Genomic DNA, 54,042 nt, shown 5'->3' on the forward strand with positions numbered 1-54,042 from the left:
GTTCAAGCGTCGGTAGGGTTAGGGCGTCGTGATCTCGGCCCACTTTCCGGCCGCGCGGATCTTCGCCAGGCGCATGTTGAGTTTGCCGATAATGTAGGCCGTATGGAACTGACGCTTGGATCGTCCGTGTTGATCGTGTTGAAGCCGAGCGAGCAGAAAACGACCGGGTTGTGATTGCGAACCGGCGTGAAGTCGCAGCGGTTAGTCGTACCTCACCACTGATGCTGTTGGTCGGGTCGTTCTATTCGAGATGATCGCCGCCGATGCCTTACATCGCACAGCCAAGCAGAAGCTGACTGACGCCCGACGTAGAGTCGTTGGCCGTGTTGCAACCAGCGGTGAAAGGGTCGCTCTCGTCGCGTCAGGTCGTGAAATTGAAGCGAGGATCAATGCCGTGGGTGATCGCTATCGGGCCATCGGTCATGGTTGAGAGGCCGGAACCGTCCAGACCGCCGGCGTCCTGCACGAAGCCGACGTTGCGATGAGCTTGGCTGTAGCCATCAACAGAGATCCTTGCGCCAACTACAAACGGAAGAGCGGCCAATAGCGGAAACCGAAGTCGATCACCCGGCTCAGGAATGATCCCAGCTCCACAGGAACGGCGATGTTCCACTTGCGAGCGGCAACGCGACCAGGCAGACGGACCATGGGGTTTCCTTGGGCGCTCGGAAAAGGCCGCCCTGGTGGAGGGCGGCCGCGAAGGTGGATCGGGGGTTCAGACGAGGTTGTTTGCCGCACGGCGAAAGCAATGCTGCAATGTGGGCCGCTTCTGACTAGGTTCAGCGACGACCCAGATCTGTGAGACATGCCATGCACGACGACGACTTCATCACGCTCGACGCGCGTATCGACGGCCTGCGGGAGGCCATCGCTGCGATCGTCGGTAGCTTGAACGACAACAGTCCCGCCGTAGCCGCTTTGCAGGCTTTGCAGATACGCATGCAGCAGCAGCCAACGCATCAGGACGCGAAGAAGCAGGTCGAGCAGCTAATCGAAACAGCGACGAAACCGGATCGGCAGCGTGATGGGCTGAATTACGAGGCCGCTCGCTGAGCCTGTGGGTGCTTAGCGAACACGAACAGGTGCGCGACGAAGCCCAGCGGCTTGATCGGTACTGGGTTCGGGTTCGCCTTCCCGGCCTTGCCCGTGGTCTTGTCGGCTGTCTTGACCGTCAGCCCCAACATGATTGTGACGAGATCGCACAGAAGCCCGCTGGTCTGCGTCTTGGCATCGGCGTAGGCGTCGACATAGCTGTGATCGTTGGCAGGGATGTTGTCGAGCGTCAGCGTCACCTTGTCAGAACCGATGAGGTCGCCCGCCTTTAGGTCGAAGCCGCTCGCGACCGTGGCATAGCCTGCCGGCACCTTGCGGGACCGGAAAGTCGCGGCAGTCGAACCGGCGATGATCAGCTGCGAGTCTTTCGCCTTATCGAGGAAGGTCGGATACATGGCCCGCTTGTACTCGGTCGCGTCGTCGAGCCGCAGCCAGGCCGGTCCCATGTCGGTGCATATCCCGTGCCGCAGGATGCAGAACGGCGTCATCAGATGCCGCCCAATAGCTGGTGCCATAGGCGACGCCCGCCCCACGGATGGTGGGCGCGTACTCGAACCGCTTGCCCGTGCTGTCGATGATGCTGGCCAGAACGCGGCGGTCGCAGGCACGGAACCGTTGGAACCGGCAATGGACCTCGCCGATGCCGTCGGCGGGGATCACGCTCGGCTCGATCTGAGGCGTCGAGATACTTTCGGTCGTAGATGTTTTGTCCCCTGACCATACCCCGATTACTACGGCCCCTGTGCCTATGGCCGCAGCGAAGAAGACGGCTAGAAGCTACTTCATTTTTAGGCTCCCTGGATGGGGTCCCAGAACTTCATGACCTGTTCAGGGAAGGGTGTTGGCGAACACGAACAGGCCGAGGACGCCGAGCATGGTCCACTTCAGGAAGCGACGCGTGCGCCGGATCGATTTGGTCAGCTCGATCGCGTCGAAGACGAACTTGCGGCGCTCACCGCCCATCTGGCCGAGCGCCTTCAGCGTCTCGACCTCGTTGTCTCGTAGCTCGGTCAGCCACTTCATCATCGGATCGCTGGGGTTCGATCCTTAGGGATCCGCTCGAGACGGTGGGACTTGTTGACGATCTCGCTGATGGCGGTGGAATGGCCGGTGAGGTTCCGACCGAGTGGTTCGGTGCTGCGCCCCAGCATGCCAAGCCGCCGCGCGATGTCGGATAGGTCTTCTGTCACTGGCTCGGCCTCGTATGCGTGGGATCAGGCCGCCGCGTTGCGCGGGGCGAGGTAGGCGCCCAGCCCGGCACCGAGCGCCGTCAGGATCGTCGTTAGGGGAAGGATCGTTCCGGGATCGCTTGCGACGTCGGCTGGGATGGTGTGGATTTCCACTAGAAGGAGAAGTAGGAGGTTCGGCAGACCGGCGCCGATGAGACCGCCCGTCGCCTTGCTGGTCGGCCCGCCAGCGGATGCCGTGGGCTGCAACGCGGGCACGGAAGCAGGAGCTTCATAGACGGGCGTCAGCACGATCGGCGCGGGCGCGGTTTCCTTCACCACGACGATGGGCTCGGGCTCGCTCGCGGCGCCGTAGCGGGCGGCCACGAGCGCGCCGTCAAACAGATTCGCGTGGCCGGCGATGGTCTCGGCGTGATCCGTGCCGTTCAAGACGCGGCGAGCCTCGCGGTAATCCGCATCGCCATCGTGGACGTATTGCCCCAGCTTCCGCCCCGTGAAGGTGCCGACCAGCATACCCTCGACGCAGATCCGCGCAGCAATCGAGGTTTGTTCGGCCAGCGACGAATTGGCAACGAGGTTGACGTCAAGACGATCCAACCAGTCCTTGTAGTTCCACCGGCCGGTGAAATGGCCGAAACTATACCCCTTGAATCACTTTCCGTCGCCGGTCTGCGTGTTGCCGAGATCGCCCCGCTCCTCGTACGCTGCGCCGGACGCGTATTCCTCCATCGTGAGGAACCGGTCGCTTTCGTGGGACACCGTACCGAGGATGTAGGCGAGCCTCCGACGATCACCGTCGCCGTGCTCGACGAAGGCCAGGAGAAGCGCAGACATGCCGTCCACGGCCCGCTGCTGAAGGCTGCCGCCGGACGGCTTCGCTCGCATGGCCGAGAAGAACGCGGCGTGATCCATGGGTGTGCTCCAGGCAAAGAGAAAGGCGCCCGGTCAAGGGCGCCTTGGTTGACCTCTGCCGGGATAGGCGAGGCGAGCAGTCTGTGATTGCTAGGCCTTCGTCAGGCGTCGGCCGGGACCGTCATTCTGTGGTGCCAGTAGCGAAGGTGCGCATCGATCTTCGGTCCGGCCAGAATGCCGTTCACCGCGGCCAGCCAAAGGGTCGCCGATATCAGAATGCCAAGAACGATGCCGTTGAAGGGACTGCGCATGAAAGGACTCATCGGGCTTGCCGTCTGAGGCGGATGATGGCCGGAAGGGATGACTAAAACGTGTCCAAATGTCACAACTCATGCGCGTTCAAAATGAGGCAGCGCTGGCGTTATGACGCGATGCAGCAATGATTTGCGAGCGACAAGTGCGGAATACCTTCGATCGCATGCCAGTACAGCTAAACCCATGGCAGCCATGGTTCGCATCGCGTCCTGTGACCATAACCGCGCCGATCGGCGAATGGTCGAGCCAGACCATTTGGATGCGCCGCGTCATGAGACGGCGCAACCGTAAGGCGCGTGGCAGTATCAGCTCTGACGGTTGCGCTCCATCCAGGTCAGCGACCGGGCACGATGGAGGCGGATTGTCAGTGCACCACTCGCGTGTGACGATGCGAAGCCGAAAGCGAGATGACACTTTGACCGAGCGGTAGGCCCGGCCGACTGTCCCTTCAAGCGTCAGTTGGACTGCTTTCAGCCCTTTCCCATCCCAAAACGGCCCGGCACAAAGCCGGGCGAGAGGTGTTCTGGAGTGGGGGCGTCAGGCGGTCGTTTTCATCGATTGTTTACGAAGGGAAGCTCATCAGGATGAGCTTCCGCTGATTAAAGGCCGTGCATGCCGACCCGACATTTTAGCCATGCGGCGTGGTTCTTTCTGGCCGCGATCGTGTTCATCACCATCGCGCCGATCGGACTGCGGCCGGAGCAAATTCTGACGGACGATCTAGATCGAGCCATCGCTTTTGCGGTGCTCGCCATCCTGTTTGTCATCGCGTACCCACGCAGATGGGTCGCCATAGGTTTGGTTCTCATTCTTGGAGCGGGAGGTATTGAACTGCTGCAGCTCATCACCTCCACCAGACACGCCCGGATCGAAGATGCCGTCGTGAAGGCGACAGGTGTGGCGTTGGGCGTGGCCCTTGGATGTCTGTTTAACGAAGTCACGTCGCCGCCGAGGTGCTCCAGACGAACGGCCAACGCATCGCGGTCCTGAGTTTGAGATTAGCGATACGCAGATTATGAACGCCGTTTTCACCAAAGCGCTTAATTTCCACTGATCTCACCCATTTAGGGTACGCTTTTGGGTTGTGAGCACCCTAGTCTTCTCGCCAAGAAATCGATCGAGAGGATTTGATGTTACGGATAGACGAAGGCCCGTTTAGCAACGTAACCCAGCGTCCGCAGGACGACTTACATCCGGCTTTGCAGAGCGATCCTGCGCTGCCGCCTTTTGGGTTGGTCATGCTCGCCCTCTACGTCACAAGCGTTGGACGGCTGATCAGGCCACGACCTTTACCACCCGCAGGTTCTTCACACGCAGCTTGTAAGAGCCAGCCCTCGACGCGATTGCCCGCAGGTTGAAGGTCAGCCACGTCTTCGCGTCGAAAGCGGGGATGACAATGCGCTGTGTGCGGACGGGCATCGAGAACGTCTCGTCGGGACCTGTTCGATTGACGGGCAGCATATCCATGGTCTCGATCGCAGCACCCGTTCCGCCGATCGAGCCGTTCGCCCGCATATAGAGGCGCACGGCTCTAAGGTTCACCGGGTTCTCGACCGTGATCTCAGCCATCGCCTCAACGACGTCGCCGGGGCTCCAGGCGTTGATGTTGATGTCCTGCGTCAGGCCAATCTGCTCGCCAGCCGCCGTGAACGTGATGTCGAACACCTGCTCGTTGTTGGCGACCGTTCCGACTGCCGTGGCCGAGCCACTGCGCGTGCGGCCCAGCTCGTCGCGAGGTCGCCCGTGATGCCGGTCGGCTTAATGCCAACATTGCCGACAAAAGTTGGGTTGACCGACAAGGGCATGCCATCCGTGCGCGACAGTGGGGTGAGGCCGCGTGCCAGCAGGAAGGCGGCGAAAGCCTTCCCGGCATAGTAAGCACCCTCCTCGGCTTCATGGACCTGCGGCGTCTCTGGCGCCACATAGCCGGACTCGAACGTGATTGCAGACGAGGTCTTGGTGTCCCACAAGACGGTGGCTAGATCGAAGATCGACACTATCTTCTTCCCAGTCGCATAGTCGCGCAGGCCTTGGTTCAAGATGTCGAGTTGCGCGATTTGCGCAGACGACATGTTGTTGGCGCCGGCGTCCAGCACAACCCACGCCTCGAAGCCCTTCGTGCGGGCTGCGTCGATCGCCGTCTTGAAGTTGGCGAGTGCGGTCGCGCCGGACGTCGAAGCAGATGGGTACTGCTGGGCGATGTCGTTGACGCCCATGTGCAGATAGAGCGCCCCCCCCCGCGGCCGTCAGGCTGTCGAGAGATGCAGTGAGGCGCGCCAGGATCTGGTTGGAGCGCTCGCCGGACACACCAAAGTTGCCGATCAGCCGGTAGACGAAGCCGGCAAGGTCGTTGCCCCAGTTGAAGTGATTGTAGGCGGACTTGTTGCGTTTGGTGCTGTCGAGATGGATCTGAGTCACGCGGCTGTCACCGAGCGCCGCGACGCGAACAGATGGGAGTGCTGGCACTACGCCACCGCCGCCGATTAGGCCCAGCGCTACAAGGTTCGCAATGCTCCGCTTGTTCGCGGCGACACGGGCAGGCAGACGGACCATGGGGTTCTCCTTGGGGGCACGAAAATGGCCGTCCTGGTGAAGAGCGGCCGCAAAGGTCGGATTGGATGGACGTCGGACTGCAGCGTTAAGCATGACGCCGCCAACCGTTTGTCGGTGAGGTACGACGAAGCTACAGACGTCGACACTGATCAACGGCAATTCGGTGAATGCGACGGAAGTACAGATCGTTTGCGAACGACAATCGAGCGATGGCGATAGAGCCATTTCCGCTATCGATATGCTTCGCGACTTATCTGGCGGTCTTGGTTATCGCCATCGTCGCTTTAGTTGGCGCGGGTCTGGCAGTTTATTCGATCGGGTCAAAACTGTTGCTGTCACTTCCGGCCATCTGGAAGGAGCGCTAGGAACGTAGACCCGCACTGTCAGTTGAAACGGTAGAAGGCTACCGCAAGTGGTATGGCGAAGCGTTTGGGTCGCGACACACCATCGGCTGCCAGCGCCACATTGAAGGCACCAGTGGCGGTCACGCGATCAACGCCGGAGACGAGAAGCCGGTCGTACAGCACGGCGCCCTTCAAGAAGCTTCGGTCGTGCGGCGAGAGGATCGGCCAAAGCAGTCGCGGGATGGACACGTCGAACACGGTTCAAGCCGGCACTGCGTAGAACCGGTCAGAGCTATCGAACCCCATCTCCCAAGCGATCTCGCACGTCCTGCGGTACTGGATGCCGTTCAGACGTTCAAACTCGACCGCCGAGAGCGTATAGAGGCTTACTGGCGCGGCAGTCCGGCGAAGACGAACAGATAAGCCACGAAGCCAGGCGGCTTGATCGGGACGAGATCTGGTGTCGCCTTGCCGGCTTTGCCGGTGGTCTTGGACGGCGACGATGCGGTGATGCCCGTCAGGAGCGGTAAGAGACCGCTGGCGAGCCCAGCATTGCCAGCCGTAGCAATCGCTGTGTCATCGACGTAGCTGTGATCGTGAGCCGGCATGTTGTCGATTGTTAGCGTCACTTTGTCGGACCCGATCAGGTCGCCCGCCTTCAGGTCGAAGCCGCTCGCCACCGTTGCGTAGCCCGCCGGTACCCTCAGGCACTTGAACGTGTCGCTCGTCTTGCCCGGCAGGATCAGCCGCGAGTCCTTCGCCTTGTCGAGGAACACGGGATACATGGCCCGCTTGTACTCGGTCGCGCCATCAAGCCGCAGCCAGGCCGGTCCCATGTCAGTGAACATCCCGTGTCGCAGGATGTCGATCGGCGTCATCAGGTCGGGCGTGCTCATGACCGTAGCGAGTCGTCTCCGATGTTTGCGATGGTCTCGCCGGCGACGATGCGCTTCTTAAGATCGCTGGTGGCCACGATGATTAGGCCTTCGCGCGCCGCGACCGCGCTTCCGAACGCCACAGTGGTTGGGGCATCCATCGGCACGCGGGTGGTGTCGAGCGCGATCCAGAAGAAGTCCGAGCCGACGCCGGTCCAGCGCAGATCGCCCGCCTGGACGCCCGACTGGAGAGCAGTTAGACCCGATACGCGCGCCTTTTAGATACGCTCCCTGCTCGTGTCGTCGGTCTGAAAGACGGTGCCGTTGAACGTGATGCCGCCCTGAATGCGACGGTCGCGCTCGGCGTCGACAAGAGCCGGCAGGTCGGCGGGATCGGTTGCGCCTGCGTCCTCGATCGGCACGATGGCATACCCGTCGCCGTGCTTCACGACCGCCTGCATCACCGGGTCGAAGCGGCCGAAGAACATGAAGCCCAGCTCGGCTCGGCTGTCGGGCTGGTTGGCGAGATCGGTACGGGAATAGCCCTGGTCGGTGTAGGCCACGGCCAGAAGTTCCGCCGGAGCTCCGCCCTTGCGGCGGTAGAGGTCGACCGTCGTCATGGCGTCCACACCCCTCCATAGACGGACTTCGCAAAGGCGATTGCGTCATCATACGTTGCGAAGAAGGTCAGGCAGACCATGCCTGTGCCCTCGCTGGCGCCGCTGTAGCCACCTGAGCCCGGCGGCTGCGCCAGGCTAGACGTCCGCGTCTCGCCAGCCGAACGACCGCCGCCACGACCACCTCGACCAGCTCCGACCGAGCCGGGATACTTGCCGGTTCCAGCGGCTCCCGCGCCGTTGGAGGAGGCACTGCCGCCGTTGTTCGCCGACAGAAGGGTCGTCGATCGGGTCGCTGATCCTCGTCTACTGCGCCGATCCGGAAGCTGCGTGCCGTTCTGAGCTACGGCGTCCAGCAACGCTACGCGGCCTGCGCGACAGCACGCGAGATCCTCAGCCCGATCGCGTTCGAGGCTCCGGCCCCGCGCAAGATCAAGATGGAGTTCGCGCACGCGGCGGCGATCGTCGCGAAGGCGCTTGCGATGGGGCGCCCCTCGATCGCCCTGACGCAGGCGCTGCAGTGGGACACGGCCCTGCGGCGAATCGACTTGATCGGGGAATGGGTGCCGGCAGGTGACGCTGAAGGAGGCATCGTCAGAGGGAAGACGCGCTGGCAGGGTCCGGCCGTGTCCGTCATCAGCGCGGACTACATCCTGACGATCGAAGCGACGTCGAAGACGGGCGCGGCATCGAGCCCCGACCTGAAGCACTGCCCTCTCACCATGTCGGTCCTCGAGGCGCTCAGCCTTCCGAAGATCGGCCCGCTGATCGTGTCAGAGACGACGGGACGCCCCTACCGCGAGAACTACTACGCGCAGGACTGGCGCGAGGTCGCTCGTGCAGCCGATGTGCCCGATACGGTCTGGTCGATGGACAGCCGGGCCGGGGCGATCTCGGAAGCCGAGGCTGCGACCGACAGCGTCGATTCGGCTCGGAAGCTCGCGACGCACACGAACGCCAAGACGACGCTTCGCTACATCCGGAACGACGTCCTGGAGAGCAACCGGTCGACCGCCATGGCGCGCGAGAGGCACCGCGCTCAGCCGCAGTGAAACGGCAGTGACACGACCTGAAACGGGTCTGATAGCTGAACGGTGGAAAGCCTTGCCCCGTAGGGGTTTGTTTGGAGCGGGTAGAGGGAATCGAACCCTCGTATTCAGCTTGGAAGGCTGCTGCTCTACCATTGAGCTATACCCGCGCCGCGTGGCCCTGCCGGCAGTGGTGGAGGGAGTTGGATTTGAACCAACGTAGGCTAAGCCAACGGATTTACAGTCCGTCCCCTTTAACCGCTCGGGCATCCCTCCGTACCTGCCGCAGGGCCGCTGACGCTTGTTAGCGGAACCGGAAGGCCCTTCGGCCATCCGCTTCGACCGGCGTTATGCAGAGGGCGGACGGCGGTGTCAACACGCCCGGAAGCGATGATGCGCGTGGGTCGGCGGCGCACCTGTTCCGCAACGATGCGCGATGGGATAGGAGACGCCATGAGCGACGACCGACCGACCCATACACCCAAGGATTCCCACTACGCACGGCTGCGCCGTGCCCATCGCGACGCCAAGGGCGAGAGCCCGCGGCCCGAGCGCGCGGGCAAGAGCGCTCCCCGTCCCGGCCGGCCGGCGCCCCCGGACCGCGTCCGCCTCTACGGTCTCCACACGGTGGAGGCTGCGCTCGCCAATCCGAAGCGGCGCTGCCACCAGCTCTATGCCACCCGCAACGCGCTGACCCGGCTCGAAATCGACGCCGAAAAGGCGTCCTGCCCGGTCGAACTGGTCGAACCCCGCTTCCTCGATCAGGAACTCGGCAGCGACGCCGTGCACCAGGGCGTGATGCTGGAGGCTTCGCCCTTGGCCTCGAACGGCCTTGCGGCGGTCGGCGACGCGCGACTTGTTCTCGTGCTAGACCAGGTGACGGACCCGCAGAATGTCGGCGCGATCCTGCGCTCGGCGGTTGCGTTCGGAGCGGGCGCCGTCGTCACGACCTCGCGGCACTCGCCGCAGGAATCGGGCGTTCTGGCCAAATCGGCGTCCGGCGCGCTGGAGTTCGTGCCCTACGTCCAGATCGCGAACCTCGCCGAGGCGCTCGGCAGCCTGGAGGCGTCCGGGTTCACGACCATCGGCCTCGATTCGGCGGGAGAGGCGATTCTCGAGGAAGCGTTCCGGGGCGAACGCATCGCGCTCGTTCTCGGTTCGGAGGGCAAGGGGCTGCGTCAGAAGACGCGCGAGACCGTTCATGCGTTGGCACGTCTCGAGGTGCCCGGCGCGATCCGCTCGCTGAACGTCTCCAACGCCGCGGCGGTAGCCCTTTACGCGGCGCGGCGCTTCATGGGCTGAGGTCTCGGCCGGCGGCACGCAGGACGGCCGCCGCATAGACCTCGGCGAGCGTCGGCTCGCGCGCCTCGGCCGCGTGGAGTCCCGCGGCCTGCGGCTCCATCCGGTGGAGCAGGAGAAGCTCGAAGCGGAGCTGGTTCGCCAGCTTGAGGACGGTCGCGGATTGCTGCCGTCGCGTTCGTTCCCGCTTCGTCGTCACGCTCGTTCCGTAAGAAAACGCTGGTCATTCTTCCGCCATTTATCGTAGGGCCACGAACTCGTTCCCGCCACTGCCTGCCCCACGAGGGGCGCGCCTTGCGTGTGGAGCCGAGAAACGAACCCTTGGAGGATCGATGGCCGCTCTCCTCGCCTTCAGCCGGGCCGTCGACAGGCTGTCCGCCGGCTTCGCCGTCCTGGCCGATTATCTCGTTCTCTTCGCGGTGATGATCAGCGCCGGCAACGCGATCGTGCGCTACCTCTTCAACATGAGTTCCAACGGGCTTCTCGAAGTCCAATGGTACATGTTCGCTGCGATCGTCCTGCTCGGCGCCTCGTACACGCTGCGGCTCAACGAGCACGTTCGCGTCGACCTCTTCTACTCCTCGCTCTCGCCGCGCGGTCGCCTCTTCGTCGACATCTTCGGCTTCGTGGTGCTGTTCCTGCCGGTGATCGCCTACCTCTTCACGCTGACCTGGCCGTTCTTCTGGCGCTCGTTCTCGACCGGCGAGGTATCGATGAACGCGGGCGGCCTGATCCTTTGGCCGGCCAAGCTGACGCTGCCGCTCGGCTTCGGACTCCTGTTCCTGCAGGGCCTGTCCGAACTCATCAAGCGTTTCGCGGCCCTTCGCGGCCTGATCGAACTCGAGACGCGATACGAAAAGCCGGTGCAGTAAGGCGCCGTCCGGGGGGAACCGACCGCATGTTCGAATACGGACCGATGCCGCCGCTGATGTTCGGCGGCATGATCTTGTTTCTCATCCTCGGCTTTCCCGTCGCCTTCTCGCTGGCGGCGGTGGGGATGCTGTTCGGCGTGCTCGGCATCCTGACCGAACATTTCAGTCCCGCCCTTCTGAACGCGCTTCCGCTGCGCTTCTACGGCGTCATCTCCAACGACCTTCTCCTCGCCATCCCCTTCTTCACTTTCATGGGAGCGATCCTGGAACGGTGCGGTCTGGCGGAGGACCTTCTCGAGGGCTCGGGCCAGCTCTTCGGCCCGACGCCGGGCGGCCTCGCCTACGCCGTCATCCTGGTTGGCGCGGTGCTCGGCGCCATCACAGGCACCGTGGCGGCGTCGGTGATCGCGATGGGCGTGGTCTCGCTACCGGTGATGATGCGTTACGGCTACGACATGCGGCTGGCGACGGGCGTCATCGCGGCGTCCGGCACGATCACGCAGGTCATTCCTCCATCGCTCGTTCTGATCATCCTGGCGGATCAGCTCGGTCGCTCGGTCGGCGACATGTATGCGGGCGCGATCGGACCCTCGTTCCTCCAGATCGCGCTGTTCCTGCTGTTCATCTTCGTGGTGTCGAAGCTGCAGCCCCACAAGATGCCGCCGCTGCCACCGGAGGCGCGCACCAAGTCCGGACGCGCGCTGCTCTGGCAGGTCGCCAAGGGCATGGTGCCCTCGCTCGCGCTGATCTTCCTCGTGCTCGGCACGATGGCGATGGGCCTTGCGACGCCGACCGAGGCCGGCGCGATGGGTTCGGTCGGCGCGCTGCTGCTCGCGGCCGGACACCGCCGCCTCTCCTGGCCTCTCATGCGCGAGGCGATGGCGATGACCATGCGCCTGACGTCGATGGTGGTCATGATCCTGATCGGCTCGACCGTCTTCAGCCTGGTGTTCCAGGGCATGGATGGCGGCCACTGGATCGAGTACCTGCTGTCCCACATCCCGGGCGGCGTCGTCGGCTTCCTGATCTTCGTCAACGTCTTCATCTTCTTCGTGGCGTTCTTCCTCGACTTCTTCGAGATCGCCTTCATCATCGTCCCGCTGTTGGTGCCGGCGGCGAACGCCCTTGGCATCGACCTCGTCTGGTTCGGCGTCCTCCTGTGCGTGAACATGCAGACGTCGTTCATGCACCCGCCCTTCGGCTTCGCGCTCTTCTACCTGAGGGGCATCGCGCCGCCCTCGATCCGCAGCCGCGACATTTACCTCGGCGCCCTACCCTGGCTGGGCCTTCAGCTCGTGCTCGTGCTGATCCTGATCGTGTGGCCGCAGTCGGTGACCTACTTCCTGAAGAAGGAGGCGGTGGTCGACCCGGCGTCGATCCAGCTCAACGTTCCGATGCCCGGCGCGCCGGGCTCGTCGGGCTCGGCCCCGCCGCCCTTCGGCGCCCCGGCCCCTCCGTCGTTCGGTGCGCCCGCGGCACCGAGCTTCGGGGCGCCGTCCTCGCCCGCTCCGGCACCAGCGCCGGCAGCTCCCAGCTTCGGCGCCCCGCCGGCGCCAAGCTTCAACTGACCGAACGCAAGAAGGGCCGGCATCAGCAAAGACGCCGGCCCTTCCTCTTGTGGAGAGGGTCTCCGGCCTACTTTCCGGCGGCCTGCTGCGAGTAGCCGTAGGTGTCGTAAGAATATTCGGCGACGCGGAACCATTCGTAGCTCTGCGAGCGGAACTGCTTCCAGGGTTCGTAGACCGCCTTCCATTTCGGATTGGATGCGGTGAGTTCGTCATAGAGCCTGAAGGCCGAATCGTAGGACGCGTCGAGGATGTCGCGCGGGAGCGGACGCAGCTGCACGCCCTTGCCGACGAGCGAGCGGATCGCCCCCATGTTCTTCACGTCGTAGAGCGCCAGCATGTTCACGTTGGCGGCTTTCGCCGCTGTGTCGAGCGCAACCTTGTATTCGGCCGGAAGTGCCTCGTAGCGTTCCTTGTTGAACAGGAAGTGGACCGTCAGCCCGCCCTCCCAGAAGGCGGGGTAATAGTAGTAGGGCGCGACCTGGTAGAAGCCGAGCTTCTCGTCGTCATAGGGCCCGATCCACTCCGTCGCGTCGATCGTGCCGCGCTCCAGCGCCGGGTAGATATCGCCGCCCGCCAGTTGCTGGGGCACGACGCCTAGCGGCTCCAGGACGCGGCCCGCCAGCCCGGCGATGCGCATCTTCAGGCCCTTGAGATCGGCGACAGAGTTGATCTCCTTGCGGAACCAGCCGCCCATCTGCACGCCCGTATTGCCGCCGGGCAGCGCCTTGACGTTGTAGTCCGCCAGGAACGTGTCGAAGAGTTCGTTGCCGCCGCCATGATACAGCCAGGCGTTCTGCTGGCGGGCGTTGAGGCCGAAGGGAATGGTCGCGCCGATCGCGAAGGTCGGGTCCTTGCCGACATAGTAGTAGCAGGCCGTATGGGCGGCCTCGACCGTACCGTCCTGCACGGCATCGAGCGCCTGGAGGCCGGGTACCAGCTCGCCGGCCGGAAACACATCGATCGTGAAGCGTCCGCCGGTGATCTCGCCAACCGCCTTGGCCATGACCTCGGCGCCGCCGAAGATCGTGTCGAGCGTATTGGGGAAGCTCGATGTCAGCCGCCAGCGAACGTCCGGCTCGCTCTGCGCGAGCGCTGGCTTGGCGAGAGTGGCGCCGGCCGCGCCTATGGCGGCCGTGCCGGTGATGAACTTGCGTCGGTCCACTGTCATGTCCTCCCAACCCCGACGTGTCCCGGGGCGGACGGAATGAGAACGGAGCGAAGATGAACGCGCAAGCGCTTGCCCGGTCCATGCCGGACCGGGGGACGCTCACAATAGCGTGATGCCGATTACTTGCCGGCCGCCTGCTGCGTGTAGGCGAACGTGTCGTTGGTGTACTCGGCGACGCGGAACCACTCGTAGATCTCGCTGCGGAACTGGTTCCACGGATCGTAGATCGTCTTCCACTTCGCGTTCGAGGCCGAGAGGTCGGCGTAGATCTTACGCGACGAATCGTAGGCGGCCGAGAGCACGTCCTGCGGCAGCGGGCGCAGCTTCACGCCCTTGCCCACCAGAGAGCGGATCGCACGGCTGTTCTTGACGTCGTAATCGGCGAGCATGCGCGTGTTGCAAAGGGCCGATGCCGTGCGAACAGCCGCCTGGTAGGTCGGCGGCAGCGTTTCCATCTGCTTCTTGTTGAAGACGAAGTGGACGGTGGGCCCCGCCTCCCAGAAGGCCGGATAGTAGTAGTAGGGCGCGACCTGATAGAAGCCGAGCTTCTCGTCGTCGTAGGGCCCGACGAACTCGGTGGCGTCCAGCGTGCCGCGCTCCAGCGCCGGGTAGACGTCGCCGCCCGCGAGCTGCTGGCCGATCACGCCGAGCGGCGCGAGCACCTGACCCGCGATGCCGGCGATACGCATCTTGAGGCCCTGCAGGTCGGCGACCGAGTTGATCTCCTTGCGGAACCAGCCGCCCATCTGCGTACCGGTGTTGCCGGCCGGAAACGCCGTCACGCCATAGTCGGACAGGAAGGCGTCGATCGCCTCGTTGCCGCCGCCGTTGTAGAGCCACGCATTCTGCTGGCGCGCGTTGAGCCCGAAGGGGATCGAGGATCCGATAGCGAAGGTCGGATCCTTGCCGACATAATAATAGAGAACGGTGTGCGCGGCCTCGACCGTTCCGTCCTGCACGGCGTCGAACGCCTGCAAGCCGGGAACCAGCTCGCCGGCCGGGAAGACGTCGATCGTGAAGCGGCCGTCGGTCAGGTCCGAGATGGTTTGCGAGAAGAGCTTGGAGGAGCCGAACAGCGTGTCGAGCGTGTTCGGGAAGCTCGACGTCATGCGCCAGCGGAGCGTCGGAGCGGACTGCGCCAGGGCCGGCGCGGCGAGCGACAGGCCCGTCGCGACCGCCCCGCCTGATACCGCGCCAGCGCGCGTGATGAATGAACGCCGATCCATGAACGAACCCCTCCCGTACTGATGGTTACTCGATATGCCCCGATTGCCCTTCGGCTCACAAGAGCAATCAGCCCGCAGCAGTCTCGGCTCGCGTGGATTTGCGGATGGCAAGGGCCGCGCACCATGCTAAGGAGCGCCGGCAGTGCCGGTTTAGCTCAGCGGTAGAGCAGCGGTTTTGTAAACCGAAGGTCGGGGGTTCAATCCCCTCAACCGGCACCAGTTCCTTATCCACCATTCAGGCAGTGGGAGCGAAGAGCTTCCAGTGGCGCGGCCGTAGGTTCAACACGTGGCCCTGCTCGCCGGGGTCCGTCGGCGACAATTCGACCTCGATGCGTCCCTCGCCTCCGTCGAGCTCGAGTTCCGCGATCCGGCTGCCATGCGAACGACGCGAAAGTGCGATCGTGCCGCGCACGCCCGGCGCCTCGGCGGGCACGACGTCGAGGTCGTGCGGACGCACGAAAAGCGTCCAGCGTCCGTCGTGCTCGTCGGTCCGCCCGATCACGGCGCCGCGATAGCCGATCTCCCCGCCCCGCACCTCGACCGGCAGCCGGTTCGACTGGCCGATGAACGAGTAGACGAAGGGGCTTTCGGGCCGGTCGTAGATGTCGTCAGCACTGCCGACCTGCTCGATATGGCCCTGGCTCATGACGACGACGCGGTCGGCGAGTTCCACCGCCTCCTCCTGATCGTGCGTCACGAACACCGTCGTATGCCCGGTGCGGTCGTGCAACTCGCGAAGCCAGCGGCGCAGATCCTTGCGGACCTTCGCGTCGAGCGCGCCGAAGGGTTCGTCGAGGAGAAGGACGCGCGGCTCGATCGCGAGAGCGCGGGCGAGCGCGACGCGCTGGCGCTGACCGCCGGAGAGCTGGGCGGGGTAGCGGTTGCCGAGACCGGGGAGTTGCACGAGTTCGAGGAGTTCCTCCGCGCGGCGCCGGATCTCGGCCTTGGGCGGCCGCGTGTCGCCCTTTCGCACGCGCAGGCCGAAACCGATATTGTCGGCCACCGTCATGTGACGGAACAGGGCGTAGTGCTGGAACACGAAGCCGACGTTGCGTTCCTGCACGCTCTTGGCCGAGGCGTCCTCGTCGCCGAAGAGGATCTGGCCGCCGCTCGGGAACTCGAGACCGGCGATCAGACGCAGGAGCGTCGTCTTGCCGGAGCCCGACGGCCCGAGCAGGGCGATCAGCTCGCCCGAACGGATGTCGAGCGACACGTCGTGCAACGCGGCGAACCCGTCGAATTCCTTGCGGATGTTGCGAACGCGAATATCCATCGGTGATGATTCCTAGTGGCCGCCACGCGTCGCCTTGATCTCGCCGGCGTAGCGCCATTCGAGGAAGGTTTTCAGGCAGAGCGTGAGAAGCGCGAGCAGCGCGAGCAGCGTCGCCACCGCGAAGGCGGCCGAGAAGGCATACTCGTTGTAAAGGATTTCCACCTGCAGCGGCATCGTGTTGGTCTCGCCCCGGATCTTGCCGGAGATCACCGCCACCGCGCCGAATTCGCCCATGGCGCGCGCGTTGCACAGGAGAACGCCGTAGAGGAGCGCCCATTTCACGTTGGGCAGCGTCACGAGGAAGAAGGTGCGCCAACCGTCGGCACCCAGCGAGATCGCCGCCTCCTCGTCGCCGGTTCCCTGCTCCTGCATGAGCGGGATCAGTTCACGCGCCACGAACGGCAAGGTCACGAAGGTCGTGGCCAGCACCATGCCGGGCACCGCGAAGACGACCTTGAGGCCGATCGCCTGCGCAAGCGGCGTCAGATAGCCCTGCGCCCCGAAGAGCAGGACGAAGACCATGCCCGCGATCACGGGCGAGACCGAGAAAGGCAGATCGATCAGCGTGACCAGGAAGGCCTTGCCGCGAAACTCGAACTTCGCGATCGCCCAGGCCGCCGCCACGCCGAACACGAGGTTGAGCGGCACCGCGAAGGCGGCGACCGTCAGGGTCAGGCGCACGGCCGCCTGGGTGTCAGGCTCCTTGAGCGCCTCGACATAGGTCGAGATGCCGTTGCGCAGAGCCTCCGTGAAGACAGCGACGAGCGGCAGGAAGAGGACGAGAAGGAGGAAGACGAGGGCAACGCCGATCAGCAGCGCCCGGACGATCGGCCTCTCGGTCGTCACCTCGCGCCGCGCCACGCGCGGCGCCTCGGCCGCCTTCGTCTCGTCGAGGGTCGCGTCAAGCGCCATGTCCGGTCCTCCGGCGGCTCCAGGCCTGAACGAGATTGATCACCAGAAGCAGGGTGAAGGAGATGAGGAGCATCATCATGGCGACGGCTGTCGCCCCGCCGTAGTTGAATTCCTCCAGCCGGATGACGATGAGCAGCGGCGCGATTTCCGACACGAAGGGGATGTTGCCGGCGATGAAGATCACCGATCCGTACTCGCCGACGGAGCGCGCGAGCGCCAGCGCGAAGCCGGTGGTGAGCGCGGGCAGGACGGCCGGCAGCACGACCTGGAACACGGTCTGGAAGCGGTTCGCGCCGAGCGTGGCCGCCGCCTGCTCGATCTCGGGATCGATCTCCTCCAGAACCGGCTGCACCGTGCGCACCACGAAGGGCAGCGACACGAAGACGAGCGCGATCACGATGCCGAGCGGCGTATAGGCGATGCGCAGCCCCTTCTCCCCGAACAGCGGCCCGAAGACGCCGCTCGGCGCAAAGAGCTGCCCGACCCAGCCGTTGGGCGCGTAGAGCGTCGTGAGCGCGATGCCCGCGACCGCCGTCGGCAGCGCGAAGGGCAGGTCGATCGCCGCGTCCACGAAGCGCCGGCCGGGAAAGCGGTACCGCACGAGGACCCAGGCGATCAGAAGACCGAACACGGCGTTGACGCAGGCGGCGAGGAAGGCCGTGCCGAAGGAAAGCCTCAGCGCCGACAGGACACGCCGGTCCGTCGCGAGCGCCCAGAGCTGATCGCCGCCGATGCCCCCTGCCCGAAGAGCGAGGGCCCCGAGGGGAATCAGCACGAACAGGCCGAGATAGGCGAGCGTGAAGCCGAACGAGAGGCCGAAGCCCGGCACCACGCTCGGTCGGCGAAACAGGATGCGCGGCCTGGCGGCGCTGACAGCCATTCGTTGGTCCTGCACGTGAGAACGGCCCATGCCTCGCGGCGGGCCGACAGAAAGCTAGCGCGCCGACGCCAGGGCGTCGACGCGCGGACGGCGATCAGCGGATCGCGTCAGTTCGCCGGGCGGTAGATCTGGTCGAAGATGCCGCCGTCGGCGAAGTGCTCGGGCTGGACCTTGGCCCAGCCGCCGAACTGTCGATCGTCGATCGAGACGAGATCGAGCTTCGGAAAGCGCTGCAGAAGCGTTTGGTCCGTCACCGACGCGGGCTCCGCCGGGCGATAGTAGTGCTTGGCCGCGATGGTCTGTCCTTCTGGCGAGTAGAGATACTGGAGATAGGCGGTCGCCACCTCGCGCGTCCCCTTCGCGTCGACATTGCCATCGACCAGCGCGACCGGCGGCTCGGCCAGGACCGAGATCGAGGGCACGACGATCTCGAACTGGTCGGGGCCCAGCTCTTCCAGCGCGAGGAAGGCCTCGTTCTCCCAGGCCAGCAGCACGTCGCCGATGCCGCGCTGGACGAAGGTGGTGGTGGAGCCCCGCGCGCCGGTGTCGAGCACCGGCACGTGGCCGTAGATCTGGCGCACGAAGTCCTGCGTCTTGGCGCGGTCGCCACCGAACTGCTTGTTGGCCCAAGCCCAGGCCGCGAGATAGTTCCAGCGGGCGCCGCCCGAGGTCTTGGGATTGGGCGTGATCACCTCCACGCCGTCCTTCACGAGGTCGCCCCAGTCGCGGATCGCCTTCGGATTGCCCTTGCGGACCAGGAAGACGATGGTCGACGTATAGGGGGCCGAGTTGTGCGGAAGCCGGCCGCGCCAGTCCGCCGGGATCTTGCCGGTTCCCATGGCGATGGCGTCGATGTCGGCCTCGAGCGCCAGCGTCACGACGTCGGCATCAATGCCGTCGATCACCGTGCGCGCCTGCGCGCCCGAGCCGCCATGCGACATGCGCACGCCGACGGCCTCGTGCCCTTCGGCCTGCCAATGCGTGTCGAAGGCCTTGTTGTAGTCGCGGTAGAGCTCGCGCGTCGGATCGTAGGACACGTTGAGGAGCGTCTGGGCGGAGAGAGGGCCGACGGTTGCCAGCATGGCTGCCAGGCCGATCGCAAGGGTCGTGAACCTGCGCATGGATGAACTCCTTCCCGGCCGCCTTCGGCCGCCCGTACCTCGATGACGAGACATTAGGCGAGCCTAGACGGCCTTGGGAGAAACGATCCACTCAATCTACCGCGCTTGCAGACAGATCATTCCCGCTTTGCGCGCCGGCGCGGTACGGCACAGCGAAAACCGGCCGCCGATCGAGTCGTGCCCGTCTGACTCACACGCGGAGGTCTGCCGCGCCCGTGTCGATATGCGGTGCCCAGAAGGCGATGCTTTCCGCGATCTGCGGGATGACCTGACGGTCGTTGGGCTCGCGCTCCTTAAACGAGAGCTCCAGGCAGATCTCGTTGTCGCGCGCGCCGCCGTCCGCCAGCGCCCGCAGAAGCGGCTCCGGCTGGACGCGGCCCGTCGCGTTGTGCTCGGCGGTGAAGGGCCGGTGCCCGCTCTTGTCCAACTTCGACTGCTTGATGTGGATGATCGGCGAGACGGGCGGCACCGCGCGCGCCCACGCATAGGGATCGGTGTCGTCGGGATCGGGCGACGTCACGTCGCCGTGGTCGATATCGGCCATCATCCACATCGGGATGGCCATGTGCGCGGCCGAAAGGCGCTCCTGCAACGCCAGCGTCTCCCGGATCGTCGGCCCGAACTCCCGGCCGATCGACATGGGCTCCCAGAAGACCGAGGTGAGACCCGCCGCCCGGCCATGCTCGGCGACTTCCGACCAGCAGTCGATCACGATCTGCGTCAGCTCCTCGCGTCGCGTCTCGTCGTCGAAGTCGCGATAGGAGAAGATCGCGAACTGCGTTCCGACCGAGGTGCCGCCGAGTTCGGCCGTGATGTCCGCGAAGGTCTTGAACCAGTCGACATAGTAGCGTCGCACGTCGCGGTCGGGATGACCGAAATGGTTGAGCCGGCCGTAGGGGCCCGTCATCCCGGAGGTGACCCGCACGCCCGTGCGCGCAAGCGCCGCCGCCATCCCGCGCGTCAGCCGGCGGATCACGGGCGCCGGCCAGGACGGGTTGATGAATTCGTGCGTCAGCTGGATGTCACGGATGCGCAGGTCGCGCGCGACGGTCTCGATCAGGTCGTCGGGGTCGGCGAAACGGTTGACCAGCGGATTGGTGTTCAGCGACAGCGTCAAGGGCATCGGGTCGGGATCTCTTGAGGTCAGGCAGCGCGGGCGACGGCGACGTGGTCGTCGAACCAGCGCGTGAACTCGGCCCGTTCATCGGCCGTCATCTGCAGCGCCTGCTTGGTGCGGCGGTAGAGGACGTCCTCGGCGGTGAGCGCCCATTCCCGGGCGACGAGGTAGCGCGCCTCGCTCTCCGTGAGCCCGCCGCCGAAGTCCCGGCCCAGACCGTCCATCGACGTGGCCGGGCCGATGATGTCGCGGGCGATCGTGCCGTAGAGGCGCCCGAGACGGTAGACGAGCGAGCGCGGCATCCAGGGATAGGCCTCGCGCATATCCTCGGCGAACTGGATGAAGTCCGCGTTCTCGATGTCGCCGCCGGGCAACGGGCTGTTGCCGGTCCAGGCCGGCTTCATCTGCGGGAAGAACTTGGCGACGCGCTCGATGGCGTGCTCGGACAGCTCGCGGAAGGTCGTGATCTTGCCGCCGTAGATGTTGAGCATCGGCGCGCCTTCGGCCTCGTCGAGGTCGAACGAGTAGTCGCGCGTGACGGCCGAGGGGTTGCCTTGGCCGTCGTCGAAGAGCGGTCGCACGCCCGAGAAGGTCTCGAGAACGTCCTCGCGCCGCAGCTTTTCCTTGAAGTAGCGGTTCACGGCGTTGAGGAGATAGCTGATCTCCCCTTCGTCGGCCTTCACCTCCTCCGGTCGGCCCTCGTAGGCGATGTCGGTCGTGCCGATCAGCGCCTTGTCGCCCTGGTAGGGATTGATGAAGATGACGCGCTTGTCGTTGTTCTGGACGAGATAGGCATGGTCGCCTTCCCAGAACTTCGGCACGATGATGTGGCTGCCCTTCACGAGGCGCACGTTGCGCCTCGAGTTGCGGCCTGCCACGCGGCCGACGATGTCGTTGACCCAGGGACCGGCCGCATTGACGATGCAGCGCGCCCTCACCTGCCGCCGCTCGCCGGTCGCCCGGTCCGTGAACTCTACCGCCCAGGCGTCGCCGTCGCGGCGCAGGCTCGTGCAGGCGGTGCGGGTGAGGACCTCGGCTCCGTGGCGCGCGGCGTCCACCGCGTTCAGCACCACGAGCCGCGCATCGTCGACCCAGCAGTCGGAATACTCGAAGCCCTTCGTGTACTTGTCGAGGATCGGCGCCCCTTCGGGGTCGCGCCTGAGGTCGAGCGTGCGCGTGCCGGGCAGGCGCTTGCGGCCGCCCAGGTGGTCGTAGAGGAAGAGGCCGAGCCGCACGAGCCAGGCGGGGCGGTCGTCCGGCGAGTGCGGCAGGACGAAGCGCATCGGCCAGATGATGTGGCTGGCGTTGCGCAAGAGGACCTCGCGCTCGATCAGCGCCTCGCGGACAAGCCGGAACTCGTAATATTCTAGGTAGCGCAGGCCGCCGTGCACCAGCTTGCCCGAGCGCGACGAGGTGCCCTCGGCCAGGTCGTCCTTCTCGCACAGGATCACCGACAGGCCGCGACCGGCGGCGTCGCGGGCGATGCCCGCGCCGTTGATCCCGCCGCCCACCACCACGAGATCGACCATCGTCGCTTGGGACATGGCTTGCCTTCCTTCTCGATCCATCAGTTCGCCCCGAGCGCCATCTCGGCGGGCTCGCCCGGATGTCCTGCACCCGGATCGGCGCGCAGCGTCGCCTCACGGTAGTCCGCCATGCGGGCCCACACGGGCTCCAGCGCGCGGCGGGCGTCGGCATAGGCGCCGTAGAGCTGTTCGTAGCGGCGGTTGAGCGACGCGTCGGGCGCTTCGGGGGCGCCCAGGAGCGGTACGACCCAGCGACGGATGCAGGCATCCATGTCCGGGAAGACGCCGTTCGCGACCGCCGCCATCATGGCCGCGCCCGCGGCGCCCGTCTCGTCGCGGGAGCAGACGCGCACCGGGGCGCCCGTGCTGGCGGCCAGCACCGCGCGCAGCGAGCGCGAGCGCGCCGCCCCGCCCGTCAGGCGCAGCTCGGCCGGCATGTCACCCATCGCCGCGTAGCAGTCGCGCGTCGCCATGCCGAGCCCTTCCGCCACCGCCCGCACGAGGTCGGGAAAGCGGTGGCCGCTGGACAGGCCCTGGAAGCCGGCGCGCGCGTCGGAATTCACGAAGGGACCGCGCTCGCCTGCCGAGATATAGGGATGGTAGAGGAGCGCGCCGGGCTCGCTCGCCGCCATCCAGCCGTCGATGCGCCCGACAAGGTCGCCCTTCGAGACGGTTTGGCCGAAATCCGCGAGGAGATCGCCGGCGACGCCGAGGATCCAGTCGATGTTGAGCGTCGCGGCCATGTTGGTCTGCACCTGCGTGACGAGACCGGGCACGGGCAGCGCGATGACATAGCCCGTCCCTTCCGGGTTCAGCACGACCTCGTCCGACGTCACGGCGCGCATGTGGACGCCCGTCGAGCCGACCGTCGAGCAGGCGACGCCCGGCTCGTTCGTATGGACGCCGGCGCCGAGCGCCGTCATCACCATGTCGACGTAGCCGAGGCTGACCGGCGTTCCCGCGCGAAGGCCCGTGTCGCGCGCCGCCGCCTCCGACAGCGGGTGAGTCGTCTGTGTCCCGTCCACGATCTCGGGCAGGAGCCGACGCTCGTCGGTCAGGCCGAGCGCTTCCAGAACGGTGTCGCTGTAGCGCCGCGTCCGGAAGTCGCCGAAGGTGAAGCTCGCCTCCGACGGGTCGGTCGCGCGAACCCCCGTCAGCTTGAGATAGAGCCAGTCCTTGCAGTGGAGCGCCGCTTCCGCGCGCGCCAGGAGCTCGGGCTGGTGCGCCTTGATATGGGCGAGCTGCGAGCCCTGCTGGCAGGTGTTGAGGCCGGTGCCGGTCGCCTCGAAGCGGGCGCGGTCGAGCGGATGCCGCCGCAGCCGTCGCACGGTGGGCGCCGAGCGCGTATCGAGCCAGAGCCAGGCGTCGCCGACCGGTTCGTCGCCCGCGCCCACCAGCCAGGTTCCGTCGCCCTGCCCCGTCACGGAAAGGGCAAGCGCACGCGCGGCCAGCCCCTCGACCCGCTTGCCCAGCCCGCGCAAGGCGGCCGCGCAGTCGCTCCAGGTCTGCGCGAGCGACTGCACGGCCGAGCCGTCCGGTCCCTCGCGGTAGCGGTTCAGGACCGACGCGCTCGCGACCTGGTTGCCGTCCAGATCGAAGGCGACGGCCTTGATGACCGACGTGCCGGCGTCGATGCCGACGAGAAGATCGCCGCGCTCAGCCATGCCGGATCGCCTCGTTCCGAAAAACCGTCATCCGTTCCTCCCCGCGCCTCTTCTAGGGCGCCCTCGTGTCCACCAGCGCCCGCGCGGTGCGCTCGTCCGTGACGAGACCCGTCAGGAGGCCGCTCCGCAGGACCGAGCGCACACCCTCGACCTTGCTGGCACCACCGGCCAGCGCCACGATGCGGCGACCGCGCAGGTGCGCGATCTCGGGCGAGATGGTGCGGGCCGTCAGAAGGGTCTCCACCGGCGCCCCTTCGGCATCGAAGAAGTGTCCGAGCATCTCGCCGACGCCACCGCTGGCGCGCACGTCCGCGATCTCCTCGGGCAGGATCATGCGGGTCGAGACGAGCTGCGTGTCGGGCTGCGCGGTGCCGATGCCGACCACCATGAGATCCGAGCGCACGGCCAGGTCGAACACCTCGCCGACACCGCGCTGCTCGAGCAGGACCGCCCGGTCGCCCACGGTGTTGGCGAAGAAGGGGATGGGCATGACATAGGCAGCCGCGCTGGTCTTCTCGGCGAGCCGGTACATGACGTCGTGGGGGTTGGCGGCGTAGTTGCGCGTCAGGCCGCCCATCAGCGACACGAAACGCACCTCCGGCGCCTCGAGGCGCGGAAGGCTCGCGACGGCCGCGGCGAGCGTGCGGCCATGACCGATGCCGACGACGCCCGTGCCGAGCCCTTCGATCTCCCGCTGCAGGAACTCGGCACCCGCAAGGCCGAGCGCACGCAGCGGCAGGCCTTCCTCGTGGAGATCGGGAACGACCTCGCAATTGCCGAGGCCGAAGCGCTCGGCGATCGCCATTTCCAGCGTCACGCATTCGGCGACGGGACCCGACACCGATACCCGCACGACGCCGTTCTGGTAGGCCCACGCGATCAGGCGATGCGCCTTCGCGCTCGACAGCCCGAGGCGCTGGGCCACCTCGGCCTGCGTCATCCCCGCGGCGTAGTGGAGCCAAGCCGCGCGAACGGCCAGGCCGTCGTCACTGTCGCGTTTGGCCTGGACCTTCGCCATCGCGTCTCGCCTCGATCCGCTGCGGTGCAAAAAATTTCATTGAAAGAAAAATATTGCGCTTTGCGCGATTCTGTCAACATGATGTGGACATGAGAGAAGGACGCAGGCCCGCCATGCCGGGTCCTGCGGTGGGCTTGAGGACGCGCTGGCACGAGCCGGCCCGGCCATGACGCTCACGACTGTTCGGGAGGAAGTGCATGACCACCGAGGCGGCTCCCCACCGCCCCGCGCGCCGCGGGATCAAAGGCGTCGTCGCAGGCGTCGCCGTCGTGGCCCTCCTGGCCGCGATGGCGCTCGACACGCGCGTCGTGCGCATCGGCTCGGACGAGCACGTTCAGGACGACGTGTTCTCGCCGGAGGCCTTCGGCACCGCCGAGTTTCCCAAGGTCCAGTCGAGCGTCGAGAGCCGCGCGGTCGACGCTAGCACGCTCGCGCCCGCCGCACTCGCCGACAAGGCGGCGGCCGGCAAGCAGTACGGCGTCGCCGCCGGTGCCGCGCCCGTCATCCCCGTGAAGTTCACCGGCGTCGCCGGCGAGGCCCGCTCGGGCGTCTATCCCGTCACGGTGGAGGGCGTGCCCGCCGACGTCACGATCCGCGTCCAGACCGGCCCCGCGATCAACGGCACCGACCTTCGTGATGCCACGGGCGACATCGTGTTCGGCCAGTTCCGCAACCAGATCGAGTACCAGAACGCGGGCTCGGCCCTGAACAACGCGATGAAGGCGACGGTGCTCGGGAGCGTCGACACGGCGAACCTCCAGGGCAAGACGGTCGCGGTCACGGGCGTCTTCAAGCTCATCAACCCGAAGAACTGGCTGGTCACGCCGGTTCGCCTGAGCGTCCAGTGAGCGCGCCCGCCTCGCCCGGCGGCGCGGTCGTCCTGTCGGCGCGCAACGTCGCGAAGTCCTACGGCAACATCCATGCGCTGAAGGGCGTCAACTTCGACGTGCGTCGCGGCGAGGTCACGACGCTGTTCGGTGAGAACGGCGCTGGCAAGTCGACGCTCATGAAGATTCTGTCGGGCGTGGTGAAGCCGACCGCGGGCGAGATCGTCCTCGACGGCGCGCCGGTCAGCTTTTCGTCCTCCTCGCACGCGCGCGACCTCGGCATCTCGATCATTCATCAGGAGCTCAGCCTCGCGCCCAACCTTTCGGTGCGCGACAACATCTTCATGGGCCGCGAGCTGCGCGGTCCGCTGGGCGTCGACTTCGCCGAGGAGGAGCGGCAGACGCGCCTTCTTATGGAAGAGCTGGAAGAGGACATCGATCCCCTCACCCCGGTCGAGGACCTGCGCCTCGGGCAGCAGCAGATCGTCGAAATCGCGCGGGCGCTCTCGGTGAACTCGCGTATCCTCATCATGGACGAGCCGACCTCGGCGCTCAGCGCCTCTGAGGTCGAAGTCCTGTTCAAGGTGATTGGCGACCTGAAGAGCCGGGGCGTCTCGATCGTCTATATCTCCCATCATCTCGAGGAAGCCCTGCAGATCACCGACCATGCGGTGGTGCTGCGCGACGGCACGATGACGGCGAGCGCGCCGCGCGCCGCGATCGACCTCGAGTGGATCGTGCGCAACATGGTGGGCGAGAACTTCGACCTGGGATCGCCGCCCGGCGGCTATCCGATGGGCGACGTCGCTTTGTCGCTTCGCGACATCCGCGTCGCCGATCCCGGCCAGGGCGGACGCTTCGTCGTGGACGGGCTGTCGCTCGACGTGCGCGCGGGTGAGATCGTCTGCATCTACGGCTTGATGGGCGCGGGTCGCACCGAGCTCCTCGAATGCGCCGCCGGGCGCGTGCCGGCCGCTGGCGGCGAGATGAAGCTTCTCGGCGCCGATGTCGGGCGCCTGTCGATCGCCCAGCGCATCGCGCGCGGCCTCGTGCTCGTGCCGGAGGACCGGCAGCGCGACGGTCTCGTCCAGACCATGTCGGTCGGCGAGAACCTGTCGCTCGCCAGTATCGGAGAGTTCACGCGCGGCCTCTTCACCTCGCGGCGCCGCGAGCGCGCGATCGTCGAGGAATCAATCCGCGACGTGCATATCAAGACCGACGGTGGAGCGGCTCCGATCGGCTCGCTGTCGGGCGGCAACCAGCAGAAGGTCGTGATCGGCAAGATGCTGGCGACCGATCCGCGTGTCGTGCTTCTCGACGAGCCGAGCCGGGGCATCGACATCGGCGCCAAGGCCGAGGTCTTCCGCCTCTTGGCTGAGGGCGCCGCCCGCGGGCTCGCCGTCGTCTACTCCACCTCCGAGGTCGGGGAGTGTCTATCGGTCGCGCACCGCATCGTCGTGATGCGCCGGGGCCGCATCTCGGCCGAGTTCGGTTCCGATGCCACCAAGGAAGAGATCATGGCCGCCTCCGGCGAGGCCCTGGTCGCCGAGACGCACTGAGTATCAGGGTGAGGACCATCGCATGACCGACATCAGCTCCACGACGGGCAGGACCGGAGCGTCGAGCGGGTTCGACCTCGGGCGGATCCTTCTGGAAGGACGCGCCTTCTTCGCGCTGATCGCGATCATCGCGGTCTTCTCGTTCCTGTCGCCGGTCTACTTCTCGACCGCGAACTTCCTGATCATGGCCTCGCACGTCGCCATCTTCGGCCTGCTCGCGATCGGCATGCTGCTCGTCATCCTGACCGGCGGCATCGACCTTTCGGTCGGCTCGACGCTGGGGCTGGCGGGCGTCATCGCCGGCTTCCTGATGCAGGGCGTGACGCTGGAGCCGCTGGGCGTCATCCTCTATCCGCCGGTCTGGGTCGTGGTGGTTCTGACCTGCCTCGTCGGCGCCTTCATCGGCCTCCTGAACGGCGTCCTGATCGCCTACTTCAAGGTGCCCGCCTTCGTGGCGACGCTCGGCCTGCTCTACGTCGCGCGCGGCGTCGCGCTGCTCATGACCAACGGCCTCACCTACAACAATCTTGGCGGGCGACCCGAGCTCGGCAACACGGGCTTCCAGTGGCTCGGCTTCAACCGCCTGTTCAACGTGCCGATCGGCGTTCTGGTGCTGGTCGTGGTCGCGGTGATCGCGAGCGTCGTCCTGTCGCGCACCGCCTTCGGACGCTGGATCTACTCGACGGGCGGCAATGCGCGCGCGGCGGAACTGTCGGGCGTGCCGGTGCGCCGCGTCCAGATCCTCGTCTACGTCCTGTCAGGCGTCTGCGCGGCGATCGCGGGACTCGTCCTGTCCTCGCAGCTCACCTCGGCCGGACCGACCGCCGGCACGACCTACGAGCTGACCGCCATCGCGGCGGTGGTGATCGGCGGCGCGGCGCTGACCGGCGGGCGAGGCACGGTGCGCGGCACGATGCTCGGCGCCTTCGTCATCGGCTTCCTGTCGGACGGCCTCGTGATCATCGGCGTGTCGTCCTACTGGCAGACCGTCTTCACGGGCGCCGTGATCGTCTTCGCCGTGCTTCTCAACTCCATCCAGTACGGCCGCCGTCCCGCCCGGACGAAGGCCGTGCCGGCCCGGACTTCGCAGCCCGCCCCCAAGGCCTGACGGCGGGGCGGACTGCCAAGCGGCGCCGGGGAGGCCGGCGTCTCGAATCCACACGAAACAGGGAGACAAACCAGATGATGAAGACCCGCAGGACCCTTCTCTTGGCCGGGGCGACCGCCGCGATGATGAGCGTCTTCGGCGCACCGGCCTTCGCGGCGGGTCAGATCTCGATCATCGTGAACGACCCCTCGAACCCCTACTGGTTCACCGAAGGAGAGGTCGCCAAGGCCGAGGCCGAGAAGCTCGGCTACACGGCGAGCGTGGCCGCCCACAAGGGCGACACCAACGCCGAGAGCAACCTGATCGACACCGCCATCACCAACAAGTCGGCCGCGATCATTCTCGACCCCGCCAATGCGGACGGCTCGGTGGGCGCGGTTCAGAAGGCCGTAAGCGCAGGCATTCCGGTGATTCTGGTGAACGCCGAGATCAACAAGGAGGGCCTCGCCAAGGCGCAGCTCGTCTCCAACAACGCGCAGGGCGCGGCGCTGGGTGCCCAGCAGTGGGTCGAGGCCGTCGGCGACAAGGGCAAGTATGTCGAGCTCTTCGGCGCCCCGTCCGACAACAACGCCCAGACCCGTTCGAACGGCTACGAGACGGTGCTCTCGCAGTATCCCGACCTCGTGAAGGCCGGCCAGGAAGTCGCCAACTGGGATCGTACGCAGGGCTACGCGAAGATGCAGAGCCTTCTGCAGGCGAACCCCGACATCATCGGCGTCATCAGCGGCAACGACGAGATGGCGCTCGGCGCGATCGCGGCGCTGAAGGAGGCCGGCAAGCTCGCGAACGTGAAGGTCGGCGGTTTCGACGGCTCGCCGGACGCGGTCGCGGCCGTGAAGGCCGGAGAGATGCAGTACACGGTCCTGCAGCCGGTCGCCGTCTTCTCGAAGGCCGCGGTCCAGCAGGCCGACAGCTTCATCAAGAACGGCAAGACGGGCGCGGACACGGAAAAGCAGCTCTTCGACTGCCTCCTCATCACCAAGGACAACGTCGACAAGTACACCTCGGCCTTCACGCTCTCGCAGTAAGGGCCGCAAGGCTCGTTCAGGGAGGGGAGCGCCGGTTGCCGGCGCTCCCCTCTCGTCGTTTTCAGCGGGCGTTGTACTTGGCGTCGAGGGCGTCGATCGCCTTCACGTTGTCGGCCGAGCGGCCGGCCGGATCGAACTCGACCGCAAGGAAGGCGTCGGCGATGCTCTTGGCGAGCTCGGTGCCGATCACCCGCGCGCCCATCGTGATGATCTGCGCATTGTTGGAGAGAGCCGCACGCTCGGCCGAGTAGGTGTCGTGCGTCTGCGCCGCCCGGATGCCGGGGATCTTGTTGGCCGAGAGCGCGACGCCGATGCCCGTGCCGCAGCACAGGATGGCGCGGTCGTAGGTCCCGTCGAGGATGCCCTTCGAGACGCGTTCCGACAGGCCCGCATAGAGCTCGCCCGAGCCCGCCGGGGGCGTCGAGACTTCGGAGACCTCAAGATCATCTCGCGAGGCGAGATGCTCGGCGAGGGCCTTGGCGAGCGGTGCGCCCGCGCTGTCGCCTGCGATCGCGATCTTCATGGAAGTGATCCTTTCAGAAGGGGCGGAGCGCTCTCGCTCGCCGGAAAGCCGCGCCCTGGCGCGGCGGACGGCCGGAGATCCGGCCGGAAGGCCACCGGCGAAGCGCCGGCGGAAACGTGTCGCGGGGCCTCACGGTCCCAGATCCGCGACGTGAACCGCAATGCCCTCGTCTCGCAGCGCGCCCAGCGCCGCCGGAACGAGCGCGTTCGACGTCACCAGTGCATCGAAGGTCGACAGGTCCGTCCACAGGTGGAGCGCCGTGCGCCCGAACTTCTGGTGATGCGCCATCAGGACGCGGCGCCGGGCGGCGCCATGCATCCGCTGCTTCACCGCCAGCACTTCCTGGTCCTGATGAAACGCCGTGCGTCCCTCGATCGCCGAACTCGACAGGATCGCGATATCGGCCCGCAGGGTGCCGAGGGCCGCCTCCGTCACGACGCCGAAAAAGCCGTCGAACCGCTGAGAGTAAGTTCCGCCAAGCGACAGGAGACGAAGGCGCGGAACGGGCGCGAGGTCGCCGATGAGACCCATGTTGTTGGTGATCACCGTCAGCGGCACGCGCTCTGCCAGAAAAGGCGCAAGACACCGCCCCGTGGACCCGTCGTCCACCATGACGCTCATCCCCGGCTCGACGAAGCCGGCCGCCGTGCGGGCAATGGCGCGCTTCTCCTCCAGGGCCACGTGGGAGCGATACCGCACATCGCTCTCGAACTGACCGCTCGCCTCGACGCTGGCGCCGCCCCGCACCCGCCGCAGAAGGCCCTCACCCTCCATCTCATCGAGATCGCGGTGGATGGTCATGCGGGACACGGCAAAGCGCTGCGACAACGCCTCGATGCTGGCGGCGCCTTCCGCCACCAAATGATCGAACATCGCCCTGCGCCGTTCCTGCTGCTTCATGACCCTGTCACATGCGCGGGATCGCGCAGCCAACATGTAACAAATATCGTGTGAAATTCAACACACCATGGAACACGCCACCTCCCCTACCAGGAAGGCCAGACTTTCGACTTCCTTTGTCTCGGGTCCTTGCGAAACAAAAGGAAGGTGATACTCCTCGGTGTCGGAGGCCTTGCGATGACGGGACAGGAACGGCGCGAAGCCATCCTGCGACACCTGGAACTGAACGAGCGGGCGCGCGTCGGCGACCTCGCCCGCTGCCTCGGTGTGTCCACCGTCACCATGCGCGGCGACCTTTCGATGTTAGAGAGCACGGGCTACGTCGTGCGCCTCCACGGCGCGGTGGTCCTGTCTCGGAACGCGGCGGCCGAAATCGCCTTCGCCGAACGCCGGCAGCGCCACGGCAGCATCAAGGAGCGCATCGGCGAGGCCGCTGCCCTCCTGGTCGCCGACGGCGACGCGGTGATCCTCGACGCGGGAACGACGACGCTCGAGATCGCGCGGCGGATCAAGGACCGGGAGAACCTCCTAGTGCTGACCAACGGCCTCGATATCGCGATGGAACTGTCACATGCGCCGGGTGTCGAGGTCCTGATGCTGGGCGGACGGCTGCGCAAGACGGCGCTTTCGTTTTCGGGGCCGATCGCCGAGGAGATGCTGGCGGCCTATCGCTTCGACAGGTTGTTCCTCGGCGCCGACGGCCTGTCGGTCGAACACGGCATCGTCAGCGACAACGAGGGCGAGGCGCGCCTCAACCGGGCCATGGTGCAGATCGCCGCCCAGGTCGTCGTCGTCGCGGACTCCAGCAAGGCGGGCCAACGCGGCGTCTATCACGTCACCTCGTTTGCCGAGATCGACCGGCTCGTCACCGACGAAGAGCTTCCTGACGCCTTTCGCGACGAGATGCGGCGCCAGCGCGTCGACCTGACGCTCGTATGAACTGCGCGCATCGATCCGCGCCGGCAACACGACATTGGCGTTTCGACGTGGCGTCCTCCTGCGCCGCGCCACCCCTTCCCCACTCCTGATCCTTGGGACTTTCCATGCCGACCTTCGACCTCCTCGTGCCCGCCGGTTCTGGCGGGGAGCATACGGCCCGCGAGATCGCGCAGCAGCCGGCCGTGTGGCGCACGGTCGCCGCACAGTCGCGCGCCGACGAGGCGACACGCCGCTTCCTGGAACCTCTGGTGGCGGACGCATCGCGCCGCATCATCCTGACGGGCGCGGGAACCTCCGCCTTCGGCGGGCGCATGGTGGCGCCGCTTCTTGCCCGCGCGCTGGGGCGTCCCGTCGAGGCCATCGCGACGACCGACATCGTGGCACGCCCCCGCGAGATCCTGGCTGGGGACGACAAGGTTCTCCTCGCCTCCTTCGCGCGCTCCGGCAACAGTCCGGAGAGCGTCGCGGCCGCCGAGCTCGTCGAGGCGGTGACGGCCGACTGCCGCCATCTCGTCGTCACCTGCGCCGAGGACGGGCAGCTGTCGCGGCGCCACGGCGGACGCGGCGATTCGCGGGTCGTCCTCATGCCGCCCGAGACCGACGACCAGGGCTTCGCCATGACGTCCAGCATCACATCGATGATGCTCGCCGTTCTCGGCGCCTTCGTGCCCCGCTTCGTCGAGGAACGCGCCGTCGAGGAACTGTCGCGCTCGGTCGAGAGCGTCCTCTCGCAGCGTGCCTCCGAGGCGCGGGACCTGATGGCGCGGCGGTTCGATCGCATCGTTTATCTTGGCAGCGGCATCCTGCGCGCGATGGCGGAGGAGGCCGCCCTCAAGATCCTAGAGCTGACGGGCGGCCGCACGCTGAGCTACCACGACACCCCGCTCGGCTTCCGCCACGGGCCGAAGTCGCTTCTGGACGGCCGCACGCTGGTCGTCGTTCTCGTCTCGCGCGACCCTTATGCCCGCCTCTACGACCTCGACATCCTAGCCGAGATGCGCGACCAGCTCGGCGACGAGCAGGTCGTCGCCTTCTCGCCGGAGCCGTTGCCGCGCGTCGCCTGCCCCGTCTGGCAGGTCGCGGCCACCGGGAGCCCGGACGAGGGCGATTGGCCGCTCGTCTTGCCCTATCTCGCGGGCGCCCAGCTGATCGCGATCCAGGCGTCGCTCGCCGCCGGTCGCACGCCCGACAACCCGTTCCCGTCCGGCGAGGTGAACCGTGTGGTGCAGGGCGTCACGATCCACCCGCTCTCCGGCGGAGCGCGCTGACGTGGCGATGTATCTCGGCGTCGACGGCGGCGGCACGAAGACCGCCTTCTGCATCCTCGACGAGACCGGCGCGGTGCGAGCACGCACCGAGGGCGAGACCTGCTACTTCCTGTCGATCGGCCTCGACGAGGCCGAGCGGCGCGTGGTCAAGGGCGTCGAAGAGGCCTGCCGGGCGGCCGGCGTCGCACCGCGCGATCTCGACTTCGCCTTCTTCGGTCTGCCCGCCTATGGCGAGGTGTCGAGCGTCATCGAGCGCCTCGACCGCTTCCCCGGCGCGATGCTGGGCCACGACCGCTATCGCTGCGGCAACGACACGGTCTGCGGCTGGGCCGGCTCGCTCGGGGCGGCCGACGGCATCAACATCGTCGCCGGTACCGGCTCCATCAGCTACGGCATGAACCGGGGCGTCGGCCTGCGCTGCGGCGGCTGGGGTGAGATCTTCGGCGACGAGGGCTCGGCCTACTGGATCGGCCGGGCGGCACTTCAGGCCTTCTCGCGTATCAGCGACGGTCGCGAGCCCCCCTCGCCGCTTCTGGACCGCCTGCGCGCGCACCTCGAACTCGGCGCCGATCTCGACATGGTCGACGTCGTGCTCAACCGTTGGGCCGGCGACCGCACCCGCATTGCGGGGCTCGCCCGCGTCGTGAGCGAGGCGGCCGAGGCGGGCGATCCGCGCTCACGCGGCATCCTGAACGAGGCCGCGCGCGAACTCGCTCTTCTCCTGCGTGCCACGCGCGCTGCGCTCGGCTTCGACGAAGGCGAGCGGGTCGCGGTGTCCTACTCGGGCGGCGTGTTCCGTTCGCGCCTGGTGCTCGAGGCCTTCCGCCGCGAGCTGGAGACGGGTCCGCATTTCGAGCTGCGCCAACCGCTCTACGAGCCGGTGATCGGCGCAGCCCTCTACGCCGCCCGCCTGGCGGGCGCCGTTCTCATACCCCGAACGAACTGACAGGATGCTGGGAGGCACGACGATGCGCGACAAGGGATGGATCCTCTATACGGCCCTGCTGGTGCTGTTCTGGGGTGTGTGGGGCGCCTTCTCCGCGCTGCCGACGCAGCTCTACGGATATCCCGACCAGATGGTCTACATCATCTGGGCCTTCACCATGCTGATCCCGTGCTGGTTCGGACTGCGGCGCGACCGCTTCGACCGGCGCGCGATCGCGGCGGTCTACGGGCTCGCCATCGGTCTGACGGGCGCGGGTGGCCAGCTGCTGCTCTTCAAGGCGCTGACGATCGGCCCGGCATATCTCATCTTCCCGGTGATATCGGTCTCGCCCGCGATCACCGTGCTCATGGCCTTCGTTCTGCTGCGCGAGAAGATCGCAGGGCTCGGCGTGCTCGGCGTCGTCCTGGCGCTCGTCGCAGTGGTCATGTTCTCCGTGCCGACCGAGACCGCCGGCGGGGCGAGCTACGGACCCTGGCTCCTGCTCGCGATCATCATCTGCGTCTGCTGGGGCGTGCAGGCCTTCCTGATGAAGCGCGCGGCGCTGGCGGGCGTCAACGACGGCACGACCTTCGCCTGGATGACGGTCAGCGGCTTCCTTCTCGTGCCGGTCGCCTACTGGATGATGCAGGCGCCCGCCACGGGCTACCCGTGGGCGGCGCCCGGCCTGACGCTCGTGACCCAGCTCCTGAACGCCATCGGCGCGCTCTTCCTGGTCATGGCGCTGAGCCGCGGCAAGGCGGTGATCGTGGCGCCTTGCACCAACGCTCTGGCGCCGGTCCTGACCATCATCCTCTCGCTCGTCTTCTACGGGACCTTCCCGTCCGTGCCGTCCTTCCTCGGCATCGTGCTCGCCATCGTCGGCTCGACGCTGATGGTCTACAGCGAGGAGCGCGCGGCGGCCTCGGTCGTGCACGCGTAGCGGGCTAAGGATAGCCCCCCACCAACTTGGGCGGGCGATGCGCCGGAACAGGGCCGGGAACCTCCCGTTGGGCCAGAGCAACGGCATCCAACAGGAGATCGCCCCATGTTCATGCGCGTCGACCAGCTGCAGGCCAACCTGCCGCCTCCCAAGAAGGCCGACCCGAATGCGGCCTTCGCCCTGCAGGAACTGCTCGGAGGCAAGTACGGCGAGATGTCGACGCTCGGGAACTACATGTTCCAGAGCTTCAACTTCCGCTCCAAGGACAAGCTACGCCCCTTCTACAGCCTCGTCGCCGCGATCACCGCCGAGGAACTGGGGCATGTCGAGCTCGTCTCGAACGGCGTGGCGATGATCGCCAACGGGCCGGACAAGAAGGACGGAGACGCGGGCGACGGCGGCGACATCTCGGGCGCCCCGTTCTCCGACATGAAGGATATCCGCCTCGCAGCGGCCTTCCTGTCGAACGGCGGCGGCGTCATGCCCGCCAACTCCAACGGCGTCTCCTGGAACAACGACTTCATCACCTCGACCGGCAACGTCGTCGTCGACCTCTTGCATAACTTCCATCTCGAATGCGGCGCGCGCCTCCATAAGCTGCGCGTCTACGAGACGCTGTCGGACCCGACGGGCCGCGAGGTTTGCGGCTACCTTCTGGTGCGCGGCTCGGTCCATGCCCATGCCTACGCGCTGGCGCTCAAGAAGATCACGGGCGTCGACCTCGACAAGTTCCTGCCGACGCCGAACATCAACCTTTCCAAGATCCCGGAATGCCAGAAGTACCTCGACGAGGGCTCGCATCGCCGGCTCTACACGTTCAGCCCCGGCGACTACCGCGAGATGGCCGGCATCTGGGGCAACGGCGAGACGGCGCTGCCGGGCGACCCGCCGGGCGAGCTGGAGGTCGTGGACGGCATGCCGGACGGCGGCAAGATCCACCAGCTGACCGGCGTGCCCTCGGCCTTCACGCCGGACTACGCGCCCGAGGAAATGTTCGAGATCGCGCAGAAGCTCTACAAGAAGTCGCGCTGACGCTTCCCGAACGCTGAAGCGAGGGCGCGGCCGACGTTCAGGCCGCGCCCTTCGCGCTCGTCTGTTTGCGGTCTCGCGCTGTTGTGAGGGCGAGCGGGTCGTGTAGGGTGATGCCCAACGAATCCAGCGATCGCGTGCCCATTTGACCGAACCCAATCCGTCGCGCTTCGATGAAACGCTGGGCCCCGAGGGCGCGGACGGCGATCCGTTCGCCGCCGCCGTCCGCGCGACGCGCATGCCCATGGTGATCACGGACCCGCGCCAGGACGACAATCCCATCGTCTTCGCCAATCGGGCGTTCATGAAGCTGACGGGATACGAGCGCGACGAGATCGTCGGCCGCAACTGTCGCTTCCTCCAGTGCATGGAGACGAACCGCGAGGACGTGAGCCGGATTCGCCAGGCGATCGCGGCTCGCCAGCCGATCGAGATCGAGCTCCTCAACGCCAAGAAGTCCGGCGAGACCTTCTGGAACCGGGTCTACATCTCCCCCGTCTTCGACGGCGGCGAGGTCGTGTTCTACTTCGCCTCGCAGCTCGACGTCACCCAGCAGCGCCGCACGCTCCAGATCCTGGAGAACGAGCGCGCGACGCTGGAGCGCGAGGTCGACCGACGGATGGAGGAGAACCACCAGAACGAGGAGCGGCTTCGTTTCGCCCTGCGAGCGGGCCGGCTGGGCGCGTGGACGCTGGACCTGCCGTCGGGCCGGCTGACCGTCTCGGAGGAAGCGCGCCGCATCTTCGGGGTCGCCGCGGACGAGCCGTTCGACAACTCTCGATTCCGCCAAGCCCTGATGCCCGCCGACCTCGCAGAATGGGACGAGGTGCTCGGCCGGTCCACCGCCGGCGGGAGCGATCTCGACGTCGTCCTGTCCCTCCGGCATCCCGACGGTCGCCGACGCTGGATCGAGATGCGCGGCCAGCCGAGCCACCGTGTGCAAGGCGACGTCCTGGGACTGGCCGGCGTGCTGCAGGACGTGACCGAGCGTGTGCGGGCCGAGCGCCACGGCAAGCTCATGACGAAGGAACTCAACCACCGCGTCAAGAACACCTTGGCGACCGTCATCTCGATCGTCGGCCAGACGCTGCGCGCGACCGAGGACCGCGAGGAGGCGCTGGGTCTCGTCAACTCCCGCATCCTTGCCTTGTCGAACGTCCACAACGTCCTGACCGACGAGAACTGGGAAGGCGTCGCGCTTTCGCAGGTGGTCGAGGTGACGACCAAGGCGTTCGCGGGCGGCTCGCAAGGCCGTGTATCGATCTCGGGCCCCGCAATGCGCCTGAAGCCCCGATCCGCTCTCGCCATCGCGCTGGCGTTGCACGAACTCGCCACCAACGCCGCCAAGTACGGTGCCCTCTCGCCCAACGGCGGCTCGGTGGACGTCGCCTGGCGGATCGAGGACGACGAGACGCTTCACCTCACCTGGCGCGAGAGTTCCGACGTGGCTGTATCTCCACCGACGCGGCGCGGCTTCGGGCTGCGCCTCATCGAGCGGGCTCTGGTGGCCGAGACGGAAGGAAGCGCCCGGCTCGACTGGCGCCCGGAGGGCTTGTTCTTCGAAATGCGGGCGCCGCTCGCCGTGGTAGCCGACCCCGACGACGCCTGACGTTCAGGCCGCGAGCGGAACCGGTTCGCCGCCGATCCACACGCCCTGGACGCCCAGATCGTCGCCGAGCCAAACGAGATCGGCGCGTGCGCCGCGCCGCAGGTTGCCGCGCTCGTTCTCCTGCCGCAGGAACTCGGCCGGATGCCGCGACGAGAGCCGCAGCGCCTCCTCCAGCGGCACACCCATCTCGCGCACGAGAAAGCGCACGACGTCGATGACCGCGACGTCCGCCCCGGCGAGCGTTCCGTCGTCGAGCGTCAGGCGGCCATTCTGGCGCGTCGCGGTCCGGCCCGACAGGGTGAAGACGGTATCGTCGACGCCCACCGTCGGCATGGCGTCGCTGATCGCGATCATGCGCCGCTCGCCCCGCTTGGCGCGCAGGGCCAGCGCCACCATCGTCGGATGGACGTGGTGCCCGTCCGGGATGATGCCGGCCCAGACGCCGGGATGGTCGAGCGCCGCCGCCGCCAGTCCCGGGTCTCGATGGCCGAGCTGGCTCATCGCGTTGAAGAGATGGGTCACGCAGCACGCCCCGTGCTCGAAGGCGGCCATGGCGTCGTCGTAGCTGGCGTCGCAATGGCCGATCGACACGTGGATGCCGGCCTCCGCGAGACGCGCGATCTGCGCGTTCGTCACGCTCTCGGTCGCCACCGTCACGAGAAGCGGGCGAACGGGCGATGCGACGAGGCGCTGCAGGTCCTCCTCGCTCATCGGCCGAATCAGCGCCGGATCGTGGGCGCCCTTGCGGGCCTTGGCGATGAACGGTCCTTCGACGTGAATGCCCGCGCAGCCCGGCACGCCCTCGTCCAGCGCCCGAGCCCCCGCATCGAGCGCGGCAAAGGTCACCTCGGGCCGGTCGGTGATGACGGTCGGCAGCAGCGCCGTCGTGCCGAACCGCGCATGCGTCCGGCAGATCGTGCGGATACCCTCGACGCTCGGCGTTTCGTTCAGGAGAACACCGCCTCCACCGTTGACCTGGATGTCGACGAAGCCCGGCGCCAGCAATCCGCCGTCGACGCGCACGATCTCGGCATCGCCCCGCGCGCCCGTCGGCTCGATCGCGACCACCCGTCCGTCGCGCACGCGCAGCGCCGCGCCGGAGCGACGGCGCTCGCCGTCGAAGATATCGCAGCCGGTGAAGAGGAGATCGGACATGGACGGCAACTCGCGAATGGGATCGGGCCCCTGTCCATAAGACAGATGCAGTTGGGCCACCAAGCCGTCTTTTGCCGCCCGGACGTTGCGGCCCCCCTGTGCGGAACGCTAACCGATGCCTAGCTTCGCCGGGCCCAAGCCCCGCTCGCCAGCCCGCCGCAGACGCCAAGGACACCCATGATCCCGACGATCGCCATCCTGGCCAGCGAGACGCCCGATGCCGAGGAGGCCGCGCAGAGCCTGCGCGTTCTCTACGAGACCACCGATCCCGACCATGCCGACGTGATCGTGGCGCTCGGCGGCGACGGCTTCATGCTCCAGGTGCTGCACCGGTTCATGGACACCGGCCGCCCGATCTACGGCATGAACAAGGGCACGATCGGCTTCCTGATGAACGACTACCGCGAGGGCGACCTGATCGGCCGCATCACGCGGGCGGTCGAGAACGAGATCCGCCCGCTCCAGATGACGGCGATCGATGAGGACGGGCTTCCCCACTCGGCGCTCGCCATCAACGAGGTCGCCCTGTTCCGGCAGTCCTACCAGGCGGCGCGGCTCAAGATCTCGATCAACGGCAAGACGCGGCTGGAGGAACTGGTCTGCGACGGCGTGCTGGTCGCAACGCCCACGGGCTCGACGGCCTACAACCTTTCGGCCCAGGGACCCATCATCCCGATCGACGCGCCGCTCCTGGCCCTGACGCCGGTCAGCGCCTTCCGGCCCCGCCGCTGGCGCGGGGCGCTCCTCAAGAGCCATCAGATCGTCGACATCGAGGTGCTGGAGGCCGCCAAGCGGCCGGTCAATGCGGTGGCTGACCACCGGGAGGTGAAGTCAGTGCAGCGCATCACGATCCGCCAGTCGTCCGAACTGCGGAGCCTCATCCTCTTCGACCCCGAGCATTCTTGGGACGAGCGAATCCTTGCCGAGCAGTTCCGCTACTAGAGACCGGCCCGCGTGGCGTTATCAAGCGGCGAGATAACGCTCGGCGCGCTTGCGGGCGGTGAAGCGCTGCGTCTCGCTGGCGAGGCGATGGAGGAGGTCGCGCACCGCCTCGAGATCGTCGCGGCCCCGCTCCTGGGCGCGGAAGGCGATCACGACGCGGTCCATCACGGTCGAGGCCAGATCGACCGGATCGATCTCGTCGCCGCTCGAGACGTCCTTCCAGGCCCGCACGGCCGAGAGCATGAGCGGCACGACCGCGAAGGGCACGCCGGCGGCGCGAAGGAGCGCCGTGAAGCTCGGCTCGCTCGCATCCACGATGAGGCTGCGCACGCGCGCTTCCGGCAGGCGGCTGAGGCGCGCGAGGGCGGCCGCGAAGAGATCGACCCGCCCGCAGCAGACCGCACGCACCAGAACCGCCGTCGTCAGCTGCTGCGTGGTGCGCAGGTGCTCGGCGAAGGCCGCGACGTCCGTCCTCTCCAGAAGATCGATGAGGGCGGCGGTCGCCTGCTCGACGAGTTCCTGCGAAAGCTGCGCGACGCGCTCCTCGCCGAGCGCACCCTGAACGAGCGGCAGGGAGCAGAGGGTCTCGCCGAGCGCCATCAGGAGCGAGTGGCGAAGGTCGGCCGGAATGTCGGAGCGCAGGAGAAGCGCGTGGCGCAACTCGCCGTCCGCCGCAAAGCCGGCGCCCATGCGTCGCAGAAGGTCGGGCGCGATCGCGGCGTCGTCGTTTCGGGACAGCTCCAGAAGCGCGTCGCGGTCTCCGCTCGCCACGAGCGCCGCCATGACCTCGGGAAGCAGCAACTCGCGGCCGGCGACCGCCAGGCGAACGGCGGGACTACCGCTCTGCGCGAGGTCCACGAGATCGCCCGCCGACAGCATGGGCGAGCGCGCGACGACGCGGGTGGCGATCTCGTCCGTGTCCTTCGCCAGTCCGAGCACCAGCTGACGCGACACGCGATCGGACCCCGCGACGATGCGCGCCATGGTGGCGCGGACGCGGGGGGACGGATCGTCGAGGGCGAACAGAAGCGCGGCCTCGGCCTCGCGGGTTTCGGCAGGCAGGAAGCGATTCTGCGTGACGGCCTCGGCCAGGAGCGCGACGCCGGACGCCCGCTCCGCGCTGCCCGCGACCGCGCACCACGATACGAAATGCTGAGCGAGCATGAGGAACTCCGGGTGCCATACGCTGTGACACCGCCATTCCTCCTCGCAATCGGTTTATAAAGCGTTCACCACGTCCGGTAGCGTCTCGCTAACGCTGCACTTCAACGGGAAGGCCCGGCTCGGCGGACAGGTCGGAGGCGTCGGGCCGGCGCGGACGTTTCATCGGGAAGACCTCGCGGGTCACGGCGTAGTCGAGATAGCCGAGACGCGACAGCGGCTCTGCGAGGTCGACCGCGATCATCCCGTCCCGCAGGATGCGCTCGTCGATGTGGATGCCGACGACCTGACCCATGACGATCACGGTCTCGCTCGGCTGCCCGTCCAGCGTTTCGGGACGGAAGCTCTGCGTGACCCGGCATTCGAGCGCCGCATAGGCCTCGGCTACGAGAGGGGCCGAGACGAGGCTCGCGGCGCGCTCGGTCACTCCCGCGATCGCGAACTCGCTGACGCCGCGCGGCGCCGGGGCGGAGGAGCGCACCAGCGCGTTGGCCAGATGCGACGAGGCGAAGTTGGCGACGAACTCGCCGCTTTCCACGGCGAAGGTGGCGCTGTCCTTCGCGCCGGACGACCCGAAGAGCACGAGCTTCGGATCGTCGGAAACCGCCGAGAAGAAGCTGTAGGGGGCGAGATTCACCGCGCCCGAGCGCGAGCGCGTCGAGATCCACCCGATCGGGCGGGGCGCGACGATCGCCTTGAAGGGGTCGTGCGGCAGCCCGTGCCGATTCTCCGCCGTCTTGTAGAACATCACGCGACGCCCGCCTCGGTGACGCGATCGGCGATCGCGGGACGGGGCCGGTCGCTCGGGCGCTCCTCGGGCGTTCCGATATACACGAAGCCGGCGACCTTCTCGTCGGCGCCGATACCCATGAGCGCCTTCGCCTCCTCGTCGTAGGCGACCCATTCGGTGATCCAGTTCGCGCCGTAGCCGCGCGCATGGGCCGCGTGGATGAGGTTCATGGTCGCAGCGCCCACCGAGAGGATCTGCTCCCATTCGGGGATCTTGAAGTGCGGCTTGGCGGTCGAGACGACACCGACCACCAGGGGCGCGCGCGTGAAGCGCGTCTCCTCGAAGGCGCGGCGCCCCTCGCCGAGCGGCCCCTCGCGGCGCTCGGCCAGTTCCGCCAGCCTTTGACTCATCGCCGCCGCGCCTTCGCCCCGGAACAGGATGAAGCGCCAGGGCGCGAGCTTGCCGTGATCGGGAACCCGCATCGCCTCGGTCAGGATCGCCTCGAGTTCCGCGCCCTCGGGTCCTGGCGCGCGAAGCGCGGGAATCGGAACGGAGCGGCGGGTCGAGAGCAGGGTCTGGGCGTCGATCACGACGGGTATCCTCGGATGCGGTGGGCTCGGGGCGGAGATAGATCGTTCAGCCGGTGAAATCCAACGCCGTTCGTCTGCCCCCGGCTTTCGCCATGAAATCGTCTATGCGATGTCCTTCATGGGTCGGGAACAGAAATGGGGAATGCTCGCATTGGAGCTAGGCAGGCAACCGACCGCGACGAGTGACCGGGCACGTCGCGTTCTCTGCGCGACCATGCTCGTGGGGCTCCTCGCCGGGTCGCAGGCCTTCGCGCAGGGCAGCCCGCCGGGCGGTGGTCCGGGCGGCGGGGGAAGCGGTCCGGGAGATCAGGTGCCAGGCGCCTACGCCTCGCCCTCCGCGATCCCGAAGGACCCTGCCGCCTCCGATATCGGCATCCCGAAGATCGATCCTTTGAAGCGGCTCGAGCCCATCGCCCTGCCCCAGCGCCAGGGCGACCTGCCGGCCCCCGACCTGAAGCTGCCCGCCCTGCCCGCCTACGCGCCGCAGGCGACCGAACCGCGCCTCCAGATCGGGCGTCCGCCGAAGAGCCTCGTTCTCACCGCCACGCTCGGCGAGGGCGGACCCCGCATTCCCGACCAGTTGATCTGGCGCCTCTTCGCTCCCCTGCCCGGCCCGGACGGCAAGCTGCCGCTGGTCGCGGTGGCACGCGGCGGCGAGGCCGTGTTCGACGTGCCGGCCGGCTCCTACCTGCTCCACCTCGGCTTCGGGCGGGCGGGCATGACGCGGCGGATCGACTTTTCCGGCGAGCAGACGCGCGAGACCGTGGCGCTGGAGGCCGGCGGCCTGCGACTCAACGCGACGGCGGCCACGAAGAAGCTGATCCGCTCGGACGCACTGCGCTTCGACATCTACAGCGCGGCGACCGACGACACGGACAGGCGCCTCGTCGCCTCGGACGTGCGGGCCGGCGTCGTGACGCGACTGAACGCCGGCGACTACCATGTCGTCTCGAACTACGGCACCGTGAACGCCACGGTGCGCGCGGACCTGCGCGTCGAGCCGGGCCGCATCACCGATGCGACGCTCCAGCATCACGCGGCGCAGCTGACCATGAAGCTCGTGCGAGAGCCTGGCGGCGAGGCCATCGCCGACACGGCCTGGGTGATCACGACCGACCAGGGCGACCTCGTGCGCGACAACGTGGTCAGCGCCTTTCCCTCGATGGTGCTCGAGGAAGGAAACTACGTGATTTCCGCGCGGAACAAAGATCGTCTGTTCCAGCGCCCCTTCTCGGTGAAGGCCGGCGAGAACACCGATGTCGAGGTACTGACCTCGGATCTCATCGATCCGAACGACCCTTCGCTCGGCAGCGGCGACTGAGCAGCATTGGGAAGGGCCCGGAGGCCCTTCCCCTTCATCGCGTCAGGCGGCGACCGCGGGGTCGGCGGGCGCCCGCCGACGCAGGTCCGGCGCCGTCGCCTCCTCGCGCAGCGCCGCAAGCGCGGCATCGAGCGACATGGCCTCCTGGTCTCGCGAGCCGAGCCGCCGCACGTTCACGGAGAGCTCCTCGGCCTCGCGCTTGCCGCAGACCAGGATCACCGGCACCTTGGCGTGGCTGTGCTCGCGAACCTTGTAGTTGATCTTCTCGTTGCGAAGATCGCTTTCCACTCGCAGCCCTGCCGCGCGCAGGATGTCGGTCACCTCCTGCGCGTAGGCGTCGGCTTCCGAGGTGATGGTCGCGACCACCACCTGCGTCGGCGAGAGCCAGAGCGGGAAATGACCCGCGAAGTTCTCGATCAGGATGCCAAGGAAGCGCTCCATCGAGCCGCAGATGGCGCGGTGGATCATCACCGGCACCTTCTTTTCCGACGAGGCGTCGATGTAGAAGGCTCCGAAGCGCTCCGGCAGGTTGAAGTCGACCTGCGTCGTGCCGCACTGCCATTCGCGGCCGATCGCGTCGCGCAGCGTGTACTCGAACTTCGGACCGTAGAAGGCGCCCTCGCCCGGATTGATGCCGGTCTTGATGCGCCCGCCGGACTCCCGCTCGATGCGCTCCAGAACCTCGGTCATCACCCGCTCGGCATGGTCCCACAGCGCGTCGGACCCGACACGCTTCTCGGGCCGCGTCGACAGCTTCACGACCACTTCCTCGAAGCCGAAGTCGCGATAGACCGAGAGGATCAGATCGTTGATCTTCAGGCACTCGTCCGCCATCTGCTCCTCGGTGCAGAAGACGTGCGCGTCGTCCTGCGTGAAGCCGCGCACGCGCATCAGCCCGTGCATGGCGCCGGAGGGCTCGTAGCGGTGGACGGTTCCGAATTCCGCATAGCGGATGGGCAGATCGCGATAGCTCTTCAAGCCATGCTTGAAGATCATGACGTGCCCCGGGCAGTTCATCGGCTTGAGGGCGAAGACGCGCTTGTCCTCCGCCTCGTCGCCGGCCGACTGCACCTGGAACATGTTCTCGCGATACCAGCCCCAGTGGCCGGACGTTTCCCAGAGCGACTTGTCGAGCACCTGCGGCGCGTTCACCTCGGCGTAGTCCCCCTTGAGGCGGCGACGCATGTAGCCGACGAGGTCCTGGAACAGCGACCAGCCCTTCGGGTGCCAGAACACGACGCCCGGTCCCTCCTCCTGGAAATGGAAGAGGTCCATCTCGCGGCCGAGCCGCCTATGGTCGCGCTTCTCGGCCTCCTCCAGGACGTGGAGGTAGTTCTTGAGCTGATCGGGCGTCGCCCAGGCCGTGCCGTAGATGCGCGTGAGCATCGGGTTGTTGGAGTCGCCGCGCCAGTAGGCGCCCGCGACCTTCATCAGCTTGAAGGCCTCGCCGACATGGCCCGTCGAGGGCATGTGCGGACCGCGGCACAGGTCGAACCACTCGCCCTGGCGGTAGATCTTGAGATCCTGACCCTCGGGAATGGCGTCGACGAGCTGCACCTTGTAGGTCTCGCCCTTCTCGCCGAAGACGCGGCGCGCCTCCTCGCGCGGCCAGACTTCCTTCGTGAAGGGCGCATTGCGGCGGATGATCTCCGCCATCTTCTTCTCGATCACCGGCAGGTCGTCGGGCGTGAAGGGCACGTCCTTGGCGAAGTCGTAGTAGAAGCCGTTCTCGATCACCGGGCCGATCGTGACCTGGGTCCCCGGCCAAAGCTCCTGCACGGCCTCGGCGAGGACGTGGGCGGCGTCGTGCCGGATCAGCTCCAGCGCGCGCGGATCCTCGCGCGTCACGATCTCGATCGCGCCGGAGCGCTCGATCGGGTCGGACAGGTCTCGCAGTTCGCCGTCCAGCGAATAGGCGAGCGCCTTTTTGGCCAGCGACTTGGAGATGCCGGCCGCGACCGCGGCGCCGGTGGTGCCGGGCTCGACGGGGCGAACGGAATGGTCGGGAAACCGGAGTTCGATCATGGGTCTTCCTTTTCGCTCACCCCCGCCCACCATGCGGGAAAGCCTTGTCGATCGATGAGGCGCGGCGGCATGCCGCGCGAGAGGCGCGACTTGTCACAAGCCGCGACGAGGGGCAAGAGTCCGCAGGCTCAGCGGCGCTCGGTCGGCACCGGATCGTGTCCCGCCCGGCCGAAGGGCCCGCAGCGCGCGACGCGCCGCGCCGTCAGCCAGCCGCCGAGCCAGAGGCCATGCCGCGCGATGGCCTCGTAGCCGTATTCCGAACAGGTCGGCACGTGGCGGCAATGGCCGCCGACGAAGGGCGAGAAGGCGATCTGGTAGACGCGGATCAGCGCGACGCCGAAGAGGCGGCCGGGCGTGCGACGCCAGGGGCCGTCGTAGTTGCGACCGTGGACGGGTCGGCGGCTCAAGCCGCCTCGCGCCGCTTCGCCTCCGCCAGGTCCAGCGCCGAGACGACCGCGTCGAAGGTCAGGAGCGTCGAGGCATAGCGCGCCTTGTGGGCGCGCACGGGCTCCAGGTAGCGCAGCTCCTCAAAGCGCCCCGTCGGCGGCGGCCCCTCGCTTTTCAGCATGGCCGTCATGGTGTCGCGCAGCGCCCGCAGTTCCTCCGCCGTCGCGCCGACCACGTGCCGCGCCATGACGGACGACGAAGCCTGCCCGAGCGCGCAGGCGCGGACCTCGTGGGCGAAGTCGGTGACGACGCCGTCCTCCAGGCACAGATCGACGGTCACGGTCGAGCCGCAGAGCTTGGAATGGGCGGTCGCAGTCCCGTCGGGTGCCTCCAGGCGACCAAGGCGACCGATGTTGCCGGCCCAATCGAGGATGCGGGCATTGTAGAGGTCATCGATCATGCTGCGCCTGTTGGACGGTTCGTCGCCCGGCCATGTCTTCAAACGTCGGGCGTGGTCCGTATATAGGAGAGGCCGTCGCGGAATGCGACGCGCCGGCCGCCCGGGCGCGGCGTCCCGTTGACGGGCGCGCGAGCTTGGATCATGACCCGAACGCGGCTCGGGTGGGACGAACCCCGTCGATCGGTGCCGACCGAGATGGGGAACCGGAGTCCGGGAACAGCACCATGGATGCCATCGCCGACAAGACCAGGGACCAGCCCGTGGCGGACGAGGCGCGGCCGAGCCGGGCCGAGGCCGAGGCCGCCGTCGAGGTCCTGCTTCGCTGGATCGGCGAAAATCCCAAGCGTGAAGGACTGATCGACACGCCCCGTCGCGTCGTGAAGGCGTTCGAGGAGATCTATGGCGGCTATCGCCAGGATCCGGCCTCGGTGCTCGAGCGCACCTTCGAGGAGGTCGCGGGCTACGACGAGATGGTGCTCGTTCGCGACATAGATTTCACCTCGCATTGCGAGCACCACATGGTTCCGATCATCGGGCGGGCGCATGTCGCCTATCTGCCGGAGGGTCGCGTGCTCGGCCTTTCCAAGATCGCGCGGATCGTCGACATCTACGCCCGCCGCCTTCAGACGCAGGAGGCGATGACCGAGCAGGTTGCAGCCATGATCGACGGCGCGCTGACGCCGCGCGGCGTCGCGGTCATGATCGAGGCCGAGCACATGTGCATGTCCATGCGCGGCATCCGCACCAAGGGCTCCTCCACTGTGACGAGCGCCTTCTACGGCGCCTTTCGCAACGATCCCGCCCAGCAGGCGCGCTTCACCGCGCTGGCGCTGAAGCGATGAACGCCGTCTTCGAGCTACCGGCCGACAAGGCCGCGTGCGAGGAGGGCGAACGCCTGACGCCTCGCTTCGACGCGCAGGGGCTGGTCACGGCCGTGGTCACGGACGCCTCGTCCGGCGAACTCCTGATGGTGGCGCACATGGACGCGGAGGCGCTGGATCTGACGATCCGCACCGGCGTCGCCCACTATCGCTCCCGCTCGCGCAACACCCTCTGGAAGAAGGGCGAAACCTCGGGCGCGCTGCAGAGCGTGCGCGAGCTGCGCGTCGATTGCGATCAGGACGCCGTCTGGATCAAGGTCGACGTCGCGAAGCCGGACGATACATGCCACACGGGACGGCCCAGTTGCTTCTATCGCCGCCTCGATCCTGCGCGCGACGGCGGACGAAGGCTCGTCTTCGATTGAAGCATCGGATCGGGCCTTGGTCCTGAAGGATCTGGAAAGACCTTTCGGCCCACGATGAGCCTCGATCCGCTGTCCCGCGCCGGGGCGAGCGGGGTCGTCGACCGGCCGCTGGGGGGACGGAAACCGCACGCGATGCTGCAGCAAGTCTTCCGACGTGTCGTGATCGCGGCCAAGCCGGCGGAGTCCCGTCCGGCCCGCCGCCCGCCGCCGCCCGTGCGCGGCGTCGCCCTCGCCTTGGGCGGAGGGGCCGCGAGGGGCTGGGCGCATATCGGCGTCCTGCGGGCGTTCGACGAGGAGAAGATTCCGATCTCGATGATCGCCGGCACATCGATCGGCGCGCTTGTCGGCGGCTGCTACCTCGCCGGCCGGCTGGACGAGCTGGAAGCCTTCGCCCACTCGCTGACGCGCACCGGCATGATGCGCTTCCTCGACTTCCGCTGGGGCGGCGCCGGCTTCATCGGCGGAGAGCGATTGCACCGACGCCTGATCGAGCACTTGGCCGACGTGCGCATCGAGGATCTCGACCGGCCCATGGTCTGCGTCGCGACCGAGGCGCGCTCGGGGCACGAGGTCTGGCTCGACCAGGGCTCGCTGGTTCTGGCCATGCGTGCGTCCTACGCGCTTCCGGGCATCTTTCAGCCGGTTGAGTGCGGCGGACGCCAGCTCTTCGACGGGGCGCTGGTGAACCCGGTTCCGGTCTCGGTCTGCCGCGTCTACGAGGCGCCGCTCGTGATCGCCGTGAACCTGCACTACGACCTGTTCGGGCGCGCGGCTGTCCTGCGGATGCGTGCCGGGCACGCGAACGCGGCGGAGTCCGACGAGCCGGAGGCCGGCGCGCCGCTCCTGTCGGGCCTGCAGGCCGTCGAGACGCGGCGCGAGAAGATCGGCATCGCGCGGTCCATGGTGGATGCGTTCAACATCATCCAGGACCGTATCTCCCGGGCGCGGCTGGCCGGCGATCCGCCGGATCTCTCGCTGCACCCGCGCGTGCGGGACATCGGGCTGTCCGAGTTCTTCCGCGCCCGCGAGTCGATCCGCTTCGGCTACGAGGAGGCGATGCGGGCGATGCCCGAGATCCGTCGGCTATGCGAGGAACTGGGCACCGCCTGACACGCTATCCGGCGTGGATATAGGTCCGCATCTGCTCGGCCTCCTCCTCGACCTCCTCGATGCGACGCTTCACGATGTCGCCGATCGACACGATGCCGACGAGAAGCTCGCCGTTCTCGCACACGGGCAGATGGCGGAAGCGGCCACGGGTCATGATCTCCATGGCTTCGTCCACCGTCGTCTCCTCGTCGGCGAGCGTGACCGCCGTGGTCATGACCGAGGAGACGGTTTGGCCAAGGGCCGCCGCGCCGTCTCTTGCGATCGCCTTCACGACGTCGCGCTCCGACAGGATGCCGATCACGTTGCCGGCCTCGCCGAGCGTGACGAGCGCGCCGATCTTGCGGGCCGCCAGAAGCTGGGCTGCCGCCTCCAGCGTCGCCGAAGGATCGACGGTCGCGACCTCTCGGCCCTTGTTCTCCAGGATGGTGCGTATGGACATGCCTTCCTCCCACAGGAATGGACCAGACCCGTCCCATGGTGGAGCCGCTCACGCGCGAACGCAACGGGTCCTCACGGCCGGAGCCGGGCATCCTCCGCCTCGAAGCGGTCCGGTCGCGGCGCGCGATCAAAGAGATCGAAGGCTAGGAGGCCGAACAGGAAGCCGCCGACATGGGCCTCCCAGGCGATGGCGCCGCCCTCGCCCAGGAGAAAGGCGGCGCCCGATCCCATCGCGACATTCGTCACGAAGAAGATGACGATGAAGAAGAGCACGGTGCGATCCGTCAGGCTCTCGCGAAGCGTCAGCCGGGGGACGTAGGCCGGCTCGCCCCAGCGCTGGGCGCCGCCCGACAGGGCGAAGCGCGCGGCCGCCCCCATCAGCGCCGAAACGACGCCCGAAGCGCCGATCATGGGCTGGAGCAGCGACGGGTTGAGAAGATCGAAGAGAAGCGCGCCCGCCGCCGCGCCCAGCGCGCAGAAGATCAGAAAGCGACCCGTGCCGATGCGTCGCGCGACCGGCGTGCCGAAGGCCAGGAGCCAGACGGCGTTGGTCAGGAAGTGGGTCCAGTCCCCGTGCAGGAAGGCATGGGAGAGCGGCGAGACGACGTTGGCCCACGGCTCGCGCAGCACGCAGACATCGTCGGCGGAGCGATAGCAGTCCGGGATCATCGAGAAGTTGAGCAGCGTCCAGATATCCTGCGTCTCGGTGAGGACCTGCATGCGCACGACATGGACGAGGGCGAGGACCACGATCGTCGCCAGAACCACGAAGGGTACGTTGATCGCGGGCGGGTTCGGCCGGCGCGGCGGATCGTCGGCTTGGGGTTCGATGGTCACGGGCGCGATATCTCCTGCGGGCATACCCGGGTTTTACCGTGGCCGGACGTTCCGGCAACGCGACGGCGGCGTGGTCCTACCTCTTTCTTACGCGCGGCCGGCGCCGGGAACCGGCCGTTAACCGTCAATATCCTATGAGGGAACCCAACCCTCACGCGAATGGGCCTGGCGATGCTCAACGTTCTTCCCCCGATCCCGGCCGTCGCCGATGACCGGCGCGCCTTCAAGCGGGTGAACGTCGATCTTCTGGGCCGCTTCATGCTGGAGAACCGCAGCGAGTATCCCTGCCGCATCGGCAACATGTCGCCTGGCGACGTGGGGGTCGTCACGCCGGTCGTGCCGCGCGCGGGTGAGCGCGTCATCCTCTATGCCGATCATGTAGGTCGCCTGGAGGGCGCCGTCACCCGCCTCTACAGCGGAGGCTTCGCTCTCGTCACGCAGGCGACCGATCGCAAGCGCGAGAAGCTGGCGGCCAAGCTGATGTGGCTGGCCAACCGGCACGAACTCTCCCTGCCGGAGGATCGCCGCCACGAGCGTATCGAGCCGCGCAACCCGGTCATCGAGATGGTGCTGGAAGACGGCCGGCGCTACGAGGTCCGCATCCAGGACCTGTCGCTCTCCGGCGCGGCCGTCCTGTGCGCGGTCCGTCCGGCGATCGGCGCGCGCCTGACGCTGGGAACGATGCACGGTCGTGTCGTCCGCCAGATCGAGGACGGCGTCGCGATCGAGTTCGCGTCGCTCCAAACGCCCGAGTCGCTGGACCGCAACTTCAGCTGACGCGTCAAAGAGGCCGGTTATCGCGCCTCGTCTGTGGATAAGATGAGGGGACTGTGGACAAGTCCGCGCCCCTCTTGCGTCCCGCGTTAACCGCCTGATCGCGCCTTCTTAACCACGCACGGCAAGCGGTCCTGCATCGCGTGTGCGCATCCTTCTTCAACTCCATGAACGCCGGCGACCTCTTGCCTTAACGGATGGGGGCCGTTGCGCGGCGCCGCGCGGGCTTGGCTCGGTCGCGTCGTTCAGGAAGCTTGACGCGACCGTTACATGCCTTCCAGATCGTAACCGCATGTCATGAGAATTTAAGGCTATTCCTTTGCATCCAGGCAAGCATAGTCTCTAAACAGAAAGCGGGTAATTCGCCTAAAAAGCCGATTTTCCGTTTGTTCTTGAAGTAAAACCGACCTGCGACTGTCGCCTCAACGAACGAGGAGACAGTCGTGAAGCGCCTTTCCATCGCAGCCCTCATCGCACTCACGGCCGGTCTCTCGACGGCCCATGCTGCCTCTGTGGGAATGACGGTTCGCGGCGCGACGTCCCAGCCTGTGGGTCACTACGACTTCTGCAAGCGGACCCCGGCGGAATGCACGACCAACGAGCGGAGCGGACCGATCGCCGTGACCGAGAAGGTCTGGGAGACGATCGTCGAGGTCAACAACGCGGTGAACGTCGGCATCACGCCGCGCACGGACGAAGAGATCTACGGCGTTGCGGAGTACTGGGCCTATCCGACGACGGAAGGCGACTGCGAGGACTTCGCGCTTCTCAAGCAGTACATGCTGGAGCGGGAGGGTTTTCCACGCTCGGCCATGCTGCTGACGGTGGTCCGCCAGCAGAACGGCGACGGCCATGCCGTTCTGACGCTGCGCACGGACCGCGGCGACCTGATCCTCGACAATCTGGATCGTCGCGTGCTCGACTGGACGCAGACCACCTATCACTACCTGAAGCGCCAGTCCGACACGGACGCTGCGCGCTGGGTGGCGATCGAGGACGACCGCGACCTTCTGGTGGGCAGCGTGCGGCGCTGATCCCACCGGACGGCGACGGGGCTCATCGAAACGAACGCTCGCTGCCGAGGAAAACGGTTCAAGCCCCCTCCGCGACCGGGCGGTCGCGAAGGGGGGGGGGGGGTTGCGCAGGTTCAGTCGAGGTCGATGTCTAGGATCGTCATCGTGAGGTGGTAGGAGGTCTCGCCCTCGTCGGTGTCCTTCGAGATGAGACCGCCGAACTCGCCGCCGATGTAGAGCTCGGCCGTGTCGTTCTTGCGCGGCATGGCCTTCACCTGAAGGTCGACGCCCTTGAAGGTGCGCTTCAGGTAGGCTTCGAGCTTGCGTATTTCGTCAGGCTTCACGTGTGCTGCTCCTGGGCATTGAGCGAGGGGGCGTCGCCTCGTCGGCGCGCCGTGGAAAAGGGATGAGCGGGAACCGAAACCGTCAGTCCTCGGCTCGGTCGAATTCCTGGTCCATGGACCGGGCGGGAACGCTGCTCTCGGGTCGACCGATCACGCGCGCGGGAATACCCGCCACCGTGGAATGGGGCGGCACCTCCTTCAGGACGACCGAGCCCGAGGCGATCTTCGAGCAGTCGCCGACGCGGATGTTGCCGAGGATCTTGGCCCCCGCCCCGATCAGGACGCCGTTGCCGATCTTCGGGTGACGGTCGCCGAACTCCTTGCCCGTGCCGCCGAGCGTCACGTCCTGCAGGATCGAGACGTTGTCGCCGATGCGCGCCGTGAAGCCGACCACCAGCCCCGTCGCATGGTCGAGGAAGATGCCGCGCCCCATGACGGAGGCGGGATGGATGTCGGTCTGGAAGACGGAGGACGAGCGGGACTGGAGGTAGAGAGCGAAGTCGGTCCGCTGCCGCGTCCAGAGCCAGTGCGCGAGGCGATGGGTCTGGATGGCGTGGAAGCCCTTGAAGTAGAGCAGCGGCTCGATGCGGCGCTCGCAGGCCGGATCCCGGTCGAACACCGCCTGCAGATCGGTCCGCAGGACGTTGCCCCATTCGGCATTCTCGGCCGCCATCTCGAGGAAAGCCTGCTCGATATGGCAGGCCGGCAGGTCGGAATGATCGAGACGCTGAGAGATGCGATGCGCGACGCTCTCCTCCAGCGTCCGGTGGTTCAGCACGGTCCCGTACAGAAAGGCGCTCAGCGCCGGCTCGCGCTCGGAGGCGGCCTGCGCTTCCTCGCGGATCTGGGCCCAGATCGGATCCACCAGTTGCAGGCGGTCCGCCGTCTTGTAGGCGATGGTCATGAGGTTCGCCCTTCGAAAGGTGCAAAATCAGCTCGTCGGCGAGGCAGATAGGCTCGGTCGCCGCGGGCACCAGTGGATGCGCCGGAGCGGGTCACGGCGCGAAGCGCTCCCGGTGGCGCCCGAGGAAGTCCACGACGGCCGCCTTGAAGGTCCGGTCACCGACCGCGAGCATATGGTCGCGCTTCTCGATGGCGAAGGCCTCGCCCGCCGGGAGCAGAGCCGCCAGCTCCTCCGGCGAGCCCGCGATCTCGTCGCGCGTGCCGACCCCGACCAGCGCGGGCTGGGTGATGCGCGCCACCTCGTCGCGGCCGACCTCGCGGCGCGAATGCGTGATGCAGGCCGCCAGCGCCTGTCGGTTGGAACGCGTGCGGTCGGCAAAGGCGCGGAACATGCGTCCGCGCTCGTCCGAGACGTCGTCGAGCGACGGCGCGAGCAGCGCCTCCACGATCGGGTCCCAGTCGCCGACCCCGTTCACGAGGCCGATGCCGAGACCGCCGAAGACCAGCACAGGCCAACGCTGGGCGTCGGAAAGCGCCGCGAAGGCACTGACGCGCGCGCCCATCGAGTAGCCGAAGGCAGCCGCCCGCCGAATGCCGCGCGCCTCCAGGAGCGCGCGCATGTCGCCGGCCATTCGCTGCGGCGTGTACTGCTCGGGATCGAGCGGCTTGTCGCTGTCGCCGTGGCCGCGATGGTCGAAGGCGAGAACACGGTAACCCGCACTGGTCAGCGTCGCGACCCAGCCGGGATCGATCCAGTTGACGCGCAGGCTCGAGGCGAAGCCGTGCACCAGCATGACGACGGGCGCGTCCCGCGCGCCCTCGTCGATGAAGGCGAGCTCGAAGCCATAGCTCTGAAATCGGTCCGTCATCGTGCAGCCTCGATCGTCCATGCCGCTCGATAGCGCGAAGGATGGGCGCAGAACCACCCTGTTCTTTGCGCAGTCCCCGCCTTATGGTCCCGCGCGAAACGAACCGCCCGCTCTCGAGGAGCCGATCCATGGCCAATCACGGCACCCCCCACTTCCAGAACGATGCCGGCTACGACGTGATCTCGATCGGCGTCACCGAATTCATGTGCGTCGGCGCCAATCCCCCCTACGACCATCCGCATGTCTATCTCGACATGGGCGACGAGGGCGAGAAGGTCTGTTCCTACTGCTCGACCCTCTACCGTCTCGACAAGACGCTGAAGACCTACGAAACGCGCCCGGCCGGCTGCCTCTACCGCGACCCGCAGGCCGCCTGACACGCGAACCATGCGCATCGCCGTCGCGGGAGCGGGCATCGGCGGGCTGACCGCCGCGCTCGCCCTGGCGCGAAGCGGGCGCAGGGTCACCGTCTTCGAACGCGCGCCGGCCCTGACGGCGATCGGGGCGGGCCTGCAGCTCTCGCCCAACGCCCTTGACGTTCTCGATCGCCTCGGCGTTGCCGCCCGCATGTCCGGGGCGGTCGCGGCCGACGCCGTGACGCTGCGGCGCGGAGC

60 protein-coding genes and 3 tRNA genes (1 of these 63 only partly in view) are annotated in these 54,042 nt (G+C 67.1%); 26 read left to right on the top strand and 37 right to left on the bottom strand.

What is annotated here, in order from left to right; translation table 11 throughout:
* Positions 1–810 precede the first annotated feature (810 nt).
* Positions 811–1,053: a hypothetical protein gene (locus AUL35_RS18120; protein ID WP_062017450.1), complete on the top strand. Its 243-nt coding sequence runs from the start codon at positions 811–813 to the stop codon at positions 1,051–1,053.
* Here the strand turns inward: AUL35_RS18120 and AUL35_RS18125 are convergent.
* From AUL35_RS18125 to AUL35_RS22260, 5 genes are all read right to left on the bottom strand, one after another.
* Positions 1,035–1,541 carry a hypothetical protein gene (locus AUL35_RS18125; protein ID WP_244493818.1) on the bottom strand — a complete coding sequence of 169 codons (507 nt, stop codon included), beginning with the start codon at positions 1,539–1,541 and terminating at the stop codon, positions 1,035–1,037. The two genes, AUL35_RS18120 and AUL35_RS18125, sit on opposite strands and share 19 nt — an antisense overlap.
* A gap of 340 nt (positions 1,542–1,881) precedes the next feature.
* Positions 1,882–2,076 (bottom strand): hypothetical protein, encoded by a 195-nt coding sequence (locus AUL35_RS18130; RefSeq protein WP_192847118.1) that lies wholly within the window; start codon positions 2,074–2,076, stop codon positions 1,882–1,884.
* Positions 2,077–2,267: 191 nt separating this feature from the next.
* A complete protein-coding gene (locus tag AUL35_RS18135; protein WP_062017459.1) occupies positions 2,268–2,837 on the bottom strand; it encodes a hypothetical protein in 570 nt (189 codons plus the stop codon).
* A 54-nt stretch (positions 2,838–2,891) separates the two neighbouring features.
* Positions 2,892–3,152 carry a hypothetical protein gene (locus tag AUL35_RS18140; protein WP_062017462.1) on the bottom strand — a complete coding sequence of 87 codons (261 nt, stop codon included), beginning with the start codon at positions 3,150–3,152 and terminating at the stop codon, positions 2,892–2,894.
* Positions 3,153–3,253: 101 nt separating this feature from the next.
* Complete coding sequence (locus AUL35_RS22260; protein ID WP_156418066.1) at positions 3,254–3,403, bottom strand: hypothetical protein; 150 nt, start codon at positions 3,401–3,403, stop codon at positions 3,254–3,256.
* A 616-nt stretch (positions 3,404–4,019) separates the two neighbouring features.
* Between AUL35_RS22260 and AUL35_RS18145 the strand changes: the two genes are divergently transcribed.
* Positions 4,020–4,397, top strand: coding sequence for a VanZ family protein (locus tag AUL35_RS18145; RefSeq protein ID WP_082666436.1), 378 nt, complete (start codon positions 4,020–4,022; stop codon positions 4,395–4,397).
* A gap of 285 nt (positions 4,398–4,682) precedes the next feature.
* Here the strand turns inward: AUL35_RS18145 and AUL35_RS18150 are convergent, their stop codons facing one another.
* From AUL35_RS18150 to AUL35_RS18170, 5 genes are all read right to left on the bottom strand, one after another.
* Positions 4,683–5,072 carry a hypothetical protein gene (locus AUL35_RS18150; RefSeq protein WP_062017465.1) on the bottom strand — a complete coding sequence of 130 codons (390 nt, stop codon included), beginning with the start codon at positions 5,070–5,072 and terminating at the stop codon, positions 4,683–4,685.
* Positions 5,027–5,623: a hypothetical protein gene (locus AUL35_RS18155; protein WP_062017468.1), complete on the bottom strand. Its 597-nt coding sequence runs from the start codon at positions 5,621–5,623 to the stop codon at positions 5,027–5,029. The genes AUL35_RS18150 and AUL35_RS18155 overlap by 46 nt, the downstream gene beginning before the upstream one ends.
* Positions 5,624–6,343: 720 nt before the next feature.
* Entirely contained in the window at positions 6,344–6,562 is a 219-nt protein-coding gene (locus AUL35_RS18160) for a DUF1353 domain-containing protein (protein WP_062017471.1), read from the bottom strand.
* A 128-nt stretch (positions 6,563–6,690) separates the two neighbouring features.
* Complete coding sequence (locus AUL35_RS18165; RefSeq protein WP_062017474.1) at positions 6,691–7,200, bottom strand: hypothetical protein; 510 nt, start codon at positions 7,198–7,200, stop codon at positions 6,691–6,693.
* 257 nt (positions 7,201–7,457) lie between these two features.
* Complete coding sequence (locus AUL35_RS18170; RefSeq protein WP_062017477.1) at positions 7,458–7,799, bottom strand: hypothetical protein; 342 nt, start codon at positions 7,797–7,799, stop codon at positions 7,458–7,460.
* A gap of 434 nt (positions 7,800–8,233) precedes the next feature.
* On the opposite strand from AUL35_RS18170, the gene AUL35_RS18175 reads away from it, so the two are divergent.
* The gene (locus tag AUL35_RS18175) at positions 8,234–8,848 is read left to right on the top strand and encodes a hypothetical protein (RefSeq protein WP_062017479.1); all 615 of its coding nucleotides are present in this window, start codon (positions 8,234–8,236) and stop codon (positions 8,846–8,848) included.
* Between the two features lie 72 nt (positions 8,849–8,920).
* On the opposite strand, the gene AUL35_RS18180 is transcribed toward AUL35_RS18175, so the two are convergent.
* Together AUL35_RS18180 and AUL35_RS18185 are read right to left on the bottom strand one after the other, a co-directional pair.
* Positions 8,921–8,994: transfer RNA gene (locus tag AUL35_RS18180), tRNA-Gly, on the bottom strand.
* A 21-nt stretch (positions 8,995–9,015) separates the two neighbouring features.
* Positions 9,016–9,100 (bottom strand) — tRNA-Tyr (locus tag AUL35_RS18185).
* A 177-nt stretch (positions 9,101–9,277) separates the two neighbouring features.
* On the opposite strand from AUL35_RS18185, the gene AUL35_RS18190 reads away from it, so the two are divergent.
* Positions 9,278–10,126 (top strand): RNA methyltransferase, encoded by an 849-nt coding sequence (locus tag AUL35_RS18190; protein WP_062017481.1) that lies wholly within the window; start codon positions 9,278–9,280, stop codon positions 10,124–10,126.
* Here the strand turns inward: AUL35_RS18190 and AUL35_RS18195 are convergent.
* Positions 10,116–10,322, bottom strand: a complete 207-nt coding sequence (locus AUL35_RS18195; protein WP_062017483.1) for a hypothetical protein — start codon at positions 10,320–10,322, stop codon at positions 10,116–10,118. The genes AUL35_RS18190 and AUL35_RS18195 overlap by 11 nt on opposite strands.
* Before the next feature lie 133 nt (positions 10,323–10,455).
* On the opposite strand from AUL35_RS18195, the gene AUL35_RS18200 reads away from it, so the two are divergent.
* Positions 10,456–10,995 (top strand): TRAP transporter small permease subunit, encoded by a 540-nt coding sequence (locus AUL35_RS18200; protein WP_062017485.1) that lies wholly within the window; start codon positions 10,456–10,458, stop codon positions 10,993–10,995.
* 26 nt (positions 10,996–11,021) lie between these two features.
* The gene (locus AUL35_RS18205; protein WP_062017487.1) at positions 11,022–12,563 is read left to right on the top strand and encodes a TRAP transporter large permease subunit; all 1,542 of its coding nucleotides are present in this window, start codon (positions 11,022–11,024) and stop codon (positions 12,561–12,563) included.
* A gap of 67 nt (positions 12,564–12,630) precedes the next feature.
* On the opposite strand, the gene AUL35_RS18210 is transcribed toward AUL35_RS18205, so the two are convergent.
* Entirely contained in the window at positions 12,631–13,731 is a 1,101-nt protein-coding gene (locus tag AUL35_RS18210) for a TRAP transporter substrate-binding protein (protein ID WP_062017489.1), read from the bottom strand.
* A 119-nt stretch (positions 13,732–13,850) separates the two neighbouring features.
* On the bottom strand, positions 13,851–14,957 hold the full coding sequence (locus AUL35_RS18215) for a TRAP transporter substrate-binding protein (RefSeq protein WP_062017491.1): 1,107 nt from the start codon (positions 14,955–14,957) through the stop codon (positions 13,851–13,853).
* A gap of 144 nt (positions 14,958–15,101) precedes the next feature.
* On the opposite strand from AUL35_RS18215, the gene AUL35_RS18220 reads away from it, so the two are divergent.
* Positions 15,102–15,176: transfer RNA gene (locus tag AUL35_RS18220), tRNA-Thr, on the top strand.
* Positions 15,177–15,192: 16 nt separating this feature from the next.
* Here the strand turns inward: AUL35_RS18220 and AUL35_RS18225 are convergent.
* The 8 genes from AUL35_RS18225 to AUL35_RS18260 all read right to left on the bottom strand — a co-directional run bounded on the left by AUL35_RS18225 (position 15,193) and on the right by AUL35_RS18260 (position 24,468).
* Positions 15,193–16,230: a sulfate/molybdate ABC transporter ATP-binding protein gene (locus AUL35_RS18225; RefSeq protein ID WP_062017493.1), complete on the bottom strand. Its 1,038-nt coding sequence runs from the start codon at positions 16,228–16,230 to the stop codon at positions 15,193–15,195.
* A gap of 12 nt (positions 16,231–16,242) precedes the next feature.
* Positions 16,243–17,142 (bottom strand): sulfate ABC transporter permease subunit CysW, encoded by a 900-nt coding sequence (gene cysW, locus AUL35_RS18230; RefSeq protein ID WP_062017494.1) that lies wholly within the window; start codon positions 17,140–17,142, stop codon positions 16,243–16,245.
* The gene (cysT, locus tag AUL35_RS18235; RefSeq protein WP_062017496.1) at positions 17,132–18,022 is read right to left on the bottom strand and encodes a sulfate ABC transporter permease subunit CysT; all 891 of its coding nucleotides are present in this window, start codon (positions 18,020–18,022) and stop codon (positions 17,132–17,134) included. The genes cysW and cysT overlap by 11 nt, the downstream gene beginning before the upstream one ends.
* Before the next feature lie 107 nt (positions 18,023–18,129).
* Positions 18,130–19,143 carry a sulfate ABC transporter substrate-binding protein gene (locus AUL35_RS18240; protein ID WP_062017499.1) on the bottom strand — a complete coding sequence of 338 codons (1,014 nt, stop codon included), beginning with the start codon at positions 19,141–19,143 and terminating at the stop codon, positions 18,130–18,132.
* Between the two features lie 190 nt (positions 19,144–19,333).
* Positions 19,334–20,266 (bottom strand): sugar phosphate isomerase/epimerase, encoded by a 933-nt coding sequence (locus tag AUL35_RS18245; RefSeq protein WP_062017501.1) that lies wholly within the window; start codon positions 20,264–20,266, stop codon positions 19,334–19,336.
* A 20-nt stretch (positions 20,267–20,286) separates the two neighbouring features.
* Entirely contained in the window at positions 20,287–21,804 is a 1,518-nt protein-coding gene (locus tag AUL35_RS18250) for a glycerol-3-phosphate dehydrogenase (RefSeq protein WP_062017502.1), read from the bottom strand.
* Between the two features lie 23 nt (positions 21,805–21,827).
* Complete coding sequence (locus AUL35_RS18255; protein ID WP_062017504.1) at positions 21,828–23,450, bottom strand: FGGY-family carbohydrate kinase; 1,623 nt, start codon at positions 23,448–23,450, stop codon at positions 21,828–21,830.
* Between the two features lie 52 nt (positions 23,451–23,502).
* Positions 23,503–24,468 carry a sugar-binding transcriptional regulator gene (locus AUL35_RS18260; RefSeq protein ID WP_062017506.1) on the bottom strand — a complete coding sequence of 322 codons (966 nt, stop codon included), beginning with the start codon at positions 24,466–24,468 and terminating at the stop codon, positions 23,503–23,505.
* A 197-nt stretch (positions 24,469–24,665) separates the two neighbouring features.
* Between AUL35_RS18260 and AUL35_RS18265 the strand changes: the two genes are divergently transcribed.
* From AUL35_RS18265 to AUL35_RS18280, 4 genes are all read left to right on the top strand, one after another.
* Positions 24,666–25,316, top strand: coding sequence for a DUF2291 family protein (locus tag AUL35_RS18265; RefSeq protein ID WP_062017508.1), 651 nt, complete (start codon positions 24,666–24,668; stop codon positions 25,314–25,316).
* On the top strand, positions 25,313–26,854 hold the full coding sequence (locus AUL35_RS18270) for a sugar ABC transporter ATP-binding protein (protein ID WP_062017510.1): 1,542 nt from the start codon (positions 25,313–25,315) through the stop codon (positions 26,852–26,854). The genes AUL35_RS18265 and AUL35_RS18270 overlap by 4 nt, the downstream gene beginning before the upstream one ends.
* A gap of 22 nt (positions 26,855–26,876) precedes the next feature.
* Positions 26,877–27,962: an ABC transporter permease gene (locus tag AUL35_RS18275; protein WP_062017513.1), complete on the top strand. Its 1,086-nt coding sequence runs from the start codon at positions 26,877–26,879 to the stop codon at positions 27,960–27,962.
* A gap of 74 nt (positions 27,963–28,036) precedes the next feature.
* Entirely contained in the window at positions 28,037–28,990 is a 954-nt protein-coding gene (locus tag AUL35_RS18280) for a D-ribose ABC transporter substrate-binding protein (RefSeq protein ID WP_062017515.1), read from the top strand.
* A 61-nt stretch (positions 28,991–29,051) separates the two neighbouring features.
* Here the strand turns inward: AUL35_RS18280 and AUL35_RS18285 are convergent, their stop codons facing one another.
* Positions 29,052–29,513, bottom strand: coding sequence for an RpiB/LacA/LacB family sugar-phosphate isomerase (locus tag AUL35_RS18285; RefSeq protein ID WP_062017517.1), 462 nt, complete (start codon positions 29,511–29,513; stop codon positions 29,052–29,054).
* A gap of 129 nt (positions 29,514–29,642) precedes the next feature.
* Positions 29,643–30,413, bottom strand: coding sequence for a DeoR/GlpR family DNA-binding transcription regulator (locus AUL35_RS18290; protein WP_062017519.1), 771 nt, complete (start codon positions 30,411–30,413; stop codon positions 29,643–29,645).
* Between the two features lie 177 nt (positions 30,414–30,590).
* On the opposite strand from AUL35_RS18290, the gene agaR reads away from it, so the two are divergent.
* The 6 genes from agaR (at position 30,591) to AUL35_RS18320 (ending at position 37,123) form a co-directional block, all read left to right on the top strand.
* On the top strand, positions 30,591–31,352 hold the full coding sequence (gene agaR / locus AUL35_RS18295; protein ID WP_062017520.1) for a transcriptional repressor AgaR: 762 nt from the start codon (positions 30,591–30,593) through the stop codon (positions 31,350–31,352).
* A 104-nt stretch (positions 31,353–31,456) separates the two neighbouring features.
* Positions 31,457–32,620, top strand: a complete 1,164-nt coding sequence (locus tag AUL35_RS18300) for an SIS domain-containing protein (RefSeq protein ID WP_062017522.1) — start codon at positions 31,457–31,459, stop codon at positions 32,618–32,620.
* A 7-nt stretch (positions 32,621–32,627) separates the two neighbouring features.
* A complete protein-coding gene (locus AUL35_RS18305) occupies positions 32,628–33,566 on the top strand; it encodes an N-acetylglucosamine kinase (protein WP_062017524.1) in 939 nt (312 codons plus the stop codon).
* A gap of 4 nt (positions 33,567–33,570) precedes the next feature.
* The gene (locus AUL35_RS18310) at positions 33,571–34,485 is read left to right on the top strand and encodes a DMT family transporter (protein WP_062017525.1); all 915 of its coding nucleotides are present in this window, start codon (positions 33,571–33,573) and stop codon (positions 34,483–34,485) included.
* Between the two features lie 105 nt (positions 34,486–34,590).
* Entirely contained in the window at positions 34,591–35,517 is a 927-nt protein-coding gene (locus tag AUL35_RS18315) for a manganese catalase family protein (RefSeq protein WP_062017527.1), read from the top strand.
* 142 nt (positions 35,518–35,659) lie between these two features.
* Positions 35,660–37,123, top strand: coding sequence for a PAS domain S-box protein (locus tag AUL35_RS18320; protein WP_062017529.1), 1,464 nt, complete (start codon positions 35,660–35,662; stop codon positions 37,121–37,123).
* 3 nt (positions 37,124–37,126) lie between these two features.
* On the opposite strand, the gene nagA is transcribed toward AUL35_RS18320, so the two are convergent.
* Entirely contained in the window at positions 37,127–38,278 is a 1,152-nt protein-coding gene (gene nagA, locus AUL35_RS18325; RefSeq protein ID WP_062017531.1) for an N-acetylglucosamine-6-phosphate deacetylase, read from the bottom strand.
* Between the two features lie 177 nt (positions 38,279–38,455).
* On the opposite strand from nagA, the gene AUL35_RS18330 reads away from it, so the two are divergent.
* Positions 38,456–39,220, top strand: a complete 765-nt coding sequence (locus AUL35_RS18330) for an NAD kinase (RefSeq protein WP_062017533.1) — start codon at positions 38,456–38,458, stop codon at positions 39,218–39,220.
* A gap of 21 nt (positions 39,221–39,241) precedes the next feature.
* On the opposite strand, the gene AUL35_RS18335 is transcribed toward AUL35_RS18330, so the two are convergent.
* The 3 genes from AUL35_RS18335 to AUL35_RS18345 all read right to left on the bottom strand — a co-directional run bounded on the left by AUL35_RS18335 (position 39,242) and on the right by AUL35_RS18345 (position 41,701).
* Positions 39,242–40,384 carry a DUF2336 domain-containing protein gene (locus tag AUL35_RS18335; RefSeq protein WP_062017535.1) on the bottom strand — a complete coding sequence of 381 codons (1,143 nt, stop codon included), beginning with the start codon at positions 40,382–40,384 and terminating at the stop codon, positions 39,242–39,244.
* Between the two features lie 88 nt (positions 40,385–40,472).
* Positions 40,473–41,129, bottom strand: coding sequence for a flavin reductase family protein (locus AUL35_RS18340; RefSeq protein ID WP_062017536.1), 657 nt, complete (start codon positions 41,127–41,129; stop codon positions 40,473–40,475).
* Entirely contained in the window at positions 41,129–41,701 is a 573-nt protein-coding gene (locus AUL35_RS18345; protein ID WP_082666438.1) for a nitroreductase, read from the bottom strand. Before AUL35_RS18345 ends, AUL35_RS18340 begins: the two co-directional genes overlap by 1 nt.
* 220 nt (positions 41,702–41,921) lie before the next feature.
* Here AUL35_RS18345 and AUL35_RS18350 point away from each other — a divergent pair, with 220 nt between their 5' ends.
* Positions 41,922–43,022 carry a hypothetical protein gene (locus tag AUL35_RS18350; RefSeq protein ID WP_244493820.1) on the top strand — a complete coding sequence of 367 codons (1,101 nt, stop codon included), beginning with the start codon at positions 41,922–41,924 and terminating at the stop codon, positions 43,020–43,022.
* A gap of 42 nt (positions 43,023–43,064) precedes the next feature.
* On the opposite strand, the gene thrS is transcribed toward AUL35_RS18350, so the two are convergent.
* From thrS to AUL35_RS18365, 3 genes are all read right to left on the bottom strand, one after another.
* Positions 43,065–45,047, bottom strand: coding sequence for a threonine--tRNA ligase (gene thrS, locus AUL35_RS18355; protein ID WP_062017540.1), 1,983 nt, complete (start codon positions 45,045–45,047; stop codon positions 43,065–43,067).
* A gap of 128 nt (positions 45,048–45,175) precedes the next feature.
* On the bottom strand, positions 45,176–45,454 hold the full coding sequence (gene yidD / locus AUL35_RS18360) for a membrane protein insertion efficiency factor YidD (RefSeq protein WP_062017542.1): 279 nt from the start codon (positions 45,452–45,454) through the stop codon (positions 45,176–45,178).
* A complete protein-coding gene (locus AUL35_RS18365) occupies positions 45,451–45,894 on the bottom strand; it encodes an iron-sulfur cluster assembly scaffold protein (RefSeq protein ID WP_062017544.1) in 444 nt (147 codons plus the stop codon). The genes yidD and AUL35_RS18365 overlap by 4 nt, the downstream gene beginning before the upstream one ends.
* 224 nt (positions 45,895–46,118) lie before the next feature.
* On the opposite strand from AUL35_RS18365, the gene folE reads away from it, so the two are divergent.
* From folE to AUL35_RS18380, 3 genes are all read left to right on the top strand, one after another.
* Positions 46,119–46,736: a GTP cyclohydrolase I FolE gene (gene folE / locus AUL35_RS18370; protein ID WP_062017546.1), complete on the top strand. Its 618-nt coding sequence runs from the start codon at positions 46,119–46,121 to the stop codon at positions 46,734–46,736.
* Positions 46,733–47,140, top strand: a complete 408-nt coding sequence (gene hisI, locus AUL35_RS18375) for a phosphoribosyl-AMP cyclohydrolase (RefSeq protein ID WP_062017548.1) — start codon at positions 46,733–46,735, stop codon at positions 47,138–47,140. Before folE ends, hisI begins: the two co-directional genes overlap by 4 nt.
* Positions 47,141–47,272: 132 nt before the next feature.
* Complete coding sequence (locus AUL35_RS18380) at positions 47,273–48,250, top strand: patatin-like phospholipase family protein (RefSeq protein ID WP_082666439.1); 978 nt, start codon at positions 47,273–47,275, stop codon at positions 48,248–48,250.
* Positions 48,251–48,254: 4 nt separating this feature from the next.
* On the opposite strand, the gene AUL35_RS18385 is transcribed toward AUL35_RS18380, so the two are convergent.
* Together AUL35_RS18385 and AUL35_RS18390 are read right to left on the bottom strand one after the other, a co-directional pair.
* Entirely contained in the window at positions 48,255–48,689 is a 435-nt protein-coding gene (locus AUL35_RS18385) for a CBS domain-containing protein (RefSeq protein ID WP_062017550.1), read from the bottom strand.
* Positions 48,690–48,760: 71 nt separating this feature from the next.
* The gene (locus tag AUL35_RS18390; protein ID WP_062017552.1) at positions 48,761–49,525 is read right to left on the bottom strand and encodes a rhomboid family intramembrane serine protease; all 765 of its coding nucleotides are present in this window, start codon (positions 49,523–49,525) and stop codon (positions 48,761–48,763) included.
* A 171-nt stretch (positions 49,526–49,696) separates the two neighbouring features.
* Here AUL35_RS18390 and AUL35_RS18395 point away from each other — a divergent pair, with 171 nt between their 5' ends.
* On the top strand, positions 49,697–50,302 hold the full coding sequence (locus AUL35_RS18395; RefSeq protein ID WP_062017568.1) for a PilZ domain-containing protein: 606 nt from the start codon (positions 49,697–49,699) through the stop codon (positions 50,300–50,302).
* 440 nt (positions 50,303–50,742) lie between these two features.
* A complete protein-coding gene (locus AUL35_RS18400) occupies positions 50,743–51,333 on the top strand; it encodes a transglutaminase-like cysteine peptidase (protein WP_062017554.1) in 591 nt (196 codons plus the stop codon).
* 113 nt (positions 51,334–51,446) lie between these two features.
* Here AUL35_RS18400 and AUL35_RS18405 read toward each other — a convergent pair whose 3' ends face one another.
* The 3 genes from AUL35_RS18405 to AUL35_RS18415 form a co-directional block, all read right to left on the bottom strand.
* Positions 51,447–51,656 carry a DUF3126 family protein gene (locus tag AUL35_RS18405; RefSeq protein WP_062017556.1) on the bottom strand — a complete coding sequence of 70 codons (210 nt, stop codon included), beginning with the start codon at positions 51,654–51,656 and terminating at the stop codon, positions 51,447–51,449.
* An 82-nt stretch (positions 51,657–51,738) separates the two neighbouring features.
* Positions 51,739–52,560, bottom strand: coding sequence for a serine O-acetyltransferase (gene cysE, locus AUL35_RS18410; RefSeq protein WP_062017558.1), 822 nt, complete (start codon positions 52,558–52,560; stop codon positions 51,739–51,741).
* A 91-nt stretch (positions 52,561–52,651) separates the two neighbouring features.
* Positions 52,652–53,428 carry an alpha/beta fold hydrolase gene (locus tag AUL35_RS18415; protein WP_062017570.1) on the bottom strand — a complete coding sequence of 259 codons (777 nt, stop codon included), beginning with the start codon at positions 53,426–53,428 and terminating at the stop codon, positions 52,652–52,654.
* A gap of 128 nt (positions 53,429–53,556) precedes the next feature.
* Here AUL35_RS18415 and AUL35_RS18420 point away from each other — a divergent pair, with 128 nt between their 5' ends.
* Positions 53,557–53,805: a zinc-finger domain-containing protein gene (locus tag AUL35_RS18420; protein WP_062017560.1), complete on the top strand. Its 249-nt coding sequence runs from the start codon at positions 53,557–53,559 to the stop codon at positions 53,803–53,805.
* A 10-nt stretch (positions 53,806–53,815) separates the two neighbouring features.
* Positions 53,816–54,042 carry the beginning of an FAD-dependent monooxygenase gene (locus tag AUL35_RS18425; RefSeq protein ID WP_062017562.1) on the top strand. Its footprint extends 889 nt past the window's final position, so the window shows 227 of its 1,116 coding nt (coding positions 1–227); its start codon is at positions 53,816–53,818; the stop codon falls past the right edge of the window.

Source organism: Aureimonas sp. AU4, from assembly GCF_001463765.1.
Taxonomy (GTDB): Bacteria; Pseudomonadota; Alphaproteobacteria; order Rhizobiales; family Rhizobiaceae; genus Aureimonas.

What these genes read in the sequence shown, in the direction of transcription:
- AUL35_RS18120 (WP_062017450.1), top strand. Translation starts at nt 811, where the DNA reads ATGCACGACGACGACTTCATCACGCTCGACGCGCGTATCGACGGCCTG.
- AUL35_RS18125 (WP_244493818.1), bottom strand. Translation starts at nt 1,541, where the DNA reads ATGACGCCGTTCTGCATCCTGCGGCACGGGATATGCACCGACATGGGA.
- AUL35_RS18130 (WP_192847118.1), bottom strand. Translation starts at nt 2,076, where the DNA reads ATGAAGTGGCTGACCGAGCTACGAGACAACGAGGTCGAGACGCTGAAG.
- AUL35_RS18140 (WP_062017462.1), bottom strand. Translation starts at nt 3,152, where the DNA reads ATGGATCACGCCGCGTTCTTCTCGGCCATGCGAGCGAAGCCGTCCGGC.
- AUL35_RS22260 (WP_156418066.1), bottom strand. Translation starts at nt 3,403, where the DNA reads ATGCGCAGTCCCTTCAACGGCATCGTTCTTGGCATTCTGATATCGGCG.
- AUL35_RS18145 (WP_082666436.1), top strand. Translation starts at nt 4,020, where the DNA reads ATGCCGACCCGACATTTTAGCCATGCGGCGTGGTTCTTTCTGGCCGCG.
- AUL35_RS18155 (WP_062017468.1), bottom strand. Translation starts at nt 5,623, where the DNA reads ATGGGCGTCAACGACATCGCCCAGCAGTACCCATCTGCTTCGACGTCC.
- AUL35_RS18165 (WP_062017474.1), bottom strand. Translation starts at nt 7,200, where the DNA reads ATGAGCACGCCCGACCTGATGACGCCGATCGACATCCTGCGACACGGG.
- AUL35_RS18170 (WP_062017477.1), bottom strand. Translation starts at nt 7,799, where the DNA reads ATGACGACGGTCGACCTCTACCGCCGCAAGGGCGGAGCTCCGGCGGAA.
- AUL35_RS18175 (WP_062017479.1), top strand. Translation starts at nt 8,234, where the DNA reads ATGGAGTTCGCGCACGCGGCGGCGATCGTCGCGAAGGCGCTTGCGATG.
- AUL35_RS18190 (WP_062017481.1), top strand. Translation starts at nt 9,278, where the DNA reads ATGAGCGACGACCGACCGACCCATACACCCAAGGATTCCCACTACGCA.
- AUL35_RS18200 (WP_062017485.1), top strand. Translation starts at nt 10,456, where the DNA reads ATGGCCGCTCTCCTCGCCTTCAGCCGGGCCGTCGACAGGCTGTCCGCC.
- AUL35_RS18205 (WP_062017487.1), top strand. Translation starts at nt 11,022, where the DNA reads ATGTTCGAATACGGACCGATGCCGCCGCTGATGTTCGGCGGCATGATC.
- AUL35_RS18210 (WP_062017489.1), bottom strand. Translation starts at nt 13,731, where the DNA reads ATGACAGTGGACCGACGCAAGTTCATCACCGGCACGGCCGCCATAGGC.
- AUL35_RS18215 (WP_062017491.1), bottom strand. Translation starts at nt 14,957, where the DNA reads ATGGATCGGCGTTCATTCATCACGCGCGCTGGCGCGGTATCAGGCGGG.
- AUL35_RS18225 (WP_062017493.1), bottom strand. Translation starts at nt 16,230, where the DNA reads ATGGATATTCGCGTTCGCAACATCCGCAAGGAATTCGACGGGTTCGCC.
- cysW (WP_062017494.1), bottom strand. Translation starts at nt 17,142, where the DNA reads ATGGCGCTTGACGCGACCCTCGACGAGACGAAGGCGGCCGAGGCGCCG.
- cysT (WP_062017496.1), bottom strand. Translation starts at nt 18,022, where the DNA reads ATGGCTGTCAGCGCCGCCAGGCCGCGCATCCTGTTTCGCCGACCGAGC.
- AUL35_RS18240 (WP_062017499.1), bottom strand. Translation starts at nt 19,143, where the DNA reads ATGCGCAGGTTCACGACCCTTGCGATCGGCCTGGCAGCCATGCTGGCA.
- AUL35_RS18245 (WP_062017501.1), bottom strand. Translation starts at nt 20,266, where the DNA reads ATGCCCTTGACGCTGTCGCTGAACACCAATCCGCTGGTCAACCGTTTC.
- AUL35_RS18250 (WP_062017502.1), bottom strand. Translation starts at nt 21,804, where the DNA reads ATGTCCCAAGCGACGATGGTCGATCTCGTGGTGGTGGGCGGCGGGATC.
- AUL35_RS18255 (WP_062017504.1), bottom strand. Translation starts at nt 23,450, where the DNA reads ATGGCTGAGCGCGGCGATCTTCTCGTCGGCATCGACGCCGGCACGTCG.
- AUL35_RS18260 (WP_062017506.1), bottom strand. Translation starts at nt 24,468, where the DNA reads ATGGCGAAGGTCCAGGCCAAACGCGACAGTGACGACGGCCTGGCCGTT.
- AUL35_RS18265 (WP_062017508.1), top strand. Translation starts at nt 24,666, where the DNA reads ATGACCACCGAGGCGGCTCCCCACCGCCCCGCGCGCCGCGGGATCAAA.
- AUL35_RS18275 (WP_062017513.1), top strand. Translation starts at nt 26,877, where the DNA reads ATGACCGACATCAGCTCCACGACGGGCAGGACCGGAGCGTCGAGCGGG.
- AUL35_RS18280 (WP_062017515.1), top strand. Translation starts at nt 28,037, where the DNA reads ATGATGAAGACCCGCAGGACCCTTCTCTTGGCCGGGGCGACCGCCGCG.
- AUL35_RS18285 (WP_062017517.1), bottom strand. Translation starts at nt 29,513, where the DNA reads ATGAAGATCGCGATCGCAGGCGACAGCGCGGGCGCACCGCTCGCCAAG.
- AUL35_RS18290 (WP_062017519.1), bottom strand. Translation starts at nt 30,413, where the DNA reads ATGAAGCAGCAGGAACGGCGCAGGGCGATGTTCGATCATTTGGTGGCG.
- agaR (WP_062017520.1), top strand. Translation starts at nt 30,591, where the DNA reads ATGACGGGACAGGAACGGCGCGAAGCCATCCTGCGACACCTGGAACTG.
- AUL35_RS18300 (WP_062017522.1), top strand. Translation starts at nt 31,457, where the DNA reads ATGCCGACCTTCGACCTCCTCGTGCCCGCCGGTTCTGGCGGGGAGCAT.
- AUL35_RS18305 (WP_062017524.1), top strand. Translation starts at nt 32,628, where the DNA reads ATGTATCTCGGCGTCGACGGCGGCGGCACGAAGACCGCCTTCTGCATC.
- AUL35_RS18310 (WP_062017525.1), top strand. Translation starts at nt 33,571, where the DNA reads ATGCTGGGAGGCACGACGATGCGCGACAAGGGATGGATCCTCTATACG.
- AUL35_RS18315 (WP_062017527.1), top strand. Translation starts at nt 34,591, where the DNA reads ATGTTCATGCGCGTCGACCAGCTGCAGGCCAACCTGCCGCCTCCCAAG.
- nagA (WP_062017531.1), bottom strand. Translation starts at nt 38,278, where the DNA reads ATGTCCGATCTCCTCTTCACCGGCTGCGATATCTTCGACGGCGAGCGC.
- AUL35_RS18330 (WP_062017533.1), top strand. Translation starts at nt 38,456, where the DNA reads ATGATCCCGACGATCGCCATCCTGGCCAGCGAGACGCCCGATGCCGAG.
- AUL35_RS18335 (WP_062017535.1), bottom strand. Translation starts at nt 40,384, where the DNA reads ATGCTCGCTCAGCATTTCGTATCGTGGTGCGCGGTCGCGGGCAGCGCG.
- AUL35_RS18340 (WP_062017536.1), bottom strand. Translation starts at nt 41,129, where the DNA reads ATGTTCTACAAGACGGCGGAGAATCGGCACGGGCTGCCGCACGACCCC.
- thrS (WP_062017540.1), bottom strand. Translation starts at nt 45,047, where the DNA reads ATGATCGAACTCCGGTTTCCCGACCATTCCGTTCGCCCCGTCGAGCCC.
- AUL35_RS18365 (WP_062017544.1), bottom strand. Translation starts at nt 45,894, where the DNA reads ATGATCGATGACCTCTACAATGCCCGCATCCTCGATTGGGCCGGCAAC.
- folE (WP_062017546.1), top strand. Translation starts at nt 46,119, where the DNA reads ATGGATGCCATCGCCGACAAGACCAGGGACCAGCCCGTGGCGGACGAG.
- hisI (WP_062017548.1), top strand. Translation starts at nt 46,733, where the DNA reads ATGAACGCCGTCTTCGAGCTACCGGCCGACAAGGCCGCGTGCGAGGAG.
- AUL35_RS18380 (WP_082666439.1), top strand. Translation starts at nt 47,273, where the DNA reads ATGCTGCAGCAAGTCTTCCGACGTGTCGTGATCGCGGCCAAGCCGGCG.
- AUL35_RS18385 (WP_062017550.1), bottom strand. Translation starts at nt 48,689, where the DNA reads ATGTCCATACGCACCATCCTGGAGAACAAGGGCCGAGAGGTCGCGACC.
- AUL35_RS18395 (WP_062017568.1), top strand. Translation starts at nt 49,697, where the DNA reads ATGCTCAACGTTCTTCCCCCGATCCCGGCCGTCGCCGATGACCGGCGC.
- cysE (WP_062017558.1), bottom strand. Translation starts at nt 52,560, where the DNA reads ATGACCATCGCCTACAAGACGGCGGACCGCCTGCAACTGGTGGATCCG.
- AUL35_RS18415 (WP_062017570.1), bottom strand. Translation starts at nt 53,428, where the DNA reads ATGACGGACCGATTTCAGAGCTATGGCTTCGAGCTCGCCTTCATCGAC.
- AUL35_RS18420 (WP_062017560.1), top strand. Translation starts at nt 53,557, where the DNA reads ATGGCCAATCACGGCACCCCCCACTTCCAGAACGATGCCGGCTACGAC.